Raw genomic sequence first — 57,671 nt, 5'->3', positions numbered from 1 at the left:
TCACTACGGCGCAAGCGAGTGGTGATTCGTTGGCAAATGACCTGCAGCACTTTATCGCCCACCGCATGACCATGCAGATCATTGACGCGCTTGAAGTGATCAATGTCCAGCATGATCAATGACAAGGCCCCGCCATGACGTTTGACCCTCGCCAGCTCAGCACTCAAGCGTTCCTGGAAATAACGCCGGTTGTAGGCGCCGGTCAGCACGTCGGTGACTGACATCGCGCGCAACTCTTCCTCCACGCGTTTCATGTCAGTGATCTCGGAAAGGAATCCATGCCAGACCACGCCGCCGCCAGCCTGAGCTTCCGGCATGGCGTGGCTGTGTACCCAACGCAGTCCATGCCCTGGAACATTGAGTCGATACTCGTCCTGCCAAGGCGTCATGTGTTGCGCCGAAGCGCGCATGGAGTCTTTCACACGTCTTACATCCAGCGGATCAACACGGGCAAACACCGACTTGAAATCAAGCAGCATTTGCTCACGGGTCATACCATGCAGTTCGCACATGCCATCGTTGATGTAATTGAATCGTGACTCACCGCTGGCATCGATCTGAAACTGGAAAATCCCCCCGGGCACGTGTGCGCTGATTTTCTTCAGTAACATGTCACGTGCGGCCAGAGCTTCGTAAACCAGTTTGCGCTCAGTGACATCGATACAAACAGCCAGATACCCCACCCACTGCTCATGCTCGTTGCGCACCGCGGTCAAAAGCATATTGACCACGAGCGAACTTCCGTCATGCCGGATAAACGTCCACTCGTGAGACTTGTGAGGGGCGTCATCGTCGGCCTCAACGAAAATCGCCTGACTGGCCGTCACCCGATAGCCATAAGCCTGACTCAGATGTTGAGCATGCGCTTCCAGCTCGGCCGGCATCTGCAGGTCCTTGAGCTGAAGCTGACCCAGCACCTCTTCCTCTTGATAACCCAACATCTTCTGGGCACCGACATTGAAGGTGCTGATAACGCCGTTAAGATCCGTTGCAATAATCGCAACGTCGGTAGCGGCGTTCAGCACGCTACTGAGTTGTCCGTGAGCACCGCGCAATTGCCGCTCGCGCAGCCGCAGTTCAGAAGTGCGCTCGTCCACCAGACGCAAGGCACGCTGGCGCTGACTGATCAGGTTGTACAGCAACGCACTCAACAGCAGGCTCAGCAGCCCGCCCATGAGAATCACACTTCCCACCAGCGACTGGTTGCTTGTCATGAACGCCGCGGTCGGCCGAATTTCCAGCAGGTAGTCACGGTTGGCCAGCCCCAGCAAGGTACTGACGCGTATCTCGCCGGTTACTGCGGGGATGGGCGACTGATAAAGCAGTTGTTGTTCGACTGGCGAGGCGAGATCGCTCATGGTCAAGGTCAGGTTGTCCTGAGACGGCAACCCCTCAGTCATCAGCTTGCTGAGGCTGATGACCGCCATGACATAACCGCTGACATCTGCAGCCTCGCCCACCGGATTGGTGCTGGAAGACATCACCGGCGCCAGCAGCAATACCCCACTGGAGTTGCCCGGCTCCAGCGCCACTAGACTCATGCGCGGTGTCGCGACCATAGCACCCAACTTGCCCGCCAGATCAACAGCGCTACGGCGAACGCTCTCGGAGCCGATATCAAACCCCAGTGGCAAAGGCTCGGTGCTGCGCGAACGCGTAAACAGAACCGGAAAGTAATCAGAGCGTACGTCCGCAGGTGCAAGCACGCCTTCTTGAGTCACTTCACGTATCGAAAAGCCTGTCAGCCCTTCTGTAACGGTCTGCCGTTCAAACTGGTGACGCTGGGCATTCGTCACTTTTGGCGCCCATGAGTAAGCCTCGGTGCCGATCAGCAACGGATCAGCGAAGCCGTTGAATTCAGCTCGGGTGACGACAGTGGAGAACATGAAGAAACGACGCAGGCTGTCCAGGCGGTAAACCTGGCCGTCGAGCCGCTCCTGAATGCGACTGAAGCGCTCATTGGCCAACAGATCAAAACGCTGACGCAGTTGACGTTCATAAAGCTCGAAGTTGGCGAACGCCAACAATACAGTCAGAGCAGCACCTACCAGAAAGGCGAATGCGGCAACGACCCACGCGGAGGCCTGCTCATTGATAAAGCCGAGAATCCTGGGACGAATCTGACTCGTGGGCATCATTCGACACTCGCAACGCCACAGCATAGAGAAGCGTCACGCTGGCTGTAGCTCACTTATAGCTATTAGCCAGTATTTTGCCTAGCCTGACTCGACACCGATTGCACATCGATCCATCACAAATGCGAACGGATCGATGTGCGCGGGCCGATTATCTGGCTGTGATTTTCCACGCCTTATGAATTTTGCTGTTGCGGGCGAAGTCAGGGTCAATGGTCTGGGCGGTGATGTCTTCCACGGCATAACGCTGTGCAAGATTTTCATCGAGGACAAACTTGCGGAAGTTATTCGAGAAATACAGCACGCCGCCCGGCGCAAGACGGGCCATGGCCAGATCCAGCAATTGCACCTGATCGCGTTGCACGTCGAAAATCCCTTCCATGCGCTTGGAGTTGGAGAACGTCGGCGGATCGATGAAGATCAGGTCGTACTCTTCACGACAGGCGTCCAGCCAAGCCATCACGTCACCCTGCTCCAGGCGGTTCTTGTCGGAGAAACCGTTCAGCGACAGGTTGCGCCGCGCCCAGTCCAGATACGTCCGGGACAAGTCGACACTGGTGGTGCTGCGCGCGCCGCCTTTGGCTGCATGCACGCTGGCCGTCGCCGTGTACGAGAACAGGTTGAGGAAACGTTTGCCCTGAGCCTCGCGCTGAATACGCATGCGCATGGCGCGGTGATCCAGGAACAGCCCCGTGTCCAGATAGTCCGTCAGGTTGACCAGCAGCTTGACGCCGCCTTCGTTGACCTCGACAAACTGCCCTTGAGCACTTTGACGCTCGTATTGTTTGGTGCCACTCTGGCGCTCGCGACGCTTGATGACCACGCGGCTCTTGTCGACATTCAGCGCCTGAGGGATAGCCGCCAGTGCATCGAACAGGCGAGCCGAGGCTTTTTCCGGGTCGATGGACTTGGGTGCGGCATATTCCTGAACGTGTACCCAATCCTGATACAGATCGATGGCCAACGAGTATTCAGGCATGTCGGCGTCATACACGCGATAGCAATCAATGCCCTCACGACGTACCCACTTGCCCAGCAACTTGAGGTTTTTCTGCAAACGGTTGGCAAACATCTGCCCGCCTTCGCTCAAGCGCGGCTGCTCGATCACCACTGGAGCCGGTTTGATCGGGTTACCGTTCTTGTTGAACTTCTCGTATTTGCCAGGGGTCACCAGCGGGCTAGTGTCTTCCGGCTCGACGTGTTCACGCTCAACCTGACGCTGTTCGGCAGTACGGCGTTCGCCGGTCACGAACTGGTCAGGCAACACTTTGATCAGCAGCAGCTTGCACGGCAAGGCACCGTTCCAGAAAGCGTATTGCTTGTGGCTGCGAATACCCATGCGTTTGCCCAGATCCGGAGCGCCGGTAAATACCGCGGCTTCCCAGTTCAGACAGGCCTGACGCAGACGCTCACCAAGGTTCTGGTAGAGATAGAGCAGACTGGCTTCGTCGCCCAGTCGCTCGCCGTATGGGGGGTTACAGATCACCAGCCCCTTCTGATTCTGGTCAGGGCGCGGCTCGAATGTCGCCACTTCGCCCTGGTAAATCTTGATCCATTCGCTGAGACCGGCACGCTCGACGTTATTGCGGCCCGGTTGAATCAGACGAGGGTCCGCTTCATAGCCACGAATCCACAGCGGCGGCTTGGCGAGACCGGCTTCGGCACGTTCCTGCGCCTCGTCGTGCAGCTTGCGCCACAGGGCGGGCACGTGGCCGAGCCATGCCGAGAACCCCCAACGCTCACGCTTGAGGTTTGGTGCAATGTCGGCAGCAATCATCGCCGCTTCAACCAGAAATGTGCCCACGCCGCACATCGGGTCAGCCAGCGCGCCGCCTTCAGCAGCAATGCGCGGCCAGCCTGCACGAATCAGAATTGCGGCAGCCAGGTTTTCCTTCAACGGTGCAGCTCCCTGCTGCAAGCGATAACCACGCTGGTGCAGGCTGTGGCCGGACAGGTCCAGGGACAGGATTGCTTCGCCACGGTCCAGACGCAAATGCACGCGCAGATCCGGATTCAGCTTGTCCACTGACGGCCGCGAGCCGTCAGGCATGCGCAGTTTGTCGACGATAGCGTCCTTGACCTTCAGGGCGCCGAAATGGGTGTTGTCGATGCCTGAACCATGGCCGCTGAACTCAACAGCCAGCGAGCCATCCGGCTCAAGATGATCATGCCAGTCGACATGCAACACGCCGTTGTACAGGTCTTCGGCATCCTTCATCGGGAAACGCTTGAGGACCAGCAACACGCGGTTGGCTAAACGCGACCAGAGGCATAGCCGGTAAGCGGTCTCCATGTCGGCACTGCCGCGAATGGCTGAGGTATGTTCGCGGGTTTCCTCGAGGCCAAGCGCAGTGGCTTCCTCTGCAAGAAGCCCTTCCAGGCCTTTAGGACAGGTGAGGAAAAGTTCGTAACGGTCCGACATGAGTATTCCAGGGCTTTAGCCATAAGCGGCGGGCAACGCATTGCCCGACCAGATTTAAAACAGGCGTCTTTCTTGGAGAACGCCTGCGCGGCACACAATTTGTGCCAGACCACCTCATGAGCCTATACGTCATCAAGGCAGTCATCCCTGGACCATCATGGCCAAGGGAGATTTAAAAACCACTATTCAGCACGACGACCTTCGCAATAAAAAGTCACATCGCGACCCTTCGTCGATTTAGGCCTACTTGCAACAGGCCATCATCTGCGGTTGCGAAACAGTCGCAACATTTCTTGCAAGCCTTGCCAGTTCAGGGCTGCCGAAATAATCAACTTTGAAACACAAGCTTGCTTATGTTCCAGTTATTACAAATATGACGTGCTTATGACAAAACGATCATTCACAGCACTCGATCCATTGGTTAGAAATCACCACAGGTTGTCACCGCAACGGTGAGAACACCAAAGCCCGCGACGCCGGCAGCGGGTACCAACGGCAGAAAATTTTCTGCCCGACCTCGACATGAGGTCTCAGGGACATAACAGTCAACAAACGAGGGCAACACCCTATGAGAAGACTTAAGCGTGATCCGTTGGAAAGAGCATTTTTACGCGGATATCAGTACGGCGTTCATGGTAAATCCCGTGAGCTTTGCCCTTTTACTCTACCGTCGGTGCGCCAAGCCTGGATCAATGGCTGGCGAGAAGGACGTGGCGACAACTGGGACGGTATGACCGGCACTGCGGGAATCCACAGACTCAACGAACTTCACGCGGTCGGATAACCAGGTAACTTCCGATCAGTCCATCAAATCTCTGAAATCGTGTCAAAACCAGAAGCGTCCCATCCGGGCGCCGGGCGCAAGCCCAAGGGGTTCCTTTAGGGAGCCCCTTTTTTTGCCCTCAGTATTTGCGCATCGCGGCGATCGCATCCACCGACTGGCGAATCAACGCCGGGCCTTTATAGATGAAGCCGGAGTAGATCTGGACCAGGCTGGCGCCAGCAGCGATTTTCTCAGCCGCGTGCTTGCCTTCGGTGATACCGCCTGCCGCAATGATCGGCATCCGCCCGGCCAGTTCGCCAGCCAGGATCTTCACGGTATGGGTGCTCTTTTCGCGCACTGGAGCACCGGACAAACCGCCCGCCTCGTCACCATGGGGCAAGCCTTCGACGCCAACGCGGCTCAGGGTGGTGTTGGTGGCGATCACAGCATCCATTCCTGACTCGATCAGCGCAGCGGCAACCAGCACGGTTTCTTCGTCGGTCATGTCCGGTGCGATCTTGATGGCCAGCGGCACACGCTTGCCGTGCAATTGGGTCAGCGCTTCCTGACGAACCCGCAACGCTTCGAGCAACTGCTTGAGCGAGTCACCGAACTGAAGGCTGCGCAGGCCCGGGGTGTTAGGCGAACTGACGTTGACCGTTACGTAGCTGGCATGGGCGTACACCTTGTCCAGACAGATCAGGTAGTCGTCCACTGCCCGCTCGACCGGTGTGTCGAAGTTCTTGCCAATGTTGATACCCAGAATGCCTTTGTAGCTGGCGGCCTGAACCCGGGCCACCAGGTTATCAACTCCCAGGTTATTGAAGCCCATGCGGTTGATGATCGCTTCAGCTTGCGGCAAACGGAAAATCCGTGGCTTGGGATTACCCGGCTGAGGACGTGGCGTCACTGTACCAATTTCAACGAAGCCGAAACCGAGCTGGGCAAACCCGTCGATGGCTGCGCCATTTTTGTCCAGACCGGCAGCGAGCCCGACCGGGTTGGGAAAATCCAGGCCCATGACGTTCACCGGCAGACGCGCCGGCGCCTTGCTCAACAAGCCATTGATGCCCAATCGGCCACCAGCGCCAATCAGATCAAGCGACAGGTCGTGGGAGGTTTCCGGGGAGAGTTTGAACAGTAACTGGCGGGCCAGGTTATACATGGGCGGGCGCGGCTCGTAAGAAGCTGAATTCAGGGCGGCGATTATAGACGTCTGTGCGATTGCGTGCGAGGCATGCCTGCAGGCTTTTGCGGTATAGGTATTTAGATAACCCCTGCATTGAGCACCATCCATTGCTGCGGTAACGGCTTCTTTGGGGTTGCGCCCTTACGGCGCCTCACTTTTGATAGAGCCCAAAAGTAAGCAAAAGGCTCTTGCCCCACCACTGGGTGCCTCGCTGTCGCTCGGCATACCCGTAATCCGACATTGCTGCGTGGGGCCGCCGCCACCGGCCATCCATGGCCTGAGGCGGCTAAACCGGCATCCCTGCCGGTTTGCCCCACGCAGCAATGTCGAATTCCGGCCGTCGTGGTTTAACGGGGCGCCTAAGATCAAAATCAAAAGCAGATCAAGAGCATCGGTTTCACCCCGGGGATCGCCTCGACCGGTAGGAGCGAACTTGTTCGCGAGACGTCACCACGACCAACGCATTCGACGTCTGACAAACCGCATCGCAGCCTTCGGCAGCTCCTACAGAAGCCCGCAAAGTTCACACATCAGGACGGCTGTCAGGCCGCCGCGCTTTTGATTTTGATCTTAGGCGCCCCGTTAAACCACGCTGGCCGCCCGCAGATTCTGAACCGTGGGCAACCCGGCAGGACGCCGGGTTAGCCGCATTGGGCCATGGATGGCCCGTTGCGGCGGCCCACGGTTCAGGATCTGCGGGCGGGTACGCCGAGCGACAGCGAGGGGCCGAGTGGTGGGGCAAGAGCGTTTTGGTTACTTTTGCGCTCCATCAAAAGTGACGCGCTGTAAAAGCGCAACCAATATCAGCAGCAACCGCAATAACGGATATGTACACGACATGAAATCTGTGCATGTACCTATGCCACGACAAGGTGAGAACGGCACTGGCATATCGCTTGCTTGGCTTAAGCTAATAGCAGCGTGCCAACGAGGGCCCGATGCATCGACAATGGCGTCGTTCCGTCTTTGCTTTTTGGCAAAGGATTGAACGACGCTTTTTTTATGAAAGATTTCTGCCAGCCTGGCTCGGGCTCGCCCGCTCCACCCGCAGTTGTCGTGGCAGAGGACAGATGACACTTATGAACGAACCCACACGAGACCCATTGGCCTGGGTAGCTGGTAGCGATGCGCCAGAAATAAGCAGCCTGGATATTGGCTTCATGCCGCTGTCCGACAGCGCCTCGATAGTCGTTGCCGCGACCCAAGGCTTCGCGCAACCGTATGGCCTGAGCCTGAACCTCAAGCGCCAACCGTCCTGGGCGAGCCTGCGGGACAAGCTGGTCAGTGGCGAACTCCACGCTGCCCACAGTCTTTACGGTTTGATCTATGCCGTGCAGTTAGGCATTGGCGGCAGCGCGGCCACCGACATGGCCGTGCTCATGGGGCTGAATCAGAACGGTCAGAGCATCAACCTGTCACGTTCGCTACAAGAAGCTGGCGTGATCACTCCTGAGGCACTGGACCAGCAAGCGCACCAAAGCGGCACAAAGCTGACTTTCGCGCAGACCTTCCCTACCGGCAATCACGCCATGTGGCTTTATTATTGGCTCGCCAGTCAGGGCATTCATCCCTTGCAGGACGTGACCAGCGTGGTTGTTCCGCCGCCGCGCATGGTCGAACATCTGCAAGCCGGTCGTATTGATGGTTTCTGTGTCGGTGAACCCTGGGGCGCCAGCGCAGTGGATCAGCAACTGGGCTTCACCTTCGCCACCACCCAGGCAATCTGGCCCAACCACCCGGAAAAAGTGCTTGGCTGCACCCGGGAATTTGTCGAGCAGAACCCCAACACCGCACGGGCATTGGTCATGGCCGTACTGGAAGCCAGTCGCTTCATCGAATCCAGCGACGAAAATCGGCGCAGCACCGCGCAATTGCTTAGCGGCGCGGATTATCTGGACACTCCCGCCAGTTATATCGAACCCCGCTTGCTGGGTGATTACCGCGACGGCCTGGGTAACCAATGGCACGACCATCACGCTCTGCGCTTTCACGGCAATGGCGAAGTCAATCTGCCGTATCTGTCCGACGGCATGTGGTTCATGACACAGTTCCGCCGCTGGGGTTTGCTGCGTGAAGATCCGGACTACCTCAATGTCGCCAAAGGCGTGCAACAACTGGCGCTTTATCGTCAGGCCGCAGAGGCACTGGATATACCGGTTCCGACGGCAACGATGCGCAGTAGCCAATTGATCGACGGCAAGGTCTGGGACGGTTCAGACCCAGCTGGTTATGCCCGCAGCTTCAAGCTTCACGCCATGGCCAACGCGGCCGCCGCCGTGACTCAATGAGGAGCTGACGATTATGCTGCGTATCCTCTTGATCAATGACACAGCGAAAAAAGTCGGACGCCTGAAAGCCGCGCTGAGTGAAGCGGGCTTTGAAGTAATCGACGAGTCCGGGCTGATTATTGACTTGCCCGCCCGGGTTGAAGCGCTTCGCCCGGATGTCATCCTGATCGACACTGAATCACCCGGCCGCGATGTCATGGAACAGGTTGTGATGGTCAGTCGCGACCAGCCTCGCCCTATCGTGATGTTCACCGACGAACATGATCCGGGGGTGATGCGTCAGGCCATCAAGTCCGGTGTCAGCGCGTACATCGTTGAGGGTATTCATGCCCAGCGGCTGCAGCCGATTCTCGATGTGGCCATGGCCCGTTTTGAGAGCGATCAGGCCTTGCGTGCACAACTTCAGGCACGGGACCAGCAACTGGCCGAGCGCAAACGCATCGAGCTGGCCAAGGGGTTGCTGATGAAAATGAAGGAGTGCAAAGAGGAAGAGGCCTATACCCTGATGCGCCGCCAGGCCATGAGCAAACAGCAGAAACTGATTCAGGTGGCTGAGCAGATTATCGCTATGAGTGAGTTGTTGGGGTGAATTCTACACTTCACCTCATTTTGGAATGTAATCCTGAGGGAGATTCTATATTGGCCCGCAAGCGTTGATCCCGGCGGGAGATCTATGTTGGCCTGCAATCTCGTAGGACCGGCTTTAGCCGGGAGGGCGGTATTTCTGGCGAAGAAGATTTGGTGGGTTTCCCGACGCCTCCCGGCTAAAGCCGGTCCTACGGAAGAGCGCAATTTCATGTGTGCGAATTCATTCACGAAGAGGCCGGCGACCCGCAGCTTGTTTATCGTCTGAAATACCGCCTTCCCGAATGAATTCGGTCCCACAGGTCAGTCATTAACCTGAGAGTGAGGCCAACCTGTCGGGTGTCTGGTCCGCTCGCACAAACCAGGAAAACATCTCACCCATCCAGATGGCCCAGCTTTTGCTAATTAATCAACACAGGTAACCAACGGCGGTTGCCCCACTTTACGACAAAGACGTCGCACACCTCTTTCGCCAACGCGAATCGGGTTGCGGCGTTTTTTGCGTTTTGGTCCCAGTGATCGGGGTCGGTGGTGCTGCCGAGGTTATGGACGCCCCACCTGCAAGTCTCTCCAGCTTCAAGCCCTTACGTTTCGGGTCCGTGCCCGAGACAACAGATCTTCCTTTTTGCAGATGAGGTGTTCAATGAATACAAGCTTCTGGAAGGCCGGCCACAAACCGACCCTGTTCGCCGCCTTTCTGTATTTCGACCTGAGCTTCATGGTCTGGTACCTGCTCGGCCCGCTGGCGGTGCAGATTGCGACCGACCTGCAACTGACAACCCAACAACGCGGCCTGATGGTGGCCACGCCGATACTGGCGGGTGCACTGCTGCGTTTTGTGATGGGGATTGTGGCGGATCAACTGTCGCCGAAAACCGCCGGGATCATCGGTCAGGTCATCGTAATACTTGCACTGTTCACTGCCTGGAATCTGGGCGTTCACACCTATGAGCAGGCGCTGTTGCTGGGCGTGTTCCTCGGCGTTGCCGGTGCATCGTTCGCCGTCGCGCTGCCGCTGGCTTCCCAGTGGTATCCAGCAGAGCATCAAGGCAAAGCGATGGGCATTGCCGGTGCAGGTAATTCGGGCACCGTGCTGGCCGCGTTGATTGCTCCGGTACTGGCTGCGGCGTTTGGCTGGAGCAACGTGTTCGGCTTTGCGGTCATCCCGCTGGTCCTGACCCTGATCGCTTTTTCGCTGATGGCACGTAATGCGCCGGAGCGGGCGAAACCCAAGTCCATGGGCGACTACCTCAAGGCGCTGGGTGATCGTGACAGCTGGTGGTTCATGTTTTTCTACAGCGTCACCTTCGGCGGTTTCATTGGCCTGGCCAGCGCCCTGCCCGGCTACTTCAACGACCAATACGGCCTGAGCCCAGTCACTGCCGGTTACTACACCGCAGCCTGCGTCTTTGGTGGCAGCCTGATGCGCCCACTGGGCGGTGCACTGGCTGACCGATTCGGCGGTATCCGCACCCTGGCGGGCATGTACGCGGTGGCTGCTATCTGCATCGCGGCCGTTGGTTTCAACTTGCCAAGTTCCTGGGCGGCACTGGCGTTGTTTGTTGCAGCGATGCTCGGTCTGGGTGCCGGTAATGGCGCAGTGTTCCAACTGGTGCCACAACGTTTCCGCAAGGAAATCGGCGTCATGACCGGCTTGATCGGCATGGCTGGCGGCATCGGTGGTTTCCTGCTCGCAGCCGGTCTGGGCTCGATCAAGCAACACACCGGTGATTATCAGATGGGCTTGTGGTTGTTCGCGTTTCTTGGCGTACTGGCGTGGTTCGGCCTGCTTAACGTCAAGCGTCGCTGGAGAACCACCTGGGGTTCGGCAGCAGTAACCGCTGCTCGCGTCTGAGTCGCTTGATGAGCTTGCAACTGAGCCTGGCTCAATTCAGCGCCAGTGGGCCGCGGGCGGAGAATCAGGACGCGATGCGCCTGGTGACTCCGGCCCCGGCCCTTGCCGCCAGCAAGGGCTATTTGTTTGCCCTTGCTGATGGCGTCAGTCAATGCGTTGATGGCGCCCTCGCCGCGCAATCAACCTTGCAAGCGCTGGCGCTGGATTACTACTCGACGCCGGAAACCTGGGGCGTCGCCCAATCCCTTGACCGGCTACTGCTGGCGCAGAATCGCTGGTTGCAGGCCAATGGCTTGCTAACCACACTCAGCGCCCTGGTGCTACGTGGCAGGCGCTTCACGCTGGCCCACGTCGGCGACTGTCGCGCCTACCGTTGGCACGACGGAGTGCTGCAACGCATCAGTGAAGACCACGTCTGGGAGCAGCCCGACATGCAGCACGTGCTCAAACGCGCACTGGGCCTGGATCAATACGTGGTCATGGATTATCTGGACGGCGAGCTGCGTGAGGGCGAACGCCTGCTGCTGCTCAGCGATGGTGTCTGGGCGACGCTGGGGGACGCCAGCATTCGCTCGATTCTCGCCGAACAGGAGGATCCGGATCGTGCCGTGCAGACGCTGGTCAGCGCCGCGCATCTGGCTGGCAGTCAGGACAACGCCAGCGCCGTGCTGATTCGCGTCGATGCGCTGGGTCAGGACGACCTTGGCGACGCGATGATTCAGCTTCAACAATGGCCGCTGCCGCCAGTACTAAAGCCCGGACAACCTTTCGAAGGCTGGCAGATAAACAGTCTGCTGGCCGAGTCTCGACAGTCGCTGCTGTATCGGGTCAGCGATGCGCAAAGCCAGCACTGGCTGCTGAAAACACTTCCAGGCAATCGCCATGACGAACCCGGTGCGGGCCAGGGATTGCTGCTGGAAGAGTGGTTTTTGCGCCGGGTTGCGGGACGCTTCTTTCCTGAAACCCATTCAGTACCAGATCGCCAACACCTGTATTACGTGATGCGTGAGCATCCGGGACGCAGTTTGTCTCAATCATTCAAAGAGCACGGCCCGGTCTCCGTGGCGCAATGGCTGGGTCATGCCACGCAACTGCTGCGTGCCGTGGGCTTGCTGCATCGGCGCAATATCATCCACCGGGACATCAAACCGGAAAACCTGCTGCTCGACGATAACGGCGAGTTGCGCCTGCTGGATTTTGGTCTCGCTTACTGTCCCGGCCTCTCCACACTGATGCCGGGCGAGTTGCCAGGCACGCCAAGCTTCATTGCACCTGAAGCGTTCAAGGGCGACGAACCCACTCCACAGCAGGATATTTACGCGGCGGGCGTCACCCTTTATTACCTGCTGACCGGGCATTACCCGTACGGCGAAATCGAAGCATTCCAGCATCGACGCTTCGGTACGCCCACGCCAGCCAGCCGGTACCGCCCGGACCTGCCCGACTGGCTGGATCACAATCTGAGCAAGGCACTGCAAGCTGATCCGCAACTGCGCTATGAAACCGCAGAGCAATGGTTGCTGGAGCTTGAACAAGCCGAACACCGGCCAATGGTGAAACGCGCACAGCCGCTGCTGGAGCGTGAGCCGCTGAAAGTCTGGCGCACGGTTGCACTGGTTTCACTGCTGGTGAATCTGGTGGGGGTTATCTGGTTGATGCGTCATTGAGCAGTGATTGCCCTGCAACGGTGCAATTCGCACCAAAGCGGCACTCGCTCGCTGAAACGCTATCCCGTAGGACCGGCTTTAGCCGGGAGGACGTTATCCCAGGATAAAGAGATTGATAGAACGCTCCAACGCCCTCCCGGCTAAAGCCGGTCCTACGGGGTTGCGTAGATACCAAAGTCTGGCACAACCCCTGCATATCCATCCTCAAGCAACTCACATCGCTACAGCCTTCAAAGACGAAGGCTGAGCTTCCCGAGAGAACGGGACCGGACAAAGGCGTCCTCGCTAGATATCTAGCGGGACGCCTTTTTTGTTTGTGCAGAATTTGTCGAGCACCCTCTCGCGGGCTTCTCGGAGGCAAAATGAAAAAACTCAAGCTGGTGATGATTGGCAACGGCATGGCCGGAGTTCGAACGCTTGAAGAGCTGCTCAAACTCAGCGACGAGCTCTACGCCATCACGGTGTTCGGTGCCGAGCCGCATCCCAATTACAACCGCATCATGCTGTCTCCGGTGCTGGCCGGTGAACAGAAGTTCGAGGACATCGTGCTCAACGATCTGGAATGGTACTTGAGCAACAACATTCGACTGCTGCTCAACCGCAGGGTCGTAAAAATCGACCGCGCGAAACGCCAGGTGATTGCCGACGACGGCACCGTCGCGCATTACGACCGCCTGCTGATCGCCACAGGCTCGACGCCCTTCATGCCGCCCATGCCTGGCAGCGCCCTCAGCGGTGTGATCGGCTATCGCGATATCGCTGACACACGAATCATGATTCATACCGCCAAAATCCGGAAACACGCGGTGGTCATCGGCGGTGGCCTGCTCGGCCTGGAAGCGGCCAACGGCCTGAAAATGCGCGGCATGGACGTGACCGTCGTCCACATCGGCAAATGGCTGCTGGAGCGCCAACTGGACAAAACCGCCGGGCAATTGCTGCAAACCGCCCTGGAATCGCGTGGCCTGCACTTTCGCCTGAACGAGCAGACCGAAGCGTTGCTGGATAACGGCAAAGGCGCGGTGAAAGCCGTGCAATTCAAAAATGGTGACGTGATCCCTGCCGACCTGGTGGTCATGGCAGCAGGCATTCGCCCGGCAACCGAGCTGGCAGAACTGGCTGGACTGCCCTGCAATCGCGGGATTCTGGTCAATGACACCCTGCAAACCTACGACCCGCGTATTTATGCCATCGGCGAGTGCGCAAGTCATCGCGGTACGGCCTACGGCCTGGTAGCACCGCTGTTCGAGCAAGCCAAAGTCTGCGCCAATCATCTCGCGCAACTGGGCTTCGCTCGCTACAAAGGTTCGGTCACTTCGACCAAATTGAAAGTGACCGGCATTGACCTTTTTTCTGCCGGGGACTTCATGGGTGGCGAAGGCACCGAAACCATCACTTTGCTGGACCCCATCAGCGGGCGCTATAAAAAACTGGTAATCAAAGACAACGTGCTAGTGGGCGCTTGCTTGTACGGCGATACCACGGACGGCGGCTGGTATCTGCGCCTGATCCGCAGCGGGCAATCAATCAGCGGACTACGTGACCAACTGATGTTCGGCGAAGCCACCACGCCGCAAAAGGACATCGCGCTATGCGCCTGACCAGCATCCCGGCGCCCGCGACGCAAACCACCGCATCCACCTGCTGCTATTGCGGGGTCGGCTGCGGCGTACTGATCGAACATGACGGACGCAACATCATCGGCGTCAGCGGAGATCCCGCGCACCCGGCTAACTTCGGCAAGCTGTGCAGCAAGGGTTCGACCTTGCACCTGACGGGCGACCTCAATGCCAGGGCGCTGTACCCGGAATTGCGCCTGAGCAAAAGTCTTGCGCGAGCGGTTACGGATTGGGACACCGCTCTGGATCACGCTGCTAATGTATTTGCCGAAACTATCCGCAAGCACGGACCTGACAGCGTTGCGTTCTATATCTCGGGGCAACTGCTGACCGAGGACTACTACGCGTTCAACAAGCTGGCCCGAGCGCTGGTAGGCACCAACAATATCGACAGCAACTCCCGCCTTTGCATGTCTTCCGCCGTGGTGGGGTACAAGCGCAGCCTGGGCGCAGACGCTCCACCCTGCAGCTATGAAGATATCGAGCTGAGCGATTGCGTGATGATCGTCGGCAGCAACATGGCTTACGCGCACCCGATCTTATTTCGCCGCCTGGAAGAAGCGAAAAGCCAACGCCCGGACATGAAAGTCATCGTTATCGATCCACGCCGAACCGATACGTGCGATCTGGCGGACATGCATCTGGCGATCAATCCCGGCACAGACGTGGCGCTGTTTCACGGGATCCTGCATCTGCTGCTGTGGGAGGGCTGGGTCGATCAGGATTTCATTGATCAGCACACCGAAGGCTACGCCGAACTGAAAAGTCTGGTGCACCATTACACGCCGCAAATGGTCGCGCAGACCTGCGGTATCTCGCGCCAACAACTGCACGACTGCGCGCAATGGATCGGTCAGGCCCCGAGCTTTCTGTCGCTATGGTGCATGGGCCTGAATCAGTCCACCGCAGGCAGCGCCAAGAACAGCGCATTGATCAATCTGCATCTGGCTACTGGGCAAATTGGACGTCCGGGTGCCGGGCCTTTTTCCCTTACGGGCCAACCCAACGCCATGGGCGGCCGCGAGACTGGCAGCCTGTCCAATCTGCTACCCGGCCATCGGGAAGCCGCCAACGCCGAGCATCGTGCTGAAGTGGCGCAGTACTGGGGGATCGATAAGCTGCCAGAAACACCCGGCTTATCAGCCATCGAACTGTTCGAGCAGATGCAGAATGGCAAAATCAAAGCCATATGGATCGCCTGTACCAATCCGGCTCAATCGCTGCCTGATCAGACTCGAGTTCGCGAAGCCTTGAATACCTGTCCATTCGTGGTCCTGCAGGAAGCGTTCCGAACAACAGAAACTGCACGCTTCGCCGACCTGCTGCTACCCGCCGCGAGCTGGGGCGAAAAAGAAGGCTCGGTCACCAACTCCGAACGACGTATTTCTCACGTACGCAAAGCGATCGCCGCACCCGGCGAGACGAGGCCGGACTGGGCGATCACCGTTGATTTCGCCCAACGCCTCCAGGCTCGGCTGCAACCTGACGCGAAGGCGCTTTTTGATTTCCAGACGCCCCAGGCGCTGTTCGACGAATACAAGCTCCTGACCCAAGGCCGTGACCTGGATCTGTCCGGGATCAGCTACGACATTATCGACCAGCATGGCCCACAACAATGGCCATTCCCCGCAGGAGCAACCTGCGGTACGGCGCGGCTTTATCTGAACGGCCAATTTCCGACGCCAACAGGCAGAGCCAGATTCATCAGCGAACCGTACAGCGCGCCAAAAGAACTGCGCGACAGCCGCTTCCCGTTGACGCTGAATACTGGCCGTCTGCGCGATCAATGGCATGGCATGAGTCGCACCGGCACCGCTGCGCGCCTGTTCGGTCACGTCAGCGAAGCGGTATTGAGTCTGCACCCTGAAGACCTGCATCGCTATCGACTGCAATCCGGTGATCTGGTCACCCTGAAAAGCCGACGCGGCAGCGTGATTGTGCCGGTAGGCAGCGATGACGGCTTGCGGGCGAGTCATGCCTTCATGCCGATGCACTGGGGTGATCGTTTTCTCAAGGGCGGCGTGAATCTCCTGACACAGCCAGCCTTTGACCCCATCTCCAAACAGCCTGAGCTGAAGCATTCTGGCGTGCGCGTCGACAAGATCGACCTGCCATGGCGACTGTTTGTGCTGATAGAAGGTGATGTGCAACTCCGACTGGATGCCCTGCGCTCACTGTGTGACGAGTTTCCTTACACCAGCTTGAGTCTCGCCGGACGTGAGCGCTCTGCCCTTACCCTGCGTGCAGCCAGCAGTGAAGCACCTGCTCAAGAACTCCTGGATCGAATTGACCATTTACTGGGGCTGGATCACGGCCCGGTGCTGGCTTATGACGATGCCCATCGCGGTATCAGCAAACGCATTCGTCTGGATCAAGGTCGAGTCACCGCGATCCGTCTCGGCGGGGAAACGCTCGCCAGGGACTGGTTGCAAAGCTTGTGGCTGGATGGAAAGGAGATCGATGACGAGCTACGCCGCTGGCTGCTTGCCCCGATCAGCAGCGCTCCCGGTTCGAGCACTACCCAGGCAATCGGCAGCAAGACGTTGTGCAACTGCATGAACGTCAGTGAAAACGCGGTGTGCGACGCCATCGAAAAAGGTCTGGATCTGGGTCAACTGAAGGCACAACTGGGCTGCGGCACGATGTGCGGCTCCTGTGTGCCGGAAATCAAACGACTGCTGACGGCCGTCGCGGTCAATTAATGAGGTGTACGGCATGAGTGCAAAAGTCTGGCTGGTCGGCGCAGGCCCGGGTGATCCGGAGCTACTGACCCTCAAAGCTGTACGCGCTTTGCGAGAAGCAGATGTGGTACTGATCGACGACCTGGTAAACAGCGCCGTTTTGGAGCATTGCCCAGCCGCCCGAGTGATTGCAGTCGGTAAACGTGGCGGTTGCCGCTCGACACCACAGGCGTTCATCCATCGCCTGATGCTTCGCTATGTGCGCCAGGGCAAATGCGTGGTTCGACTCAAAGGTGGAGACCCCTGCATATTTGGCCGTGGCGGCGAAGAAGCCGACTGGCTGAGGGCCCATGGGGTTGAGGTGGAACTGGTCAATGGCATAACCGCAGGCCTGGCGGGTGCGACGCAATGCGGTATCTCGCTGACGCTGCGCGGCGTCAGTCGCGGCGTAACACTGGTGACGGCTCACACTCAGGATGACAGCACCCTGAACTGGCAAGCATTGGCTCAAGGGGGAACAACGTTGGTCGTGTACATGGGCGTAGCAAAACTGGCAGAGATACGTGACAGCCTGATCAGCGGCGGCATGTCGCTGAACATGCCGGTGGCAATGATCGAAAACGCTTCACTGCCTCAACAACGGGAATGCCGTAGCTCACTGGCAGAGATGCAACGGGATGCTGCGCTATTCGAATTGAAGAGCCCGGCCATTCTGGTGATTGGTGCGGTCGCGGCGGGAACGGAGATGGATTTACTGCATCTGGCAGCAAGCAAAACGGCCTGATCTTTTCGCTCAAATCGCAGGCAAAGAAAAGCCCGGCCTGAGCCGGGCTTCTCTATTGAAGCGAGTAAAGCAGGCTAATTACTTAGCTTGTGCTTCAACTTCAGCTTCTACGCGACGGTTAACAGCGCGGCCAGCGTCAGTTGCGTTGTCAGCAACTGGACGGGATTCGCCATAACCAACCGAGTTTACGCGGCTAGCGCCAACACCGTACTGGTTAACCAGAACCTGTTTAACGGCGTTTGCACGACGCTCGGACAGTTTCTGGTTGTAAGCGTCAGGACCGACGGAGTCAGTGTGACCTTCAACAGTGGTGGTGGTTTGTGGGTACTGTTGCATGAAGTCAGCGAGGTTCTTGATGTCGCCGTAGCTGTTAGGCTTGACTACGGATTTGTCGAAATCGAACTTCACGTCCAGCTCAACACGAACCACTTCGGCAACTGCTGGGCAGCCATCAGCGTCAACAGTAACGTTGGCTGGGGTGTCCGGGCACTTGTCGACGTTGTCGCACACGCCGTCGTTGTCGCTGTCAGAGCACACTTCAGCTACTGGAGCTGGTGCTGCTTCAACTTTCTTGGAGCCGCCACCGAAGTTTACGCCGATACCGACGCTAGGAGCCCACTCGGTGTCGCCTTGGTCGATGTTGTACTGAGCTTCAACGCCAGCACGGGCATAGAAGTTGTCAGTGAAGTAAAGCTTGGCACCGCCGCCGATGTTGGCGAAGGTAGAACCGTTACGGCCGCCGCGAGCGTCTTGACCGATGCTTTGATCAGAGAAACCAGCCGAAACGTACGGACGCAGCATGTCGCCCGGGTTGTTGAAGTGGTACAGAGCGTCAAGGGCAGTGTTGGAGCCTTTGATGTTCTTGCCGCTATCGCTGCGAACGTTGTGAACTTCGTCGTAACCCAGACGTACTTCTACGTCGTCGGTCAGGAAGTAACCAATCGAACCGCCGAACAGGTTGCCGTCGTTTTTAAAGTTACGGGCGCTGTCGTAGTATTCTTTCTTGGCGAAGCCTTCGATTTCGACTGCGCCTTGGCCTTGAGCCAGAGCGCCGAAAGATGCTGCGGCAACAATAGTACCAATGGCCAAGCCCAAGGTGTTTTTCAGTTTCATCCGTTAAATCCCCATCTGGTGATTGTAAAGCAGTCCCGCAATAAGGGGACAACTCATCGGCAAGTCTATCAGAACTTGCCTGGTTGTTAGAGATATTTGCATCGCCTTAAGTTTCGGTAATGCCTGCAAATTTCTCACGTAATTTATCTAAAGCCCGCTTGTAGCGCATTTTCGTTGCACTCAAGCCCATGTGCATAATGTCAGCGATCTCCTGGAATTCAAGCTCTGCAACAAATCGCAGCACAAGAATCTCCCGATCGATCGGGTTCACATGCACAAGCCAGCGATCAAGTCCGCCCCGTTCTTCAGGTTTTGGCGTCTTTTCTTCCGACGCTTCCTCAAGTGGATCCAGACTCAAAGCGTCCATCAAGCGACGCTTACGCCGTTCCTTCCTGTACTGCGTGATGCATTCGTTGTAAGTGATGCTGTACAGCCATGTTTTGAATTTCGATTTACCCTCAAAATTCTTCAAGCCATACAACACCTTAAGCATCACTTCCTGACAGACATCATCTGCGTCACGATCGTTCCCTAAATAACGTGCACAGACGTTAAAAAGTGTTCGTTGATAGCGACGCATCAACTCTTCGTATGCCCGCGTCACATGAAACAATTCGACGTGGGCGCGCGCGACCAGCTCCTCATCAGAGAGCTCGCTCGGGTCGTAGCGCATCGATAGCGGTTGAGGGTTATTCAAAACAAATCGTGCCGACAGTCAGGTCATTGGCCGCCACTGCCCTTGAAGCGGCAATTTGTGGCGGCATAGAGTAGCAGGTTAGCCGCTTAACGGCTGCTCACTCGCTGCTCCAGAAGAACGCGGTTGGACAATGAAACCAACTCCCCGTCGTCTGTCAGCAGCGTGGTTTTCACCGTACCGATCTCTTCGATCTGCCCTTCGACATCACCAATCCGCACCTCTTGCCCTACCTGATACAACTCCCGCACATAAATCCCTGCCAGTATTTGGCCAGCAAGCTCACGACTTCCCAACCCCATGGCCAGCGCAATTGCCAGACCAACGGTAATCAAAACGATCACAATCACGTGATTGAGCAGGTCAGTTTTGACTTCCAGCTGACTGATCGCCACCGAAATACTGATAATGATGACCAGACCCTGGGCGACTCTACCCAGGCCTGCAGCATAATCAAGCCCTACTCCTTCGGCACCGCCTCGCACCAGGCCGTTGACCAGTTGCGCCAGTAGCACCCCAACCATCAGCACCAGTGCAGCACCAAATACCTTTGGCAAATACCCTGTCAGCATGTCCAGCGTCGCGGAAACCCGCTCCAGCCCCAGCGACCCAGCCGCTGTAACCAGAAAGGTCAACAACACGAACCAGTAAACAATTTTGCCAACCAGCGTCGAAATGGGCACCTGAACGCCGGCACGACTGATCAGCTTGGTCAGGCCAGTGCCTGCCATCAAACGATCCAGACCAACCTTGGCGAGCAGCTTGGACAGCAAGGTTTCGAGCAGCTTGGCGACAACAAAACCGAGCAACACGACGACCAGAGCGCCCAACAGGTTCGGGATGAAAATCGCAACCTTGGTCCACAATGCGGTCATTGCGGCAACCAGACTCTGGGTCCAGACATCCAATTCCATGTTCAATCAGCCTTATCGACAGGACGAGCGGTAGAATTCTTTTTACGTGAAACCGGTGCAACATGGGCCGAGCCGTTGTTCAAAGCGATCATCATCGCTTCAGTCCAGCGGCCCAGCAGACTGAACAACACACCTGCGCCGACCTGGCGATTGGCGGTCTTCAGTACGCGACCAAGGCATGCATCATCATCCCGGCTGGAGGATGAGGACTTGAGCATGTCGCGCAATGATTCTTCAAACGGATCGTGCATAGGCACCTCTCGTAACGTCCAGTGAAGACGCATGCCGATTCGGACGAGTCACAAATCAGTCCCTGGACGCACGTTAAAAAACTTAACACTAAACCCAGCGCAAGCGCCGAAACAACCACCACTGCCCTAAAGCCAGCGCGACGATCAATGCGCAGGCCACCAGAAATCCGTACGAGCTGTCAGAGCCGGGAATCCCGCCAACGTTGATCCCCAGCAAGCCTGTCAGGAAGCTCATGGGTAGAAAAATTGCTGTGATTATGCCAAAGCGGTACATCGTGTGATTCATCCGCTCCCGCAAACGCCGGTCTTCGGACTCCAGCACCAGCCCCACTCGCTCGCGGGTTAATTCAAGCTCTTCGAGATAACGCGTCAGGCTGTTGTTCAGCTCGTTCCAGTAATCAGCGTCATCGTCAACGAACCATGGCAACTTGCTGCGACTTAACTGTCCGTAAATCTCCCTCTGTGGAGAGAGGAAACGCCGCAGTCCCGCAGCCCGGCGACGAATATGCAGCATTTTGCCATGATCAGGGGTATACCGTTCGTCGGCATCTATCTTTTCTTCCTCTTCATCCACTGATTCGGTGAGGTCACCCACCAGCGCCTGAACCTTGTCGGTCAGGTATTGGGCGAGATAAAGGATCAGTTCAGAAGCCGTTTTAGGGCCCTTGCCTTCGTTCAGTTGTTCAATCAGCTCGTCCGTGGCGCGTAATGGTCGCAAGCGCAAGGAAATAACTTGCTGGGCTGCGGCAAAGATCCGTACCGAGACCATGTCCTCCGGCTCAGCCCCAGGATTGAGATTGACCCCACGCAGAAACAGCAGCAGTTTTTCGTCTGGCAGCGGTAGCAAGCGCGGCCGGGTATTTTCCTCGAGCAAAAGGTCACAGGCGAACTCGCTCAGACCGCTGGCCGTCCGCAGCCATGTATGAGTTTGCGGATGACCACGGTCCCAATGCAGCCATACACTTTCGTGCGGCTGCAATTGCAGGCAATCCAGTTCGGTCCGAGCGATGAAGCGTGCCCCGCCTTTACCGTCCAAAACGAGGGCATGAACCAGCCCCCACTGCGCGTTTGTTTCGTCGAACATTAATACTTCGCTTATTCGGGCATTGTCAGAGGCGACGGTGAAACAATCACACCATTGTTGTCGGCATACACATATTCACCCGGACGGAACGTGACCCCGGCAAAGGTCACCACCACATTCAGTTCACCAATACCGCGCTTGTTGGTTCTCAGGGGATGACTGGCCAGAGCCTGTACGCCCAGATCCGTTTGCGCCAGGACATCCACGTCGCGGATACAGCCGTAGATCACCATACCTTGCCAGCCGTTGTGTGCGGCCTTCTCGGCAATCATGTCACCGAGTAGCGCGCAACGCAGCGAACCGCCGCCGTCGACCACCAGCACCTTGCCCTTCCCGTCCAGCTCGGCCTGCTCCTTGACCAGCGAGTTGTCCTCAAAGCATTTGACGGTCACGATTTCGCCGCCAAATGAATCACGGCCACCAAAATTGCTGAACATCGGCTCAAGAACCTGAACCAGATCCGGATAAGCGTCACACAGGTCGGGAGTGAGGTAATGCATGGTGGTACTCCTGTCAGTGAAAGATCAGCGTCTTATGATGTGTCTGCCTATGAACCGTAGCTCATAAGATCAAAACGTATCCAGCTTCGCGACCTTTAACTGATACAGCCTTTGACTGAAATGCATTTCGCGTCCTGATGGAGTTGCAATCTGCGCCCAGTGTAATACGCCGAAGTCACTCGCCAACGGCCATCGGCGTTTGTGACAGCTCCTGTACAGCCAGGCAGCCGTCGTTCAGCCATTCCGGGACCAACGGCCAGACCTCGCGCTGGGCGCTTTTGCTGACCAGCATCTGTACATGGTCGAAATCTTGCGAGAAACCCTGCTCACGCCCCAGGCAGAGGAATTTGCGCTGTTGCGATCCCACCTGATCAAAGAGCTTGCGGCACGCCCAGACCGGGTCTTGATGGTCGCCAACGGCGGCAACCGCCAGCACCGGCACTTCAACGCTGGACAAACCTGCCCACCAGTCCGTCTCGCGGTCACCGAAGCGGCCGAACATTCCATGCCAACGCATACTTTCCAGCACCAGACCGATGGGCTCATCCTCTGGACCCCGCTTGAAACGCGGGCCGGAAATGTGATCAAACGGCTTCAACAGCATGCGCCCCGCCCACTGCACTGGCGGAATCTTCAGCGGCCAGTAATCACGACTGACCTGGCTGCCGAACAAGGCAACGGAGGCTGCACCAGGTGGGCCAAGATACTGCCCGCCCAGCGCAGCCGCCAGAGTGGTGCCGCCCAGGGAATGGCCGATCCAGTGCGGAATCTGCCCGCTCTGCTCCCGCACGAATGCCGCAATGGCGGGTACGTCATAGCGGGCGTAATCAGCGACACGATTGGAACGGTACGCCTGGTTACGCGCCGACAGACCGTGACCACGCATTTCCGGGATCCATACATCGAAACCGGCTCGCGCCAGATAGGCACCCAGGCCAATGCCTTTAGGGGAATACCAGAAGCGCCGGTTGGAAAAGCTGCCGTGCATCAGAATGACCGGCACACCGCGAACATCAGGCTGCGCGACCAGACCCAGCCGGGTCACCGCAATTTCGACGCTGTAATCGGGACTGTTGGCGGGCTTGAGGCGGTAAACGTCTTCGATCAGATCGCCACAACGTTCTGCGCTGATCAAAGCCACAGGAAAGAGAGTGCTGCTGCTTTGCATATTGCTCAAACAATCAAAGGTCGGTGTGAAAACCGTCCGTGGTAAACGTAAAAAAGCCCCGGCTCACCGAGATGAACCGGGGCTCCACTCAATCACATCAGACCGGGGCCTGAGCCTCAGCCAGGAAGAACCAGGTTTCCAGCACGGAATCCGGGTTCAACGAAACGCTTTCAATGCCCTGATCCATCAACCAGCGGGCCAGATCCGGATGGTCCGATGGACCCTGACCGCAGATGCCGATGTACTTGCCAGCCTTGTTACAGGCCTGAATGGCATTGGACAGCAGCTTCTTCACTGCTGGGTTACGCTCGTCAAACAGATGCGCGATAACCCCGGAGTCACGGTCCAGCCCCAGTGTCAGCTGGGTCAAATCGTTGGAACCGATGGAGAAGCCGTCAAAGTACTCGAGGAACTCCTCAGCCAGAATGGCGTTGGACGGCAGCTCACACATCATGATCACGCGCAGGCCGTTTTCGCCGCGCTTCAGACCGTTCTCGGCCAGCAGATCAATAACCTGACTGGCTTCGCCCAGCGTGCGCACGAACGGCACCATGATCTCGACGTTGGTCAGGCCCATTTCCTCACGCACACGCTTGAGGGCACGGCATTCCAGCTCGAAACAGTCGCGGAAGTTTTCGCTGATGTAGCGGGAAGCGCCACGGAAACCCAGCATCGGGTTTTCTTCTTCCGGCTCGTACATCTTGCCGCCGATCAGGTTGGCATACTCGTTGGACTTGAAGTCCGAGAGGCGCACGATGACCTTTTTAGGAGTAAACGCTGCGGCCAGGGTACTGATGCCTTCGACCAGCTTCTCAACATAGAAGCCAACCGGGTCGTCGTAACCGGCGATACGCTTGTCGACGCTGTCTTTGATGTCCTGAGGCAGGCTGTCGTAGTTGAGCAGCGCCTTGGGGTGCACGCCGATCATGCGGTTGATGATGAATTCCAGACGCGCCAGACCGACACCGGCGTTAGGCAATTGAGCGAAGTCAAATGCACGATCCGGGTTGCCGACGTTCATCATGATCTTGAACGGCAGCTCAGGCATGGCATCGACCGAGTTGGTCTTGATGTCGAAGCCCAGCTCGCCTTCGAAGATGTAACCGGTATCGCCTTCCGCGCAGGAAACCGTGACGCCCTGACCGTCCTGCAACAGTTGCGTGGCATTGCCACAACCCACGACCGCCGGAATGCCCAGCTCACGGGCAATGATCGCCGCGTGGCAGGTACGACCGCCCCGGTTGGTGACGATGGCGCTGGCGCGCTTCATGACCGGCTCCCAGTCCGGATCGGTCATGTCGGAAACCAGTACATCGCCGGGCTGGACCTTGTCCATTTCGGACACGTCTCTGATGATGCGGACCTTGCCTGCGCCGATGCGCTGACCAATGGCCCGACCTTCCACCAGCACCGTGCCGGTTTCCTTCAGCAGGTAGCGCTCCATGACATTCGCCTGGGCGCGGCTTTTCACGGTTTCAGGACGCGCCTGGACGATGTACAGCTTGCCGTCATCACCGTCTTTGGCCCACTCGATATCCATCGGTGCCTTGTAGTGCTTCTCGATGATCATCGCCTGCTTGGCCAGCTCTGCGACTTCCTCGTCAGTCAGGCAGAAACGCGCGCGATCAGCAGGCTCGACGTCCACGGTTTTCACCGAACGCCCCGCCTTGGCTTCTTCGCCATAGATCATCTTGATGGCCTTGCTGCCCAGATTGCGCCGCAGGATGGCCGGGCGACCCGCTGCGAGGGTGCCCTTGTGTACGTAGAATTCGTCAGGGTTGACCGCGCCCTGCACCACCGTTTCACCCAGGCCGTAAGCGCCAGTGATGAACACCACGTCGCGGAAGCCGGATTCGGTGTCCAGGGTGAACATCACGCCTGCCGTACCGGTTTCGGAGCGCACCATGCGCTGCACGCCCGCCGACAAGGCTACGAGCTTGTGATCAAAGCCCTGGTGAACACGGTAGGAAATGGCCCGGTCGTTGAACAACGAGGCAAACACTTCCTTGGCCGCACGGATGACGTTTTCAACGCCGCGGATATTAAGGAAGGTTTCCTGCTGCCCGGCAAAGGACGCATCGGGAAGGTCTTCAGCAGTGGCGGAAGAACGCACGGCAACGGCGAGATTCGGGTTGCCTGCCGACAGTTCGGCAAAGGCAGTGCGGATTTCGGCGTTGAGCTTTTCGGGGAACTCGGCTTCCATGATCCACTGACGAATCTGCGCACCGGTTTTGGCCAGCGCGTTGACATCGTCGACATCCAGAGCGTCCAGGGCTGCGTGGATCTGATCATTCAGACCACTCAGCTCAAGGAAATCACGGTAGGCCTGGGCCGTAGTGGCGAAGCCACCGGGCACCGAAACGCCAGCACCTGCAAGGTTGCTGATCATTTCGCCGAGGGATGCGTTCTTGCCTCCCACATGCTCCACATCATGGACGCCGAGCTTATCGAGGGAAACTACGTACTCTACCAAGGTGATCTCTCCACTAACTGTGTTGTTGTTGGGAAAAGCTCAGTCTGGGTCGCCCCGCTACCGCGAGGCCCCGAACGCGTTCTGGCCTGGCCTCAAGCCGAAACCTGGAAAAAAGTTGTGAATGCCAACCACTCGGGCCCGCAAGCGCGCCTATGATATCCAACAATCGTCACCAGCTTAAGGCCAAAGGCGCAAATGAAACGATCTGCTTTTTTTATCTCCGACGGCACCGGGATTACCGCTGAAACCCTTGGCCAAAGCCTGTTAGCGCAATTTGAGAACATTACGTTCAACAAGTTCACCAGGCCCTATATCGACAGCGTCGAGAAAGCGCGGGCGATGGTACAACAAATCAACAATGCCGCCGACAAGGACGATGTCCGCCCGATCATCTTCGACACCATCGTCAATCAGGACATCCGCGAGATCCTGGCGACGTCCAATGGTTTCATGATCGACATCTTCTCGACCTTCCTGGCACCGCTGGAGCAAGAGCTTAGTTCACACTCCTCCTATTCGGTGGGCAAATCGCACTCCATCGGCCACAACTCCAATTACATGGAGCGGATCGAGGCGGTGAACTTTGCGCTGGACAACGACGACGGTGCCCGTACGCACTACTACGACAAGGCAGACATCATTCTGGTGGGCGTGTCGCGCTGCGGTAAAACCCCGACCTGCCTGTACATGGCCATGCAATTCGGCATTCGCGCTGCCAACTACCCACTGACCGAAGACGATATGGAGCGCCTGCAACTGCCAAATGCGCTGAAGGAACACCGTAGCAAATTATTCGGCCTGACTATTGATCCAGATCGCCTTACCGCCATTCGCCACGAACGCAAGCCCAACAGCCGCTATTCCAGCTACGCCCAGTGCGAATTCGAAGTTCGTGAAGTGGAAAGCCTGTTCCGCCGGGAAAACATCCCGCACATCAACTCCACCCATTTCTCAGTGGAAGAAATCTCGGCCAAGGTGCTGGTGGAGAAAGGGGTTGAGCGACGGTTTAAATAGGCCTGCGCCGCCCGCCTGTAGGAGCGCGCTTGCCCGCGAGGCGGTGTGTCAGCAAAAAATCAATTGACTGATCTGACGCCATCGTGGGCAAGCGCGCTCCTGCAGCACCTCATTCGCCTAACCCGGCACTCTCACCCAACCCTCCATCAACACCCTCGCGCTACGGCTCATGATGGCTTTGGTGACTTTCCATTCGCCAATGCTCTGCAGCGCCTGAGCCCCGACCCGCAAGGTGCCGGATGGATGTCCGAAGCGCACCGCCTCACGCTCAATGCCACCCGCTGCCAGATTGACCAACGTACCGGGAATCGCTGCGGCTGTGCCGATCGCTACCGCCGCGGTGCCCATCATGGCGTGATGCAACTTGCCCATGGACATGGCCCGCACCAGCAGGTCGATATTACTGGCAGCTACCGGCTTGCCGCTGGACGCGATGTAGTCAGCAGCTTCTGCCACGAACGCGACTTTCGGCGTGTGCTGGCGGGTTGCAGCTTCTTCCAGATGCTTGATCAAGCCCATGCGCAGCGCGCCGTGGGCGCGGATCGCTTCAAACATCGCCAGCGCTTTAGGGTCGCTATTGATATCGCCCTGCAATTCACAACCGCTGTAGCCGATGTCTCGAGCGTTAACAAAAATGGTCGGGATGCCAGCGTTGATCAACGTGGCCTTGAACGTGCCAACACCTGGCACCTCCAGCTCATCCACCAGATTGCCGGTAGGGAACATTGAACCACCCGCGCCCTCCTCGTCAGCGGCTGGATCGAGGAACTCCAGCTGCACTTCGGCTGCCGGGAAGGTCACGCCATCCAGTTCGAAATCGCCGGTTTCCTGCACCGCGCCGTCAGTAATGGGCACATGGGCAATAATTGTCTTGCCGATATTTGCCTGCCATATCCGCACCACGGCAACGCCGTTTTGGGGAACCCGCGAGGCGTCCAGCAAGCCGCTACTTATCGCAAATGGGCCCACTGCGGCAGAAAGATTCCCGCAATTGCCGCTCCAGTCCACGAAGGGCTTGTCGATGGAGACCTGACCGAACAGGTAATCCACGTCGTGATCCGCCCGACTGCTGCGCGACACGATAACCGTCTTGCTGGTACTGGAAGTCGCAGCACCCATCCCGTCGATCTGCTTTTCGTACGGATCCGGGCTGCCGATGACCCGCAGCAGCAAAGCATCGCGAGCCGCACCTGGCACCTGCGCTGCTTCGGGCAAGTCCGCCAGCTTGAAGAACACGCCTTTACTGGTACCGCCGCGCATATAGGTGGCGGGGATTTTTATTTGTGCTTTATGAATCATGAAATCATTGTCCTCACTTGATTGGGTCCGGACGCTACGCGCTGAACTGGACCCGTTGGAGCGAGGCTTGCCCGCGAAGAGGCCAGATCAGACATAGACTTCCTAAAACTCAAAGATGGCCTTTGCGGGCAAGCCTCGCTTCAACAGAAACTAATCCCACAAGTGATCAAACCGTCTCGGCCGCCTCAAGAAAATCCTGCGCAAAGCGCTGCAAAACCCCGCCCGCTTCGTAGATCGAAACCTCTTCAGCCGTATCAAGACGGCAGGTCACCGGCACATCGACTCGCTCACCATTCTTGCGGTGGATCACCAATGTCAAGGTGCTGCGGGGTATACGCTCGCCGACTACATCGAAGGTTTCGCTGCCATCAATGCCAAGCGTATGGCGATCGACACCCGGCTTGAACTCCAGCGGCAGAACGCCCATGCCCACCAGATTGGTGCGGTGTATGCGCTCGAAACCTTCGGCAGCGATGGCTTCGACACCCGCCAGCCGCACACCTTTGGCCGCCCAGTCACGAGAGGAGCCCTGGCCGTAATCTGCGCCCGCAATAATAATCAGCGGCTGCTTGCGCTCCATGTAGGTTTCAATCGCCTCCCACATTCGCGTGACCTGACCTTCCGGCTCGATACGTGCCAGCGAGCCCTGCTTGACCTTGCCGTCGATCAGCACCATTTCGTTGATCAGCTTGGGGTTGGCGAAGGTCGCACGCTGCGCGGTCAAATGGTCGCCCCTATGCGTCGCGTACGAGTTGAAGTCCTCTTCCGGCAGGCCCATTTTCGCCAGATATTCCCCGGCAGCGCTGTCGAGCATGATCGCGTTGGACGGTGACAAGTGATCAGTGGTGATGTTGTCGCCGAGCACGGCCAGCGGACGCATGCCTTTCAATGGACGAGCCCCCGCCAGCGCGCCCTCCCAATAAGGCGGACGTCGAATGTAAGTGCTTGGCGCACGCCAGTCATAAAGCGGTTTGACCCGCTCACCGTCGTCGGCCTTGATCTCGAACATCGGGATGTAAACCTGACGAAACTGATCCGGCTTGACGCTGGCTTTGACCACCGCGTCGATTTCCTCGTCACTCGGCCAGATGTCTTTCAACGTGACCGGATTACCTGCCTTGTCGATGCCGAGGACATCCTTCTCGATATCGAAACGAATGGTGCCAGCAATCGCATAGGCCACCACCAGGGGCGGTGACGCCAGGAAGGCCTGCTTGGCATAAGGATGAATGCGCCCGTCAAAGTTGCGGTTACCGGACAATACCGCCGTGGCGTACAGATCCCGGTCGATGACTTCCTGCTGGATGACCGGATCCAGCGCGCCGCTCATACCGTTACAGGTGGTGCAGGCAAAACCGACGATGCCAAAGCCCAAGGCTTCCAGCTCCGGCAGCAGATTGGCTTCCTCCAGATACAACTGCACCGCCTTGGAACCCGGCGCCAACGACGATTTGACCCAGGGTTTTCGGGTCAGACCAGCAGCGTTGGCATTGCGCGCCAGCAGACCCGCAGCAATGACATTGCGTGGGTTGCTGGTGTTGGTGCAACTGGTGATCGCCGCGATGATCACCGCGCCGTCGGGCATCAGACCCGGTTCATTTTCCACCACGCCGGAAATTCCCAGCGCGGCCAGTTCGGAAGTTGGCACCCGGCGATGAGGATTGGAGGGTCCAGCAATATTGCGTACGACGCTGGACAAGTCGAATTTCAGCACACGCTCGTACTCGGCGGTTTTCAGACTGTCGGCCCACAGGCCAGTCTGTTTAGCGTAGGTTTCGACCAGCCTGACTTGCTCGGGCTCGCGCCCGGTCAGGGTCAGGTAATCAAGGGTTTGCTGATCGATGTAGAACATCGCCGCCGTCGCGCCGAATTCAGGCGTCATGTTGGAGATCGTTGCTCGGTCGCCCACGGTCAGCGCGTTGGCACCGTCGCCGAAAAACTCCAGGTACGACGACACGACTTTCTCGGCCCGCAGAAACTCGGTCACGGCCAGCACAATGTCAGTGGCCGTGATACCCGGCTGACGTTTGCCCACCAGCTCAACGCCGATGATGTCCGGCAGGCGCATCCACGACGCCCGGCCGAGCATGACGCTCTCGGCTTCCAGCCCGCCGACGCCAATGGCGATCACACCCAGCGCGTCCACATGAGGCGTATGACTGTCGGTACCGACTAATGTGTCCGGAAATGCCACGCCCTCCAGTGCATGTATCACAGGCGACATTCGCTCCAGATTGATCTGGTGCATGATGCCGTTGCCGGGCGGGATCACATCGACATTCTTGAAGGCTTTTTTGGTCCAGTTGATGAAGTGAAAACGGTCTTCGTTGCGGCGATCTTCAATCGCCCGGTTACGTTCGAAGGCATCAGGTTCGAAACCGCCATGCTCAACCGCTAGAGAATGGTCGACGATCAACTGCGTCGGCACCACCGGATTGACCAATGCCGGGTCACCTCCTTGCAACGCGATGGCGTCACGCAGGCCGGCCAGGTCAACCAGCGCCGTCTGGCCAAGAATGTCGTGACACACCACTCGGGCCGGAAACCACGGGAAGTCCAGGTCGCGCTTGCGCTCGATCAACTGTGAAAGGGATGCGCTCAGGGTGGCCGGATCACAGCGCCGCACCAGATTTTCCGCCAGCACTCGCGAGGTATAGGGCAAGGAGTCGTAAGCGCCGGGTTTGATGGCATCCACTGCTTCACGTGCATCAAAATAGTCCAGTGAAGTGCCGGGCAAGGGTTTGCGGTGTTCTGAATTCATGGCGCTGGGCCTCAATCACGGAAATGGTGGGAGCTCTTATAAGGGGCAACAAACTCATCTCACTCTGTAGGAGCTGCCGAAGGCTGCGAAGCGTTCATCTGACACAACGCCATCGCGGCCTTCGGCAGCTCCTACAGGTCCAATGTTTGCCGCGAGACAGCGCGATGCCATGGACACCGGGGCAGCCCTTACCTGAACATTTTTATAATCAGCGCTTATCGATACTCACAAAACTGCGCTGCTCCACGCCGACATACTCGGCGCTGGGTCGGATGATGCGGTTATTGGCACGCTGTTCGAACACGTGCGCCGCCCAGCCAGTCAGGCGTGAGCAAACGAAAATCGGTGTGAACAGCTTGGTCGGGATGCCCATGAAGTGGTACGCCGAGGCATGGTAGAAGTCGGCGTTGGGAAACAGTTTTTTCTGCTCCCACATGGTTTTGTCGATGGCTTCAGACACTGGGTACAACACGGTGTCGCCCGCTTCCTCGGCGAGCTTTTTCGCCCAACCCTTGATCACTTCATTACGCGGATCCGACTCTTTATAGATCGCGTGACCAAAGCCCATGATTTTGTCTTTGCGCTCCAGCATGCCAAGGGTGCCTTTGATGGCGTCTTCGGCAGAGTCAAAACGCTGAATCATCTCCATGGCCGCTTCATTGGCGCCGCCGTGCAACGGACCGCGCAACGTGCCAATCGCCGCCGTGATGCATGAGAACAGGTCGGACAGCGTCGAGGCACAGACCCGCGCCGTGAAGGTCGAGGCATTGAATTCGTGCTCTGCGTAGAGGATCAGGGAAACGTCCATGACCTTGCGATGCAGGTCACTGGGTTTCTTGTCCAGCAACAGATGCAGGAAATGCGCGCCAATAGAGTCCTCGTCGGTCACGCAATCAATCCGCTTGCCGTCGTGGCTGAAGCGATACCAATAACACATGATCGCCGGGAAGGCCGCGAGCAGGCGATCAGTTGAATCACGCTGTTGCTTGAAGCTGGCTTCCGGCTCCAGCGTGCCCAGCATCGACGCGCCAGTGCGCATGACGTCCATTGGGTGGGTATCAGCAGGGATCCGCTCGAGGACTTCCTTCAAGGCTGGCGGCAGGTCACGGAGCTTTTTCAGCTTCGCCAGGTAGCTATCCAGTTGCGCCTGAGTCGGTAGCTCGCCATACAACAACAGATAGGCGACTTCTTCAAAACGCGCTTCGGCAGCCAGCTCTTTTACGTCATAGCCCCGGTAGGTCAAACCGGCACCGGTCTGGCCCACGGTAGACAAAGCAGTCTGCCCGGCAACCTGACCACGCAGGCCCGCGCCGCTTAATACTTTTGCTTCAGCCATTGCTCTCTCCAATTTTGGATTTTTTAGGGATTTGGCAATTCGTTGAGAACTCAGAGCTCCCGGTAGGAGCCAACTTGTTGGCGAGGCGGTGTCAGACCCGACGCTTCGCCAACAAGTTGGCTCCTACCGGGTCGTCGCGCCTTACCCTTTCTTCTGCGCAAACAGCGCATCCAGCTTCTGCTCGAAGGTGTGGTAATCAATTGCGTCGTAAAGCTCCATGCGGGTCTGCATGGTGTCGACCACATTTTTCTGGCTGCCATCGCGGCGAATCGCGCCGTAGACATTTTCCGCCGCCTTGTTCATGGCGCGGAACGCCGATAAAGGATAGAGCACCAAGGACACATCAGCGCTGCGCAGCTCGTCCACGGTGAACAGCGGCGTGGCGCCAAACTCGGTGATGTTGGCCAGAATCGGTGCTTTGACCCGCGAGGCAAACAGCTTGTACATGTCCAGCTCGGTGATGGCTTCGGGGAAGACCATGTCGGCACCCGCTTCGATGCACGCAGCCGCACGCTCAAGGGCTGATTCCAGCCCTTCCACCGCCAGCGCGTCTGTGCGGGCCATGATCACGAAACTGTCATCGGTGCGGGCGTCCACGGCTGCTTTGATGCGATCGACCATTTCCTGCTGGGTCACGATTTCTTTATTTGGACGATGGCCGCAGCGCTTGGCACCCACCTGATCCTCAATGTGGATCGCCGCCGCGCCGAACTTGATCATCGAGCGCACGGTGCGTGCGACGTTGAAGGCCGAAGAGCCAAAACCCGTATCAACGTCTACCAGCAAAGGCAAATCGCAGACATCGGTGATACGGCGTACGTCAGTCAGGACGTCATCCAGGCCGGTGATACCCAGATCAGGAATGCCCAGAGAGCCCGCCGCCACCCCGCCACCCGACAGGTAGATCGCCTTGAACCCGGCGCGCTTGGCCAGCAACGCATGGTTGGCATTGATCGCGCCGACCACTTGCAGCGGATGCTCGCTGGCAACCGCATCACGAAAACGTTGGCCAGGAGTGGTTTTATTGGAATTCATTATTCACCTCGGGTTGGGGCAGGCTGTTGCAGGGAACACTGCTCTAAATAGTGCCGCTCGATATTGCGTTTGGAGGCGCCGATGTGGCGGCGCATCAACAGTTCGGCCAGCTCGCCGTCACGGTCGGCGATGGCGTCGAGAATGCGATGGTGTTCGGCGAAGGCTTGACGAGGCCGGTTGGGCGTTGCGGAGAACTGGATGCGGTACATACGCACCAGTTGATAAAGATCGCCGCAGAGCATTTGCGTCAGGGTTTTATTGCCGCTGCCCTGGATGATCCGGTAATGGAAATCGAAATCCCCTTCCTGCTGGTAATAACCGACTCCGGCCTGAAACGCGGCATCACGTTCATGGGTTTCAAGCACGCGGCGCAAGTCATCGATTTCCTCCGCAGTCATGCGCTCGGCCGCCAGACGGCAGGCCATGCCCTCGAGGGACTCGCGGATTTCGTAAAGTTCGATCAGTTCGGCATGACTGAGGGAAACCACACGGGCACCCACATGCGGCACCCGCACCAGCAGCCGTTGACCTTCCAGACGATGAATGGCCTCACGCAAAGGGCCACGACTGATGCCGTAAGTGCGCGCCAGTTCAGGCTCGGAAATCTTGCTGCCGGGAGCGATCTCACCTTTGATGATGGCGGACTGAATGCGACGAAAGACGTTTTCGGAGAGGGTTTCCGGGTCATCTGCCACTGGAGCAGCGCTTACGGCTGAATCCAACATTGTCGACACTGCCTGAATTATTTCAACTAAAGTTAGCTATAGATCATCCAGCAGTCAAAGAAAACCTTGAGAGTGTCGACAATATCTTTACAGCACACTAGTTTGTGGGAGCCGGGCTTGCCCGCGACAAGGGCACCAAAAGATCCAGGTATTGCGGTTGCCTTATCGCGGGCAAGCCCGGCTCCCACAGGATCATCGCAGTGAGCGAGACGCACCTTCATGCTAGAATGCCGCCCCGACTGATCGTCAGTAATAGCACTGCGCCAGCCAACAAACGACTCAAGGGCGATGTCCGGATGACCGCCCTCAATGTGCCAGGATTTATGACACTCAAAGCCCTCCCCGCCCTGCTCTGCCTTCTTCTGCTATCAATCAACGGCATGGCAGCCGACAAGACCGTTTATGGTCTGAACGAATACGCTCAGCTCAACGATATCGACCTGCAGGTTGCCGCCAAACTCGACACCGGCGCCAAGACTGCTTCACTGAGCGCACGGGATATCAAACATTTCAAACGCAATGGCGAGACCTGGGTGCGCTTCTATCTGGCGATCGATGATGCCCATGCGCACCCCATCGAGCGGCCGCTGGCAAGGGTCAGCAAGATCAAGCGACGAGCCGATGATTACGACGCGGATGAGGAAAAAAAATACACGGCGCGCCCGGTGATCAGCCTTGATGTGTGCATGGGTGCATCTTTACGCACCATTGAAGTGAACTTGACGGACAGAAGTGCTTTCCAATATCCGCTTTTGATCGGCTCCGAGGCTCTAAAACGCTTTGATGCGCTGGTCGACCCAAGCCTTAAGTACGCAGCTGGCAAGCCTGGCTGTGAAATTACTGCTCAAACCACCGAGTAAACCCATGCGTTCTTTGACTTTGCATCTGAAAATCCTGATCGGCGTCCTGGTGGCCCTGGGAATCGCGATCACGGCCTATCAGATTCTGGCGCTCGGCATCCCCATGACTGAGGATGAAACCGACGATTTGTGGAATATCGACGCCAAAGTCGAATTCGTTGCCAACAACAATAAGGATTCGGTGAAGGTCCAGATGTTCGTACCGCCACTGGCGCGGGATTTCATCAGCCTCAACGAAAGCTTCATTTCCAATAATTACGGCGTCAGCGTCAACCGGGTCGATGGCAATCGGAAAGTCACCTGGTCGGCACGTCGCGCAACCGGCAATCAGACACTCTATTACCGCCTGGTGCTGACCAAGCGCTACAGCGGCGAGAGGCTCAAGACCAAAGGTCCGATCTTCCGTGACAGCATTCCTGTCGAAGGTCCGGAAAAAATCGCTGCCGAAGCACTGCTCGCTCCCATCCGCCAACACTCGGCCGACGTTGAAACCTTCATCACTGAAGCCATCAAGCGGGTCAACAACCTGAAGGATGACAACGTCAAGCTGCTGCTGGCGGGTGATACCTCCAGCACCAACAAAGCACGCATTACCGAATTGCTGCTGTCCATTGCCCACGTACCGATGGAAAAGGTCCACACCATTCGTCTCGTGGCTGACCAGCCGCAAAGCCCGGAACTCTGGCTGCGCAGCTTCAACGGCAAGGACTGGCTGTATTTCAACCCGGACACCGGCGAAAAAGGCCTGCCTGATGACCGTCTGCTGTGGTGGACCGGCGACGACAATCTGATCAGCGTCGAGGGTGGCAAAAAGGCCTTGGTCACGTTCAGCCTCAACAACAGCGAGATGAACGCGATTCGCCTGGCACAGCTGACCGATGCCAGCACTGACGCTGACTTCCTCGAATACTCGTTGTATGGCCTGCCGCTGGAAACCCAGCATACCTTCATGATCATGGTCATGATTCCGATCGGCGTGTTGGTCATTCTGGTCCTGCGCAACCTCATTGGCCTGCAGACCCTCGGTACATTTACCCCGGTACTGATCGCTCTGGCGTTCAGGGAAACCCAGCTTGGCTTCGGCATTATCCTGTTCACGGTAATCACCGCGCTCGGCCTGTCGTTACGCTCTTATCTGGAACATTTGAAGCTGCAAATGCTGCCCCGCCTGTCAGTGGTTCTGACATTCGTGGTGGTGCTGATTGCGGCCATCAGCGTGCTCAGCCACAAACTGGGTCTGGAGCGCGGCCTTTCAGTGGCACTGTTCCCGATGGTGATTCTGACCATGACCATTGAACGCCTGTCGATCACCTGGGAAGAGCGCGGTGGCGGCCATGCCATGAAAGTTGCTATCGGCACGCTTTTCGCGGCCTCCCTGGCGCACATCATCATGAGCGTGCCAGCGCTGATCTATTTCGTCTTCACCTTCCCGGCAGTGCTGCTGATTCTGGTGGGTTTCATGCTGGCCATGGGTCGCTATCGCGGTTATCGCCTGACTGAACTGGTTCGCTTCAAAGCCTTCCTCAAGGAAGAATCCAAGCAAGAAGAAGCCAAATGATCGGCTGGTGGAAAACCTGGAAGGCGCTGGAAGCCCGGGGCATCATGGGCATCAACCGACGCAACGCCGACTACGTGCTCAAGTACAACAAGCGCAGTCTGTATCCGATTGTCGATGACAAAATCATCACCAAGGAACGAGCCATTGCCGCGGGCATCAACGTGCCCGAAATGTACGGGGTTATTTCCACCGAGAAGGAAATCGAAAAACTCGACGAGATCATTGGCGGCCGCAGCGACTTTGTGATCAAGCCTGCCCAGGGCGCTGGCGGCGATGGCATTCTGGTGATCGCCGATCGTTTCGAGGGTCGCTACCGCACTGTCTCCGGGCGCATCGTCAGCCACTCGGAGATCGAGCATCAGGTGTCGAGCATCCTTACCGGGCTCTACTCGCTGGGCGGCCATCGGGATCGGGCGCTGATCGAATACCGCGTCACTCCGGATCAGATTTTCAAAAGCATCAGCTACGAGGGCGTGCCGGATATTCGCATCATCGTGCTGATGGGCTATCCGGTCATGGCCATGCTGCGCTTGCCCACCCGGCAGTCCGGCGGCAAGGCCAACCTCCACCAAGGCGCGATTGGCGTCGGTGTCGATCTGGCCACGGGAATCACCCTGCGCGGCACCTGGCTGAACAACATCATCACCAAACACCCGGACACCACCAACGCCGTGGATGGCGTTCAACTGCCCAATTGGGACGGTTTCATGAAGCTGGCCGCCGAGTGCTACGAGCTGTGTGGTCTCGGCTACATCGGCGTCGACATGGTGCTGGATCAGGAGCAAGGACCGCTGATTCTCGAACTCAACGCTCGGCCCGGCCTGAATATCCAGATCGCCAACGACTGCGGCCTGACCCACCGGACCCAGGCGGTTGAGGCGCGACTGGAGCAATTGGCTCTCAATGGCGAGCAGGAAACACCCGAGCAGCGCGTACAGTTTGTTCAGGAGTTGTTTGGTCATGTGCAGGTGCCCTGAGCACTCAGCCACTCCGTAATGACACTCGTAACAGCCCAATTACGACGCCCCCCTAGGAGCGATCCCGACGGAGGACTACAATCCCCGTCCCGCGCTCCGAACTGACACCCTCGAATGCCTGACTGCTTACTTTATTCGCTGCCTTATCGCGCCGACCCAGCGGATTATTTCCAACGCATCCTTCACGCCCCGGGCGCCATTCTTCTCGACAGCGGCAGGCCGACTGCCGACCGCGGCCGCTACGACCTGCTCAGCGCCTGGCCCGTGCAAACATTCGTGCCGGACAGCGCAGAAACCGGCAGCGGATTTTTCCAGCGCTTGCGTGATGGCTTGAACGCCCTCGGCCAGGCGCAGTTGCCAGCCCACTGTGAGTTGCCATTCGCAGGCGGTTTGATCGGTTACCTCAGTTATGACTTCGGTCGCCGCCTGGAAGCACAATCCGGCGCTGCGCTTGATGACCTGCTACTTCCCGACGCACGACTGGGACTCTATGCCTGGGCATTGATCAGCGATCATCAACAGCAGACCAGCCAACTGGTGTTTCACCCGTCGCTTGCAGACGCCGAGCGGCAACGGCTGATTGCGCTGTTCAGCGCTCAGCACGCATCCGAGCCGAACCTCTTCGCCCTCGTCGGCCAGTTCGAGACCTCAATCAGTGCCAGCGCTTACCGTGAAGCCTTTGAACGCATCCAGGCCTACATCCACGCAGGCGACTGCTATCAGGTGAATCTGACTCAGCGCTTCCAGGCCCGCTACGAAGGCGACCCGTGGGCGGCTTACTGCGCATTGCGGCAGGCCTGCCCTACCCCGTTTTCCGGTTATCAGGCACTGCCAGATGGCGACGCGGTACTGAGCCTTTCACCTGAACGCTTCGTCAAGGTCAGCCAGGGCCACGTCGAAACCCGGCCCATCAAAGGCACACGGCCTCGTGGCAAAGACAGCACCGAAGACCAGGCCTATGCACAGGAACTGCTCTCCAGCACCAAGGATCGTGCAGAAAACCTGATGATTGTCGACCTGCTACGCAACGATCTGGGGCGCAGCTGCCGTATTGGCTCAGTGAAAGTGCCGGAACTGTTCAGCCTGGAGAGCTACCCCAACGTGCACCACTTGGTCAGCAGCGTGGTGGGTGAGCTGGCGGACCATCACGACGCGCTGGACTTGATCGCAGGCAGCTTTCCTGGTGGCTCCATCACCGGCGCGCCAAAAATTCGCGCCATGCAGATCATTGATGAACTGGAACCTACCCGCCGCGGCCTGTACTGCGGCTCATTGCTGTATCTCGACGTGCGTGGCGAGATGGACAGCTCCATCGCGATTCGCAGTCTGCTGGCAAGGGACGGCAAGATCTCCTGCTGGGCCGGTGGCGGAATCGTTGCGGACTCCGACTGCGAAGCCGAGTATCAGGAGTCGTTTACCAAGGTCCGGGTTTTGCTGGATACGCTGGAAGCGCTTTAACCACCGATGTAATTCGCTTCCTGTGGGAGATTCTATGCGGCCTGCAATCCCGTAGGACCGGCTTTAGCCGGGAGGCCGTCGGTACATTCACCAAACTGTCTCCGCTAAAGATATCGCTCTCCCGGCTAAAGCCGGTCCTACGGGATTGCGCACAACCCGCAGGCCAATTCGACGACAGTTTTTGTTAACATTCGCGTCATTACGAGCGCCTAAGCGCCATATTTAGGAAACCGCCTGATGAGCACACCCTTCGATGTCGCCGAACTCGCCGCGACCTACGCCAACAAGTCGGCACAGGACATCCTCAAACTAGCCTTCCAGCATTTCGGTGACGAGCTGTGGATTTCGTTCAGCGGCGCCGAGGATGTGGTGCTGGTGGACATGGCCTGGAAACTGAACAAGAACGTCAAAGTATTCAGCCTGGACACCGGTCGCCTGCACCCGGAAACCTATCGCTTCATCGAACAGGTCCGTGAGCACTACAAGATCGATATCGAAATCATGACCCCTGATCAGCAAAAGCTCGAACCTTTCGTCAAAGAGAAAGGCTTGTTCAGCTTTTATCGGGACGGTCACGGCGAATGCTGCGGCGTGCGCAAGATCGAACCACTGCGGCGCAAACTGTCGGGTGTGAAAGCCTGGGCCACCGGTCAACGTCGCGACCAGAGCCCTGGCACTCGCAGCCAGGTTGCAGCACTGGAGATCGACAGCGCGTTCTCCACCCCGGAGCGCACCCTGTACAAGTTCAACCCGTTGGCACAGATGAGCAGTGAAGAAATCTGGGGTTATATCCGCATGCTGGAACTGCCATACAACAGCCTGCACGAGCGTGGTTTCATCAGTATTGGCTGCGAACCGTGCACGCGTCCTGTGCTGCCGAACCAGCATGAGCGCGAGGGTCGCTGGTGGTGGGAAGAAGCCACCCAGAAGGAATGCGGGCTGCACTCGGGGAATCTGATCGCGAAGGTGTAACGCTATTCCTGCGGGTATTACATGACCTGTGCAGACTGTGTGGGAGCGAATTCATTCGCGAAGAGGCCAGTGCTCCAGATGAAGATCCGTCATCTGGGCCACCGCCTTCGCGAATGAATTCGCTCCCACAAGGATCATTGATGCCTCAAAGCTTGCCGATTAATGCACCGGCAGTTCGACGCCGTCAAACAGCTCTTCAAGCTCCTGCTTGTTGTGGCACTGAATCGCCTTTGCCATGACTTCGCGGGTCAGGTGCGGCGCGAACTTCTCGATGAAGTCGCACATGAAGCCACGCAGGAAGGTGCCGCGACGGAAACCGATCTTGGTCACACTCGACTCAAACAGATCGCTGGCATCGAGCATCACCAGATCGCTGTCCAGCTTGGTGTCGACCGCCATTTTCGCAACGATGCCAACACCTAGCCCCAGACGTACGTAAGTCTTGATCACGTCAGCGTCGGCAGCGGTGAACACCACTTTTGGCGTCAGGCCGCGATGGCTGAACGCTTCATCCAGCTTTGAACGACCGGTGAAGCCGAACACGTACGTCACGATCGGATACTCAGCCAGCACTTCCAGGGTCAGCTTCGGCACTTTGGTCAGCGGGTGACCATGAGGCACCACGACGCAACGGTTCCAGCGGTAGCAAGGCATCATCACCAGATCACCGAACAACTCCAGCGCCTCCGTGGCGATGGCGAAATCGACGGTGCCGTCAGCGGCCATTTCCGCGATCTGCATTGGCGACCCCTGATGCATGTGCAGCGACACGTCCGGGTATTGCTTGATGAAATTGCTGATCACCGGCGGCAGCGCATAACGTGCCTGAGTGTGAGTTGTTGCAATGGACAGCGTGCCTTTCTTCTCATTGGAGAATTCCTGGGCAATCTGCTTGATGCTTTCAACCTTGCGCAGGATCTCGCCCGCAGTGGTAATAATGCGCTCACCGGCCGGAGTTACACGGGTCAGATGCTTGCCACTGCGAGCGAAAACTTCTACGCCCAGCTCATCTTCGAGCAAGCGGATCTGCTTGCTGATACCTGGCTGAGAGGTATACAGACTCTGAGCCGTCGCTGAAACGTTGAGGTCGTGGTGCGCCACTTCCCAGATGTAGCGCAGTTGTTGAAGCTTCATATGAATCCCTCAAAGCAGGAAGACGCCAGGGGCATCAGCGACGGTATATAACTGGATTAATGGTAATGACGACAAAGCTAGAACTTTTTATCACCTTTGCGCGATAAAGGCACGCTCGATTTTATTCGACCGGCCCATTCAATCTGCGCACGCTTTGAGTACAACCTGGCACCATATACACCGGCACCTGCGAAAGCTGCAGAACCCGCGCTGCAGTGCGACCTATGGGCGTGGTGGGCTCTGCCCCGCGACAATGGCTGCCGACGATCACCAGATCGACCTTCAGCTCTTCAGCCTGTCCCAGAATCACATCGCACGGATCACCCTGAACCACCCGCACCGTGCTGATCAGCGCCAGATCCTGATGATCTTCGCCCAACTCTTCACGAAAACCATCAAGCACTCTCTGCTCAATACCTTCCATGACTGAACTCAACCCCTGACTGCGCAGATCCTTCAACGCGTCCTCATCCAGATAGCTCTGTAGTACCGATTCGGCAAACGACCCGATGGGCTCCACCACATGCACCACATAGAGCTCGGCCTTGAATGTTCGAGCCAGTGCCAGCGCGTGCTGCATAACATAGGGCGCGTACAGACCGAGGTCTGTGGCATAAAGCATCGAACGAATCATGTACGACCTCCCGGACAGCCAGAATGGCGGAGATGGAATCAGCTTAGCAGCGCCCCAAGGAGTGTGGCGGCAATTACCTGCGAGCCTTTGAGGTCATAGCCTTCACTGGCGGCGGATGCCGCGAGCCCTATGTGATCCGGTTGTTACGCGCGTCAAGAAACGCAAGTGCCTGGTACAGCATTCGCACCTGCGGCATATCACATTTCGCCTGCGTTGCAGCCCTTAAAGGCTGGATATAGATGGCGTCGAGCTCCAGCGGACGTTGCTCTTTGTAGTCCAGATACATGCTGGGTTGATAATCCGGCATCTTCTCGGTCATGGCGAACAGGTGATGCGCATAGCCCTCAGGCAACACATGACCGCAGGCCTCGGCACCCCGCACGACCTCATTCATTAATGTCAGGATCAACGCCCGGGTATGCGAGTCCGTCATCAGTGCTTCAGTCCCGGCCTGCAACAACGCGGATAAACCGTTGTAAGGAATATTCCAGACCAGTTTCTGCCAGCGCGCCTGCTGAAGATTGACCATGGCCTGGGAATCCAGACCCGCTGCATGAAACAAACCCGCCCCTTGCTCGACGATAGCCTGGCGAGTAGCGGCGTCGGCAGCCGGCCCGCTGTGATACCCCAGATTGACGCCACCCAGCGCCTGATGAACCACCTTGCCAGGGCCAGAGCGATGTACACAGATGAAACACAAACCGCCCAGCAGGTGCAGCGAATCAGGAAGCCCGGCTCGCAGGCTATCTTCCACCGCGAGACCATTCTGCAGGACCAGCACCCTGGCTCCCGGGGCGGCAGCCTGAAGGATCGCGGGCGTCAGCGCCGCATTGCTGGTGGATTTGGCGCCGATCAGCAACCAATCGCATGGCGGCATATCAGCTGCGCAGGAATAGGCCTGAACCGGATTGAGCACCAGCTCTCCATGCACTGCGCTCTTTACACACAGCCCATCCCGCACCACCGCATCGAATTCACTGCGCAGCAGAAAGTGCACATCGAACCCTGCCCGCGCCAGCATGACGCCGTAAAAGCCTCCGATAGCACCCGTGCCGATAACGCCGATACGTGGCCGCTTCAGCTCATGACTCATATGACTCTCCTGTTCAAAACCGTTCAGGGCAATTCATCAGGCTGCCGCGCCAAGGCTTCCACTATTGCCTGGCGCAGGCTGGCCTCGGTCAATGACGCACGCAATGCCCCATAAAATTGCCCGTCACGAATGACGAATAACGCGGGCAAATGAAACACTTCATAGCGCGTGACCGCCCCGCCGCTTTCGGCCGCGTCGATCCAGCATATTCGCTCCAGAGCAAGATCCAGAGTCGGTAACTGCTGCCGGGCATAACGACAACTCGCGCAACCGACGCTGGTGAATATCAGCAACGAAGTGCCAGGTAACTGCAGTAATTGCTGGTCGACATCAAAGTCGCTGAGTTCTAGCTGATTCAACATAGCCTCCCGGATCAAGGTGGATACTATCCTTGCCTGCCCGATGCGGTGCAAATAGTGGCATTCCACGCCCGGCTGGCCAAACTGACTAAAAACCACCTCCAGGGCTCGATAAAGCGGCGTTTGCCCATTGTATCGGCAAGGCCTAACGCGCTAAGGTTCGGTCCCCCGTTTCGCTCAATCATGCCTGGCTTCGCCCCACGGGGTTCGTTGGCGGCCGGCATACGCGACCTGATGAGTAGCACGATGGCTGATTTACCGATTGACGACCTCAACGTTTCCTCCAACGAGACACTGATCACACCGGATCAGCTCAAGCGCGAAATCCCGCTGACCGCCGCCGCACTGAAGACAGTGAGCAAGGGCCGCGAAGTAGTCCGCGATATTCTCGATGGCAAGGATCACCGCCTGTTCATCGTGATCGGGCCGTGCTCGATTCATGACATCAAGGCAGCACACGAATACGCCGAACGCCTCAAGGCACTGGCCGCAGAGGTTTCCGACACGCTGTATCTGGTGATGCGCGTCTACTTCGAGAAGCCGCGCACCACCGTGGGCTGGAAAGGTCTGATCAACGATCCGTACCTGGACGACTCATTCAAGATTCAGGACGGTCTCCATATCGGCCGTCAATTGCTGCTGGACCTGGCCGAAATGGGCCTGCCGACAGCCACCGAAGCCCTTGACCCGATCTCCCCGCAGTACCTGCAGGACCTGATCAGCTGGTCGGCCATCGGCGCACGGACGACCGAATCCCAGACTCACCGGGAAATGGCCTCTGGCCTGTCCTCAGCAGTGGGCTTCAAGAATGGCACCGACGGCGGTCTGACCGTCGCAATCAATGCCCTGCAATCGGTTTCCAGCCCGCACCGCTTCCTGGGGATCAACCAGGAAGGTGGCGTGTCCATCGTGACCACCAAAGGCAATGCCTATGGTCATGTGGTATTGCGCGGCGGCAACGGCAAACCCAACTATGATTCGGTGAGCGTTGCGCTGTGTGAACAGGCGCTGAACAAAGCGAAGATCAAACCGAACATCATGGTGGACTGCAGCCACGCCAACTCCAACAAAGACCCTGCCCTGCAACCGCTGGTCATGGAAAACGTCGCCAACCAGATTCTGGAAGGTAACCAGTCGATCATCGGCCTGATGGTCGAAAGTCATCTGAACTGGGGCTGTCAGGCAATTCCCAAGGATTTGTCCGAGCTGCAATACGGCGTATCCGTGACCGATGCCTGCATCGACTGGGAAAGCACCGAGAAAACCTTGCGCAGCATGCACGCCAAGCTCAAGGACGTACTGCCGAAACGCCAACGCGGCTGACAAGCAGCAGAAACGAAAACGCCGAGCATATGCTCGGCGTTTTTCCTGGTGCTATCGGGTTACAACAACTGTCGGGAATACCGACTGAACCCTGACTCAGATCTTTGCCGCCTGACGTTGATTGCGCTCCATGTAGCGCTCTACATAAGAGCATGACGGGATGACCGTATATCCGATGCTGTCGGCGTAATCGAGCGCCTGTTCGGTCAGTGCAGCAGCAATGCCTCGACCACGTAGGGCATTGGGGACGAAGGTCCGATAGATATCCAGAGTCTGCTTACCCAGGTCCATATAGGTCAGGTAGGCACGGTGACCGTCGATGTTGATTTCAAACTGGTGACCGGTCTCATCATGGTGGATGGACAGCGCCTCGCTCATCACTACTCCTCGCGGGTCTTGGAATTTGACCCCTACCTTACCGATGTTTTTCCGGCGAAGGAACATCTACGCCACCCCGTGCCTGTTTTGGACACCGAGAAGAGCTTTGCTGATCCCAACAAAAGAGCACCTGCAAATAGTAGGCGTCATTGGGGAATATGCTCAAGCGAATCGACCGCAAAAATCCGCGACCGGATATCTGATTGAGCAAAGCGTTGAACTGAACATTGCCGGAGCTTGTCGATTGAGACGCCGGGGTGAATTGAAAGTCACCTCGACGTGAGCTAAACAGATACATGTTCCTCATATATCTAGGGTCCTGAAGAGTGCAGGTCTGCGACTCTGAAGCCCTTGGGCATATGGGTAAGGTGTAAGCGTGCGGCGGCTGGATATTTTTTATACAAAACACATGAGAAGTAAGGCGGAACACTTTCAAAGCAGAGAAAATCTCGGGCTTCTTGCGCTTCGTCAGTTTACTTACTACAAACAGTGGGTACTATGTACGCCGGTCATTTTCTCATTTTCGAGAGATGACTAATTTGAAAAAATTCCTTGAAGGGGAACACAATGAACAACGCTCTGAAATTCTCTGCTCTGGCTCTGGCAGCAGTTCTGGCTACCGGTTGCAGCAGCGTATCCAAAGAAACCGAAGCTCGCCTGACCGCTACCGAAGACGCAGCTGCTCGTTCGCAAGCTCGCGCTGACGAAGCTTATCGCAAAGCTGACGAAGCTCTGGCTGCTGCTCAGAAAGCTCAGCAAACTGCTGACGAAGCCAACGAGCGCGCTCTGCGTATGTTGGACAAGGCTAGCCGCAAGTAATAATCCCTTCGGGATTGTTGTTGCAAAAAAGCCGATCTGGTTATCCGGGTCGGCTTTTTTATTGGCTGTTTTTTGATTGTGGTTTGTGGTTGGTGGATTGTGTGAGCATATCCGTTATTAGGTAACGGCTGATATTGGTTGCGCTTTTACAGCGCCTCACTTTTGAACATCCGGAAGCCGGCCCAGACAAAAGTAAGCAAAACGCTCTTGCCCCACCACTTGGCACCTCGCTGTCGCTCGGTGTCCCCGCCCGCAGATCCTGAACCGTGGGCCGCCGCAACGGGCCATCCATGGCCCAATGCGGCTAACCCGGCGTCCTGCCCCTCTTCAACTCAAGGGCGCCCCACGCTTCAGGATCTGCGTTCGGCCAGCGTGGTTTAACGGGGCGCCTGAGATCAAAATCAAAAGCGCGGCGGCCTGACAGCCGACCTGTTTTCTTGGGTTTGCCGACATTCTGTAGGAGCTGCCGAAGGCTGCGATGCGGTGTGTCAGACGAGACCTTTGTTGGCTTTGCTGACGTCTCGCGAACAAGTTCGCTCCTACCGGTCCGAGGCACTATCGCCGTTTTCGTTCTGCTTTTGATCTGCTTTTGATTTTGATCTTGGGCGCCCCGTCAAACCACGCCGGCCGGAATTCGATATTGCTGCGTGGGGCAAACCGGCAGGGATGCCGGTTTAGCCGCCTCAGGCCATGGATGGCCGGTGGCGGCGGCCCCACGCAGCAATGTCGGATTACGGGAACACCGAGCGACAGCGAGGGGCCAAGTGGTGGGGCAAGAGCGTTTTGCTTACTTTTGCGCTCCTTTCAAAAGTGAGGCGCTGTAAAAGCGCAACCATTATCAGTCGTTACCGCGAAAACGGATATATACACAGAAGCATCACTGCAACGGAACCGAATCCTGAACACTAGCAGCCACCGCTGCACCCGGCACCGCGATTTCGACCGGCATACCATCCTCAGCCGCAACCACATCACGCACCAGATCCCAATTCATGCGCAGGTTATTAGCCAGGTCTTCGCGCTTTAGCAACGCATTGATCACCGCAGTGTGCTTATCGACCACCGAAGGATTGCCGTTGTCATCCACCGGCGTATGCGCCTCCAGATAAACCTTGCCGCCGCTCAAACCGAACTTGTACGGCTCGGCAATGATACGCACCGTAGTACCCACCGGAGCCATATCGGCCAACTCCAGCACGTTGTTGTTATACATACGGAAGCAACCGTGACTGGTGCGCATACCGATACCAAACTTCTTGTTAGAACCGTGAATCAGGTAACCGGACATCCCCAGGCCAAACTTGAACGGACCCAGAGGATTATCCGGACCGGCAGGCACCACGCTTGGCAGTGGATCACCATCAGCAGCGTGCTCGGCACGGATCGACGCAGGCGGAGTCCACGTCGGATTTGGCGTCTTGGCGATCACCTTGGTGACACCAATTGGCGAGCCCCACCCTTCCCGGCCGATACCCAGCGGATAGGTGTGAACCACGTTCTGCCCTTTCGGGTAGTAATACATCCGGTACTCGGACAGGTTGATCACGATACCTTCGCGCGGACCGGCTGGCAGTATGAAACGGGTCGGCAAGACGATCTGAGTACCAGCGCCCGGCAACCACGGGTCAACACCCGGGTTGGCGGCGATCATTTCCAGATAACCCAGATCGTACTTCGTGCCCAGGTCGGCAAAGGTATCTTCGTACCGGGCCGTAACGGTCTGCACCTGGCCAACGATATCTTCACCCGGTGGCGGCAGAGGGAATTCCAAAGCGGAAACAGAGCCCGCCGCACACAGTGCAGCAAGCGACAGGCAGCGGGTAACGGCTGGAATGCGCGACAACATCCGGGAATCCTTGGGCAATACGGCGGGTAGTAAGTGGCGAATTGTACACCCAGACCTGACGGACCGGGAGTCAACCGGCAATTTACTCCATGAAGCGTAATTCAGGCCAGATCGGCCGATTGCCGCTCTTCTGTGCTTCGACGATAGCGCGGCACAACGAGCACAACCGCTCGTCACGAAAAACCTCTCTCGCCACCACCGACCAACGCGGCTGTGCGGGCAACAAGGTGCCACACAGTGTGCGGTCGACAGTCCCGCCAAGCTCCAACTGACGGGCCACCAGATGCACTTTGACTTCCTGGCACGCGAACAGATCGAGCTGCTCATCGGGCTCGATCATTTGATAGGCATACAGGGACCAGGCGGGACGTGGCATGGAGGGCTCCAGATTGGGGGCGCCACCTTAGCCGAAAGCCCCCGGCTAGAAAAGCCTCAAAGCAGCGGTTTTAGCGTCGGCCAGACATTTTCCAGCAACTTTTGCTGAGCATTGGCCGCCGGATGCAAGCCATCCGCCTGCATCAGTTCGGGAACACCGCCCACGCCCTCAAGAAAGAATGGCACCAACGGCACTTTTTTCTCTGCGGCCAGATTGGTGTAGACCTCTTTGAACGCGTTGGTATAGCGCGGCCCGTAGTTCGGCGGGATCTGCATGCCCAGCAAAAGCACCTTGGCGCCAGCGTCCCGCGAGCTATCGATCATCGATGCAAGGTTTTGTTGCAATTGAGTTGGCTGCTGACCCCGCAAGCCGTCATTGCCCCCCAGCTCGAGGATCACCAGTTCCGGCTTATGCTCTGCAAGCAGCGCAGGCAGCCGCGCTCGACCTCCGGCACTGGTATCGCCGCTGATAGAGGCGTTGATCACTTTATCGGTGAAACCCTCCTGCTTCATGCGCTGCTCAAGCAAGGCAACCCAGCCAATGCGGGTATCCAGGCCGAAAGCCGCGCTGATACTATCCCCAACGATCAATACTGTGCCCGCCGCTGCGGCTTGTGACAGCAACAGCAAAACCAGGCCAGCACTTAAAAACCACGCACGCATCGGACTCTCCATGAGTGAAAGTATTCTCAGTGCTCTGAGCCTCAACAAAGTGGTCCCCAGCACCGAAGGTGACCTGACCATCCTGCACGAACTCTCTCTGGAACTAAACAAGGGCGACAGTCTGGCCATCGTTGGCGCGTCAGGTTCTGGTAAGTCGACGCTGCTCGGCCTGCTGGCCGGCCTCGATCTGCCCAGCTCTGGAGCAGTGATCCTTGCAGGCCGCAACCTGAGTGAGCTGGACGAAGACCAGCGCGCCCGGGTTCGCGCCGAACATGTGGGTTTTGTATTCCAGTCATTCCAGTTGCTCGACAGCCTCAATGCACTGGAAAACGTCATGCTGCCCATGGAGCTGGAAGGTCGCAAGGATGCGCGCGAGCAGGCCAGAGTTCTGCTTGAGCGAGTCGGGCTGGGCAAACGCCTGACCCACACGCCACGGCAACTGTCGGGAGGTGAGCAACAACGGGTTGCCATTGCACGCGCATTCGCGGCAGATCCGTCCGTGCTGTTTGCCGACGAGCCCACAGGCAACCTGGACAGCCAGACCGGTGAGCGCATCAGCGACCTGCTGTTCGATTTGAACAAGGAACGCGGTACCACGCTGGTACTGGTCACCCACGACGAACGTCTGGCCCATCGTTGCCGACGCTTGATCCGTCTTGAAGGTGGCCGTCTGGTCGCCCCGTTGGAGCCTTGATGGTACGCCTGCCGTTTTCGCGCCTGCTCACCCTCGCCACTCGCCAACTGCTGCGCGATGCGCGCGCCGGTGAACTGCGAGTCCTGTTCTTTGCCTTGCTGGTCGCCGTAGCCGCCAGCACCGCCATCGGTTATTTCGGTGCCCGCCTTAACGGCGCGATGCTGTTGCGCGCCACCGAGTTTCTTGGTGCTGATCTGGTCGTAGAAGGTTCAAGCCCGGCCAGGCCTGAGCAAATTCAGGCGGGCGAAGCACTCAAGCTCAAGCATGCACAAATCGTCGTGTTTTCCACGGTCATCGCCACCGATGCCGGGATTCAGCTTTCGAGCATTAAAGCCGTCGACGGCGTTTACCCGCTACGCGGTGAACTGAAAAGCGCTGCCGACCTGTATCAGCCTGAAGAAGTCAGCCGCGGTCCGAAACCCGGTGAAGCCTGGGCTGAGTCGCGATTGTTACCGGCAGTGGACCTCAAAGTGGGTGACGACATCGACGTCGGCTCCAAAACACTCAAGCTGACCCGGGTTCTGACGTATGAGCCTGATCGCGCCGGTAACTTTTACAGTCTGACGCCTCGCGTCATGATCAACATGGCCGATCTGCAAGCCACCGGCGTTGTCCAGCCGGGTAGCCGCGTCAGCTATCGGGACATGTGGACCGGCCCGCCTGAAGCGTTGGCCGCCTATCGCAAGGCCATCGAACCGGGCATGGAGCCGCATCAGGAAATCAAGGACGCCCGCGACGGCAGTCAACAGATTGGTGGCGCGCTGGGCAAGGCCGAACGATATCTGAATATGGCCAGTCTGGTTGCGGTGCTGCTTGCCGGTGTAGCCGTTGCATTATCCGCTGCACGCTTTGCCGTGCGCCGATTCGACGCCAGCGCACTGATGCGCTGCCTTGGCCTCTCCCGGAATGAAGCGCTTGTGCTGTTCAGCCTGCAACTGGCCATGCTCGGCCTGCTTGCCGCATTGAGCGGCGCATTGCTGGGCTGGCTGGCGCAACTGGCGCTGTTCGCTCTGCTGCATAACCTGCTGCCCGCCACCGTACCTCCCGGTGGCGTGATGCCTGCTCTCGCAGGTATCGGCACCGGGCTGGTTGCGCTGGCCGGGTTTGCCCTGCCACCGCTTGCAGCCTTGGGGCGAGTACCACCGCTTCGTGTACTGCGCCGAGACATGCTGCCAATCCCGGCCAGCTCATGGCTGGTGTACGGCGCCGCCCTGCTTGCTCTAGGTTTGATCATGTGGCGGTTGAGCCTGGATCTGGTACTGACTTTTGCCTTGCTCGGCGGTGGTGTGATTGCTGCAGTGGTGCTTGGCGGCTTGCTGTTGCTGGCGCTGAAAAGCCTGCGTCGCTTGTTGGCCCGCGCATCCCTGCCGTGGCGCCTGGGCCTGGGTCAACTGCTGCGATATCCCATGGCTGCTGCCGGGCAATCGCTGGCGTTTGGCTTGATTCTGTTGTCCATGGGGCTGATCGCGTTGCTACGTGGCGAACTGCTGGACACCTGGCAAAACCAGTTGCCCAAAGACGCGCCGAACTACTTCGTGCTCAACGTGCTGCCGGATCAGAAAGACGCCTTCAGCCAGCAGATCAGCAAACTGTCGCCTCACGCGGCCCCGCTCTATCCCGTGGTGCCTGGTCGCCTGGTAAACATCAACGATAAGCCGGTGAGCGACTTCGTGACCAAGGACTCACGCGGGGAAAACGCTACACGCCGCGACCTGAACCTGACCTGGTCGGCAAACATGCCGGAAGGCAACACCTTGACCGCAGGCAACTGGTGGCCAGCCAACGGCGAAACCAGTGCAACTCCCGGGGTGTCGGTAGAAGCCAAGCTGGCTGACAGCCTGCAGATCAAACTGGGTGACCGTCTGAACTTCATGATCGGCGGGATGAGTCGTGATGCAGTGGTCACCAGCCTGCGGGACGTTAACTGGGACACCTTCCAGCCAAACTTCTTCATCATCTTCCAGCCCGGCACTCTGCAGGATCTGCCCACCACCTACATGACCAGCTTCTATCTGCCTGCGGGCAACGATAAGCAGATCGTCGAGCTGTCGCGCACCTTCCCGGCCATCAGCATTCTGGGCGTTGAGGCACTACTGGAGCAGGTGCGCAGCATTCTGGATCAGGTCACGCTGGCCGTGCAGTTCGTGCTGCTGTTCGTCCTGGCGGCGGGTATTGCCGTGCTGTTTTCCGGTCTCCAAGCGACTCTGGATGAGCGTATTCGCCAAGGCGCGCTTGTGAGGGCTCTAGGTGCAGAGCGGGCATTACTGGTCAAGGCGCGACGCATCGAGTTCGGCCTGCTGGGGGCCGTGAGCGGCCTGCTGGCTGCACTGGGTTGCGAGCTGGTGACGTTCGCCTTGTACCGCTACGCCTTCAACCTTGACTGGGCGCCTCATGCCTGGCTGCTGCTGTTGCCTGTAATCGGCGCTTTGCTGGTGGGTGGCGCAGGGGTATTCGGTACTCGTCGGGCGTTGAATGTGAGCCCGCTGACGGTACTGCGCGATGGCTGATAGACTTCGCGCCCTTGTTCCCTATAACGACAATCCATGAGCCGCTACCGCCCTCCCCGCACCGCTGGCACCGCGCTGATCACCCCTGAGGGTGAAGCGCGGATGCGAGCCGAACTCCATGAGCTTTGGCACGTCCGCCGCCCGCAAGTGACGCAGTCGGTGAGCGAAGCAGCGGCCCAGGGGGATCGTTCAGAGAACGCCGAATACACCTACGGTAAAAAGATGCTGCGTGAAATCGACAGTCGCGTGCGCTTTCTTACCAAAAGGCTGGAAAGTCTGAAAGTCGTCGCCGCACACCCCAGCGACGTCAACAAGGTCTACTTCGGCGCCTGGGTGACCATTGAGGACGAAGACGGCAAAGAGTCACGCTACCGGATCGTCGGCCCTGACGAACTGGACCTGAAGCTGAACCTGATCAGCATCGACTCGCCATTGGCCCGTGCCCTGATCGGCAAAGCGCTGGATGCCGAAGTGAAAGTTCACACCCCCACCGGCGAACAGCTCTGCTATATCGTGGCGATTGATTACCTCTGACACCGCTGCATGTGTAAGGTCGGCCGGCCCTGTGGGAGCAGGTTGAATCCGTAGGACCGGCTTCAGCCGGGAGGACGTCGGAACATTCACCGAACCGTCTTCGCCAGAAATACCGCTCTCCCGGCTAAAGCCGGTCCTACGAGATTGCAGGCCATCATAGAATCTCCCACATAAATGGCATTCCAGCATGTGTATGCAGTGTTTTTTATGAGCGCCAGGAGATCGGACATTCCCTTGGGCTAGAAGCCCTCAACACCGAGTAATCAAGCCCTGCCGGGCAATCCGCGTCAGGTCACGCACCACTTCCTCCACACGCTCGGCAGACGGCGCCTGAACCACTGCCAGATCGAACTGGTCATCCTTGAAGCTGGCCAGTGATTGTTGCGGATCGACAAACTGGATCAGGAATGCGTGAGGCCCGCCGTTGCGACGTGGACGGCCGTCCAGGAAGCGCAGCAAGGTGGGCTGATGTGAACCGCAGAGCAGGATTTTCGGGTTGCGACGGGAAAACTGGGTGGCGATCGGGGAAATACGAACGACGGGATGGCTCATGATGTTTTGTCTCAGCCTCAAATGCTCCGCTGGGCAGCGGTGAGAGGCAACACCGAACCAACGCTTTAGCGGTATTTCGAAGCCCCTTAGGACTTCTATCGACAAGCTTCATGCTCATCTGGCGCCCCGCAAGTAGTTGTGTAAATCGGCGCATGGGCAGCATCGTAGATAAGCCACCCGCTGATTGTCAATTGTCAGTAGCGCACTTCTGATTCGCCCCCAAATAAAAAGACCCGCACGAGGCGGGTCTTTGAAGCATCACATCTATCAGTAATGTAGATCAGTTACCGATGGCGCGATCAATGGACAGTTTGCCCGCCCCTTCAATCAACACCGCAATCACACCGCCCAGGAGGGCAAGCGCGAACTCGTAACCGTTGTTGGCCATGAACAAGCCGTTGTGGATATGAACCGAGAGGATCGCCACAACCAGTGTCGCTGCCAGTACCAACGCAGCAGGACGAGCCAGCAAACCCACTACCAGACCCAGACCGCCGAAGAACTCTGCGCTACCGGACAGCAGCGCCATCAGATAACCCGGTGTCAGACCCAGGCTCGCCATGTACTGGCCGGTGCCTTCCAGACCGTACCCGCCAAAAGCGCCAAACAGTTTCTGGCTACCATGGGCAACAAAAATGATGCCAACCAAAATGCGCACAACAGTCAGGCCATAGCCAGCGCGGGTGGTGAGAAGCGATTTGATCCGAGTGTTCATGTGGTGCGTTCCGTGAATGAAGTTGATGGCGCCATATTAATCGGATCAGCCAATCTAACAATCGCAAAAAACTCGGCATCATTATCTATTTATTCGATTACTTCCTGACTACGGCTTTGCCGGACGGCGACCGTTCCAGTGAATCCCGCTCACGATCAAACGCCAGGTAGTACTTGTTGACGCTGTTGACATAACTCACCACGCCCATGCCAGCCTGATCCATGGCGACCCGCTCAGTCTGAAAGAACCACTGATCAGGGTTGAGCCCTCGTCGCTTGGCCTCCTTGCGCATGCCTTGCACCCGCTCGGGGCCGAGGTTGTAGGCCGCCAGGGTGAACGCCATGCGTTCCCGCTCGTTGAATCTGGAACTGCCGAAGAACTTGCGCCGGATCAGAGCCAGATACTTAGCCCCGGCCTGCACATTGCTGTCGGTAGACTGGATGTTGCCTACGCCGACCCGCTTCGCTGCGGAGGGCGTGATCTGCAACAGACCGGTAGCCCCACCGCTGCCCTGGGCCTGTGGCTCAAGCCCTGACTCCTTGAAGGCCAGTGCAGCCAGATTCAACCAGTCCATACCCTGTGCATCTGCATGGCGTTGCAACGTCGGACGCAGTTCCTCAAGGCGCTGACGATCGGCCCTGGCCAACGGGTTATGGACTTTATAGAGATTTTTATAGGCCTTCTGGAACGCAATGTCCTGATTGGCAGGCGGCTTATAGGTCTTGATAAAGCCATCGATGGTGGCTCGCAGCATCGTAGCGTCCTGGCGCACAAACCAGTTCATGTCGCTGTTGGTGCTCAACGTTAGCGAGCGATCCACACGCAATTTGGGCATGACTTTGGCCCAGCGTTCTGCGATAGGCTGCTCGACCACAGTGAGGTGGAAGATCCCGGCCTGAACCATTTCCAGTACATCCTCCACCGCCAGGCTGGGATCGACCCACTCGATTTTCACCGGGGCCAGCTTGCGCAGGGCCAGTCGCTGATTAAGCAGATGCACAGCGTCATCGGCAGCACTGCCCGCCGACAAACTCAGGGTTCGCCCGGAAAGCTGTTCGATATGTTTGAAGCTGCGTGTCCCTCTGACACCCACCACAACCAACGGCACATGACGGATGATCGGCTCACTGGCCTGAACGCCTCTGGCTTCCCGGGTGTCGAGCAGCTCGCCGGGAGCAACCAGATCCCCTTCACCACGCTGCAGCGCGATGAGTAACTGGTTTTTGGCTTTGGGCATTATTTTGAAGGTGACTTGCTGACCATCACGGGAATGGCTATTGAGGTATTTTTCGAAGGCTTGAAGTCGATGGTACTCGACGCCGATTTCCTCTCCCTTGGCATCCCCTGAGCTATTGCGGCTCTGATTGACCAGCACTCGCAATACCTTGCTGCTGCGAATTGTCGGCAGATCGCGCACGACGGTTTTGTGCTCGGCTACCTGCGGCCCGGCCTGGCGGGCACTGACCGAAAATGGCAGCAGCAGCGACACAGAAACCATCAGGTAAAGGGAGGCTCGGATCATTCACTCTCCAGGGAAATGCCGTTCGCAAAACATGAAAAAAGAAGTGGGTAAAGCTGGTGCGATGACGCGCGGATCATCTGAATATTGCGAAAGACAATCAGAAATCTCTCTCAAGAGCCTGATTGTATTACCTTTTATTATTAAAGCCGTAGCTCTGATATCCTCAGCGGTCTCCGGCCTGAGGTAGCACCATGCAACTCATCGACATCGGCGTCAATCTGACAAACGCCAGCTTCGACTCGCAACGACAAGCGGTGCTTGATCGCGCCTATGCTGCGGGCGTCTGTCAGTTGCTGCTCACGGGTACCAGCGTCGAGGGCAGCGAGCAGGCCTTGAAGCTTTGCCATGAGCTCGACGAAAGCGCTTTGCGACTGTTCAGCACCGCAGGGATTCACCCTCATTCGGCGGTTGACTGGAACGCTGACAGCGAGCGCCAATTGCGCGACCTGCTTCAGGAAGACCGTGTGCGGGCCGTTGGCGAGTGCGGGCTGGATTTCAATCGCGACTTCTCCCCTCGCCCACAACAGGAAAAGGTCCTGGAAGCGCATTTGGCACTGGCCGTGGAACTACAAATGCCGGTGTTCCTCCACGAGCGCGATGCCAATCAACGCTTGTTGGAAATCCTCCGCGACTACCGTGATCGTCTGCCCGCAGCCGTCGTTCACTGCTTCACCGGCGAACAGCGCGCGCTCTACAGCTATCTGGATATGGACCTGCACATCGGCATCACCGGCTGGATCTGCGACGAGCGCCGCGGCGGCCACCTGCATCCCCTGGTCCGCGATATTCCCAGAGGCCGATTGATGCTGGAAAGCGATGCGCCGTATCTACTGCCACGCACCCTGCGGCCCAAGCCGAAGAACGGCCGCAACGAACCCGGTTTTCTGCCGGAAGTCTTGCGTGAAGTCGCGCAGCATCGCGGTGAGACCCTACAGGATCTGGCCAGCCACAGCAGCGCTACCGCTCGGGATTTTTTCGCATTACCTCAAATACCTGTCGCCGCTCAGGATTAGGTTGATCCAGGTCAAGGAACGCTTTGTTCAGTGGGAGATGATGATGGCACCTTGCTGCACTTCTCCTCCTGACTAACCAAAGAAGACCTCCCATGGGCACCTGGATTAGCAACCTTTCCCTGAAGTACAAATTCTGGGCCGTCAACGCGGTGGCCTTTTTCACCACGTTGATGCTGGTTATTTACGCCCTGCACCTGGAGCAACAGGCCCGCATTGATGACGCTCGAGAATCAGCTCAGGCGCAGGCAAGACTGCTCACTGCCTGGCCTGCATCCCAGGCGCTGCCGAGCCAGCCAGAGCTGCTGGTTTTCACTGCCGGGCAAACACCCGAATTTAAGGGACAACCTCTGCCTGAGTTAAGTGCTGCCACAGAATGGGTGGAACTCGGCTCACAATCGTTAACGGGCGAACACCTCCTGACAGGTGCTCAGATCGTGTCACGGCCTGACGGGCAGCGCATTGCGGTACTGGCGTTTGCCCCAAGCCTGATGCAAGTGCTGGAGCAGCGCTTCGCCCACTACGCCATTGCCGTGTTCGTACTGATGCTCGCGATGCTCGGCGCTTCGCAATTGCTGATCCGCTTCCTGCTGAGCCAGCTCAACACGCTCAAGGATGTCATGCTGCATGTGGAAAAAAGCGGCGACCTGTCTGCTCGCGTGCCGCTGACCGGCGAGGATGAAGTGGGTCAGATGGCCAAGGCATTCAACGCCATGCAGGCTGGCTATCAGCGGGTCGTCACCACCGTCTCGCAGACGGCTGCGCGCCTGGATCAGGGCGCAGTGCATCTGGCGACAGGCATGAACGACGTGCGCCATGGCATGCTTGGCCAGCAAAGTGAGACCGACCAGGTTGCCACCGCCATCAACGAGATGTCTGCGACGGTTTTCCATATCGCCCAGCACGCCAGCACCACACGGGATCAATCCCGAACCGCCGATACTCTGGCGGGCAGTGGCAAGGCTGTGGTTGATCGGGTCCAGACCTCGATTGCCGGTTTGTCGAGTGGCGTGCAGCAGACCGCCGGGATGATTCAGCGTCTGGCCGAAGACAGCCATAAGATCAACGGCGTGGTTAGCGTGATTCATAGCATCGCCGAGCAAACCAATCTGCTGGCCTTGAACGCGGCCATCGAAGCGGCACGGGCCGGGGAAATGGGCCGCGGTTTTGCAGTGGTCGCCGACGAAGTCCGCAACCTGGCCAAACGCGTACAGGTCTCCACCGATGAAATCACCACGATGGTTTCAGCGTTGCAATCCGGCACACGGGATGCCGTCGACTTCATGCAGGACAGCTCGTTCAAGGCTGATGAATGCGTACAGCAAGCACATGA

48 protein-coding genes and 1 pseudogene (2 of these 49 only partly in view) are annotated in these 57,671 nt (G+C 57.8%); 22 read left to right on the top strand and 27 right to left on the bottom strand.

From position 1 onward, the window contains the following. Positions 1 to 2,135, bottom strand: partial view of a sensor domain-containing diguanylate cyclase gene (locus AO242_RS10715; protein ID WP_099268943.1) — the 5' portion only. It extends 277 nt beyond the left edge of the window; 2,135 of the gene's 2,412 nt are visible here — the first part of the coding sequence; its start codon is at positions 2,133 to 2,135; the stop codon falls past the left edge of the window. Between the two features lie 151 nt (positions 2,136 to 2,286). Further along, positions 2,287 to 4,557 (bottom strand): bifunctional 23S rRNA (guanine(2069)-N(7))-methyltransferase RlmK/23S rRNA (guanine(2445)-N(2))-methyltransferase RlmL, encoded by a 2,271-nt coding sequence (gene rlmKL, locus AO242_RS10710; protein WP_099268674.1) that lies wholly within the window; start codon positions 4,555 to 4,557, stop codon positions 2,287 to 2,289. 568 nt (positions 4,558 to 5,125) lie between these two features. On the opposite strand from rlmKL, the gene rmf reads away from it, so the two are divergent. Next, positions 5,126 to 5,341, top strand: a complete 216-nt coding sequence (gene rmf / locus AO242_RS10705) for a ribosome modulation factor (protein ID WP_002553055.1) — start codon at positions 5,126 to 5,128, stop codon at positions 5,339 to 5,341. 118 nt (positions 5,342 to 5,459) lie between these two features. On the opposite strand, the gene AO242_RS10700 is transcribed toward rmf, so the two are convergent. Next, positions 5,460 to 6,485, bottom strand: a complete 1,026-nt coding sequence (locus AO242_RS10700) for a quinone-dependent dihydroorotate dehydrogenase (protein ID WP_099268673.1) — start codon at positions 6,483 to 6,485, stop codon at positions 5,460 to 5,462. 1,103 nt (positions 6,486 to 7,588) lie between these two features. Here AO242_RS10700 and AO242_RS10695 point away from each other — a divergent pair. The 7 genes and pseudogenes from AO242_RS10695 to cobA all read left to right on the top strand — a co-directional run bounded on the left by AO242_RS10695 (position 7,589) and on the right by cobA (position 17,988). Continuing rightward, complete coding sequence (locus AO242_RS10695; RefSeq protein ID WP_099268672.1) at positions 7,589 to 8,797, top strand: CmpA/NrtA family ABC transporter substrate-binding protein; 1,209 nt, start codon at positions 7,589 to 7,591, stop codon at positions 8,795 to 8,797. A gap of 13 nt (positions 8,798 to 8,810) precedes the next feature. Continuing rightward, complete coding sequence (locus AO242_RS10690) at positions 8,811 to 9,386, top strand: ANTAR domain-containing response regulator (RefSeq protein ID WP_027902728.1); 576 nt, start codon at positions 8,811 to 8,813, stop codon at positions 9,384 to 9,386. A gap of 639 nt (positions 9,387 to 10,025) precedes the next feature. Next, positions 10,026 to 11,237 carry a nitrate/nitrite transporter gene (locus tag AO242_RS10685; protein ID WP_099268671.1) on the top strand — a complete coding sequence of 404 codons (1,212 nt, stop codon included), beginning with the start codon at positions 10,026 to 10,028 and terminating at the stop codon, positions 11,235 to 11,237. 8 nt (positions 11,238 to 11,245) lie between these two features. Further along, complete coding sequence (locus AO242_RS10680; protein ID WP_099268670.1) at positions 11,246 to 12,904, top strand: bifunctional protein-serine/threonine kinase/phosphatase; 1,659 nt, start codon at positions 11,246 to 11,248, stop codon at positions 12,902 to 12,904. A 362-nt stretch (positions 12,905 to 13,266) separates the two neighbouring features. Then, positions 13,267 to 14,466 (top strand): annotated as a pseudogene (locus AO242_RS10675) (NAD(P)/FAD-dependent oxidoreductase); the annotation flags it as partial. A gap of 29 nt (positions 14,467 to 14,495) precedes the next feature. After that, positions 14,496 to 17,225, top strand: coding sequence for a nitrate reductase (locus AO242_RS10670; RefSeq protein WP_099268668.1), 2,730 nt, complete (start codon positions 14,496 to 14,498; stop codon positions 17,223 to 17,225). 13 nt (positions 17,226 to 17,238) lie between these two features. Beyond that, on the top strand, positions 17,239 to 17,988 hold the full coding sequence (gene cobA / locus AO242_RS10665; protein WP_099268667.1) for a uroporphyrinogen-III C-methyltransferase: 750 nt from the start codon (positions 17,239 to 17,241) through the stop codon (positions 17,986 to 17,988). A 78-nt stretch (positions 17,989 to 18,066) separates the two neighbouring features. Here cobA and AO242_RS10660 read toward each other — a convergent pair whose 3' ends face one another. From AO242_RS10660 to ppsA, 8 genes are all read right to left on the bottom strand, one after another. Beyond that, positions 18,067 to 19,101 (bottom strand): OmpA family protein, encoded by a 1,035-nt coding sequence (locus AO242_RS10660; RefSeq protein WP_099268666.1) that lies wholly within the window; start codon positions 19,099 to 19,101, stop codon positions 18,067 to 18,069. A gap of 106 nt (positions 19,102 to 19,207) precedes the next feature. After that, the gene (gene sigX / locus AO242_RS10655) at positions 19,208 to 19,798 is read right to left on the bottom strand and encodes an RNA polymerase sigma factor SigX (RefSeq protein ID WP_027902735.1); all 591 of its coding nucleotides are present in this window, start codon (positions 19,796 to 19,798) and stop codon (positions 19,208 to 19,210) included. Between the two features lie 86 nt (positions 19,799 to 19,884). Next, entirely contained in the window at positions 19,885 to 20,709 is an 825-nt protein-coding gene (locus tag AO242_RS10650; RefSeq protein ID WP_099268665.1) for a mechanosensitive ion channel family protein, read from the bottom strand. A gap of 2 nt (positions 20,710 to 20,711) precedes the next feature. Next, complete coding sequence (locus AO242_RS10645) at positions 20,712 to 20,960, bottom strand: hypothetical protein (protein WP_027902737.1); 249 nt, start codon at positions 20,958 to 20,960, stop codon at positions 20,712 to 20,714. Positions 20,961 to 21,048: 88 nt separating this feature from the next. Then, positions 21,049 to 22,044: a zinc transporter ZntB gene (locus AO242_RS10640; RefSeq protein WP_099268664.1), complete on the bottom strand. Its 996-nt coding sequence runs from the start codon at positions 22,042 to 22,044 to the stop codon at positions 21,049 to 21,051. 11 nt (positions 22,045 to 22,055) lie between these two features. Continuing rightward, positions 22,056 to 22,544: a ribonuclease E activity regulator RraA gene (gene rraA, locus AO242_RS10635; protein WP_099268663.1), complete on the bottom strand. Its 489-nt coding sequence runs from the start codon at positions 22,542 to 22,544 to the stop codon at positions 22,056 to 22,058. 175 nt (positions 22,545 to 22,719) lie between these two features. Continuing rightward, positions 22,720 to 23,712 (bottom strand): alpha/beta fold hydrolase, encoded by a 993-nt coding sequence (locus AO242_RS10630; protein ID WP_099268662.1) that lies wholly within the window; start codon positions 23,710 to 23,712, stop codon positions 22,720 to 22,722. A gap of 97 nt (positions 23,713 to 23,809) precedes the next feature. Further along, positions 23,810 to 26,185, bottom strand: coding sequence for a phosphoenolpyruvate synthase (gene ppsA, locus AO242_RS10625; RefSeq protein WP_099268661.1), 2,376 nt, complete (start codon positions 26,183 to 26,185; stop codon positions 23,810 to 23,812). On the opposite strand from ppsA, the gene AO242_RS29945 reads away from it, so the two are divergent. Together AO242_RS29945 and ppsR are read left to right on the top strand one after the other, a co-directional pair. Continuing rightward, positions 26,132 to 26,341: a hypothetical protein gene (locus AO242_RS29945; RefSeq protein WP_049827198.1), complete on the top strand. Its 210-nt coding sequence runs from the start codon at positions 26,132 to 26,134 to the stop codon at positions 26,339 to 26,341. The genes ppsA and AO242_RS29945 overlap by 54 nt on opposite strands. A 39-nt stretch (positions 26,342 to 26,380) precedes the next feature. Further along, complete coding sequence (gene ppsR / locus AO242_RS10615; protein ID WP_027902742.1) at positions 26,381 to 27,199, top strand: posphoenolpyruvate synthetase regulatory kinase/phosphorylase PpsR; 819 nt, start codon at positions 26,381 to 26,383, stop codon at positions 27,197 to 27,199. A 117-nt stretch (positions 27,200 to 27,316) separates the two neighbouring features. Here ppsR and prpF read toward each other — a convergent pair whose 3' ends face one another. The 5 genes from prpF to AO242_RS10590 form a co-directional block, all read right to left on the bottom strand. Beyond that, the gene (gene prpF, locus AO242_RS10610; protein WP_099268660.1) at positions 27,317 to 28,498 is read right to left on the bottom strand and encodes a 2-methylaconitate cis-trans isomerase PrpF; all 1,182 of its coding nucleotides are present in this window, start codon (positions 28,496 to 28,498) and stop codon (positions 27,317 to 27,319) included. Between the two features lie 166 nt (positions 28,499 to 28,664). Further along, positions 28,665 to 31,259, bottom strand: coding sequence for a Fe/S-dependent 2-methylisocitrate dehydratase AcnD (gene acnD, locus AO242_RS10605; protein WP_099268659.1), 2,595 nt, complete (start codon positions 31,257 to 31,259; stop codon positions 28,665 to 28,667). A 208-nt stretch (positions 31,260 to 31,467) separates the two neighbouring features. Further along, the gene (gene prpC / locus AO242_RS10600; protein WP_099268658.1) at positions 31,468 to 32,595 is read right to left on the bottom strand and encodes a bifunctional 2-methylcitrate synthase/citrate synthase; all 1,128 of its coding nucleotides are present in this window, start codon (positions 32,593 to 32,595) and stop codon (positions 31,468 to 31,470) included. A 141-nt stretch (positions 32,596 to 32,736) separates the two neighbouring features. Further along, positions 32,737 to 33,630: a methylisocitrate lyase gene (gene prpB, locus AO242_RS10595; protein WP_099268657.1), complete on the bottom strand. Its 894-nt coding sequence runs from the start codon at positions 33,628 to 33,630 to the stop codon at positions 32,737 to 32,739. Beyond that, positions 33,630 to 34,355 (bottom strand): GntR family transcriptional regulator, encoded by a 726-nt coding sequence (locus tag AO242_RS10590; protein ID WP_049827145.1) that lies wholly within the window; start codon positions 34,353 to 34,355, stop codon positions 33,630 to 33,632. The genes prpB and AO242_RS10590 overlap by 1 nt, the downstream gene beginning before the upstream one ends. 323 nt (positions 34,356 to 34,678) lie before the next feature. On the opposite strand from AO242_RS10590, the gene rloA reads away from it, so the two are divergent. The 5 genes from rloA (at position 34,679) to AO242_RS10565 (ending at position 40,180) form a co-directional block, all read left to right on the top strand. Beyond that, positions 34,679 to 35,215 (top strand): retropepsin-like aspartic peptidase RloA, encoded by a 537-nt coding sequence (gene rloA / locus AO242_RS10585; RefSeq protein ID WP_027902243.1) that lies wholly within the window; start codon positions 34,679 to 34,681, stop codon positions 35,213 to 35,215. 4 nt (positions 35,216 to 35,219) lie between these two features. Beyond that, on the top strand, positions 35,220 to 36,773 hold the full coding sequence (gene rloB / locus AO242_RS10580; RefSeq protein ID WP_099268656.1) for an osmotic stress tolerance membrane protein RloB: 1,554 nt from the start codon (positions 35,220 to 35,222) through the stop codon (positions 36,771 to 36,773). Continuing rightward, positions 36,773 to 37,750: an alpha-L-glutamate ligase-like protein gene (locus tag AO242_RS10575; RefSeq protein ID WP_164706056.1), complete on the top strand. Its 978-nt coding sequence runs from the start codon at positions 36,773 to 36,775 to the stop codon at positions 37,748 to 37,750. Before rloB ends, AO242_RS10575 begins: the two co-directional genes overlap by 1 nt. A gap of 114 nt (positions 37,751 to 37,864) precedes the next feature. Further along, positions 37,865 to 39,208 carry an aminodeoxychorismate synthase component I gene (pabB, locus tag AO242_RS10570; protein ID WP_099268654.1) on the top strand — a complete coding sequence of 448 codons (1,344 nt, stop codon included), beginning with the start codon at positions 37,865 to 37,867 and terminating at the stop codon, positions 39,206 to 39,208. A gap of 237 nt (positions 39,209 to 39,445) precedes the next feature. Continuing rightward, the gene (locus tag AO242_RS10565) at positions 39,446 to 40,180 is read left to right on the top strand and encodes a phosphoadenylyl-sulfate reductase (protein WP_027902239.1); all 735 of its coding nucleotides are present in this window, start codon (positions 39,446 to 39,448) and stop codon (positions 40,178 to 40,180) included. 159 nt (positions 40,181 to 40,339) lie between these two features. Here AO242_RS10565 and cysB read toward each other — a convergent pair whose 3' ends face one another. The 4 genes from cysB to AO242_RS10545 form a co-directional block, all read right to left on the bottom strand. Then, entirely contained in the window at positions 40,340 to 41,314 is a 975-nt protein-coding gene (gene cysB / locus AO242_RS10560; RefSeq protein ID WP_087265080.1) for an HTH-type transcriptional regulator CysB, read from the bottom strand. A 121-nt stretch (positions 41,315 to 41,435) separates the two neighbouring features. Continuing rightward, entirely contained in the window at positions 41,436 to 41,948 is a 513-nt protein-coding gene (locus AO242_RS10555) for a universal stress protein (RefSeq protein WP_099268653.1), read from the bottom strand. Positions 41,949 to 42,075: 127 nt separating this feature from the next. After that, positions 42,076 to 43,041, bottom strand: a complete 966-nt coding sequence (locus AO242_RS10550) for a putative 2-dehydropantoate 2-reductase (RefSeq protein WP_099268652.1) — start codon at positions 43,039 to 43,041, stop codon at positions 42,076 to 42,078. Positions 43,042 to 43,064: 23 nt separating this feature from the next. Beyond that, positions 43,065 to 43,403 (bottom strand): thioredoxin family protein, encoded by a 339-nt coding sequence (locus tag AO242_RS10545; protein ID WP_049827144.1) that lies wholly within the window; start codon positions 43,401 to 43,403, stop codon positions 43,065 to 43,067. Between the two features lie 243 nt (positions 43,404 to 43,646). On the opposite strand from AO242_RS10545, the gene AO242_RS10540 reads away from it, so the two are divergent. Further along, a complete protein-coding gene (locus tag AO242_RS10540; protein WP_027902234.1) occupies positions 43,647 to 44,723 on the top strand; it encodes a 3-deoxy-7-phosphoheptulonate synthase in 1,077 nt (358 codons plus the stop codon). Positions 44,724 to 44,819: 96 nt separating this feature from the next. Here the strand turns inward: AO242_RS10540 and AO242_RS10535 are convergent, their stop codons facing one another. Further along, complete coding sequence (locus AO242_RS10535; RefSeq protein ID WP_027902233.1) at positions 44,820 to 45,101, bottom strand: GNAT family N-acetyltransferase; 282 nt, start codon at positions 45,099 to 45,101, stop codon at positions 44,820 to 44,822. A 567-nt stretch (positions 45,102 to 45,668) separates the two neighbouring features. Between AO242_RS10535 and AO242_RS10530 the strand changes: the two genes are divergently transcribed. Beyond that, complete coding sequence (locus tag AO242_RS10530; protein WP_027902232.1) at positions 45,669 to 45,920, top strand: Lpp/OprI family alanine-zipper lipoprotein; 252 nt, start codon at positions 45,669 to 45,671, stop codon at positions 45,918 to 45,920. Positions 45,921 to 46,797: 877 nt separating this feature from the next. Here AO242_RS10530 and AO242_RS10520 read toward each other — a convergent pair. The 3 genes from AO242_RS10520 to AO242_RS10510 form a co-directional block, all read right to left on the bottom strand. After that, positions 46,798 to 47,766: a L,D-transpeptidase family protein gene (locus AO242_RS10520; RefSeq protein WP_027901746.1), complete on the bottom strand. Its 969-nt coding sequence runs from the start codon at positions 47,764 to 47,766 to the stop codon at positions 46,798 to 46,800. A gap of 82 nt (positions 47,767 to 47,848) precedes the next feature. After that, complete coding sequence (locus AO242_RS10515; RefSeq protein ID WP_027901747.1) at positions 47,849 to 48,142, bottom strand: hypothetical protein; 294 nt, start codon at positions 48,140 to 48,142, stop codon at positions 47,849 to 47,851. A gap of 56 nt (positions 48,143 to 48,198) precedes the next feature. Next, entirely contained in the window at positions 48,199 to 48,804 is a 606-nt protein-coding gene (locus AO242_RS10510; protein ID WP_099268650.1) for an arylesterase, read from the bottom strand. Between the two features lie 10 nt (positions 48,805 to 48,814). On the opposite strand from AO242_RS10510, the gene AO242_RS10505 reads away from it, so the two are divergent. The 3 genes from AO242_RS10505 to greB are packed head-to-tail and all read left to right on the top strand — an operon-like array spanning position 48,815 to position 52,539. Beyond that, positions 48,815 to 49,498, top strand: a complete 684-nt coding sequence (locus tag AO242_RS10505; protein WP_027901749.1) for an ABC transporter ATP-binding protein — start codon at positions 48,815 to 48,817, stop codon at positions 49,496 to 49,498. Continuing rightward, complete coding sequence (locus tag AO242_RS10500) at positions 49,498 to 52,005, top strand: ABC transporter permease (protein WP_099268649.1); 2,508 nt, start codon at positions 49,498 to 49,500, stop codon at positions 52,003 to 52,005. Before AO242_RS10505 ends, AO242_RS10500 begins: the two co-directional genes overlap by 1 nt. A gap of 36 nt (positions 52,006 to 52,041) precedes the next feature. Further along, positions 52,042 to 52,539, top strand: a complete 498-nt coding sequence (gene greB / locus AO242_RS10495) for a transcription elongation factor GreB (protein WP_099268648.1) — start codon at positions 52,042 to 52,044, stop codon at positions 52,537 to 52,539. Positions 52,540 to 52,788: 249 nt separating this feature from the next. Here the strand turns inward: greB and AO242_RS10490 are convergent, their stop codons facing one another. The 3 genes from AO242_RS10490 to AO242_RS10480 form a co-directional block, all read right to left on the bottom strand. Next, positions 52,789 to 53,091, bottom strand: coding sequence for a hypothetical protein (locus AO242_RS10490; protein WP_099268647.1), 303 nt, complete (start codon positions 53,089 to 53,091; stop codon positions 52,789 to 52,791). A 280-nt stretch (positions 53,092 to 53,371) separates the two neighbouring features. Then, positions 53,372 to 53,806, bottom strand: a complete 435-nt coding sequence (locus AO242_RS10485) for a DoxX family protein (RefSeq protein WP_099268646.1) — start codon at positions 53,804 to 53,806, stop codon at positions 53,372 to 53,374. Between the two features lie 97 nt (positions 53,807 to 53,903). Further along, a complete protein-coding gene (locus tag AO242_RS10480) occupies positions 53,904 to 55,328 on the bottom strand; it encodes a transglycosylase SLT domain-containing protein (RefSeq protein WP_099268645.1) in 1,425 nt (474 codons plus the stop codon). Positions 55,329 to 55,519: 191 nt separating this feature from the next. On the opposite strand from AO242_RS10480, the gene AO242_RS10475 reads away from it, so the two are divergent. Beyond that, entirely contained in the window at positions 55,520 to 56,341 is an 822-nt protein-coding gene (locus AO242_RS10475; protein WP_099268644.1) for a TatD family hydrolase, read from the top strand. A gap of 92 nt (positions 56,342 to 56,433) precedes the next feature. Continuing rightward, a protein-coding gene (locus AO242_RS10470) for a methyl-accepting chemotaxis protein (protein WP_099268643.1) crosses the window boundary here: on the top strand, positions 56,434 to 57,671 show its 5' portion. Its footprint extends 244 nt past the window's final position; 1,238 of the gene's 1,482 nt are visible here — the first part of the coding sequence; the start codon lies at positions 56,434 to 56,436; its stop codon lies beyond the right edge, outside the window.

It is taken from the genome of Pseudomonas sp. ICMP 561, assembly GCF_002699985.1.
GTDB classification, from domain to species: Bacteria; Pseudomonadota; Gammaproteobacteria; order Pseudomonadales; family Pseudomonadaceae; genus Aquipseudomonas; species Aquipseudomonas quasicaspiana.
This window is presented reverse-complemented; position numbering and strand designations above follow the sequence as displayed.

What these genes read in the sequence shown, in the direction of transcription:
- AO242_RS10590 (WP_049827145.1), bottom strand. Translation starts at nt 34,355, where the DNA reads ATGTTGGATTCAGCCGTAAGCGCTGCTCCAGTGGCAGATGACCCGGAA.
- AO242_RS10630 (WP_099268662.1), bottom strand. Translation starts at nt 23,712, where the DNA reads ATGCAAAGCAGCAGCACTCTCTTTCCTGTGGCTTTGATCAGCGCAGAA.
- AO242_RS10670 (WP_099268668.1), top strand. Translation starts at nt 14,496, where the DNA reads ATGCGCCTGACCAGCATCCCGGCGCCCGCGACGCAAACCACCGCATCC.
- AO242_RS10555 (WP_099268653.1), bottom strand. Translation starts at nt 41,948, where the DNA reads ATGATTCGTTCGATGCTTTATGCCACAGACCTCGGTCTGTACGCGCCC.
- AO242_RS10530 (WP_027902232.1), top strand. Translation starts at nt 45,669, where the DNA reads ATGAACAACGCTCTGAAATTCTCTGCTCTGGCTCTGGCAGCAGTTCTG.
- AO242_RS10490 (WP_099268647.1), bottom strand. Translation starts at nt 53,091, where the DNA reads ATGAGCCATCCCGTCGTTCGTATTTCCCCGATCGCCACCCAGTTTTCC.
- AO242_RS10680 (WP_099268670.1), top strand. Translation starts at nt 11,246, where the DNA reads ATGAGCTTGCAACTGAGCCTGGCTCAATTCAGCGCCAGTGGGCCGCGG.
- rraA (WP_099268663.1), bottom strand. Translation starts at nt 22,544, where the DNA reads ATGCATTACCTCACTCCCGACCTGTGTGACGCTTATCCGGATCTGGTT.
- AO242_RS10700 (WP_099268673.1), bottom strand. Translation starts at nt 6,485, where the DNA reads ATGTATAACCTGGCCCGCCAGTTACTGTTCAAACTCTCCCCGGAAACC.
- prpC (WP_099268658.1), bottom strand. Translation starts at nt 32,595, where the DNA reads ATGGCTGAAGCAAAAGTATTAAGCGGCGCGGGCCTGCGTGGTCAGGTT.
- AO242_RS10695 (WP_099268672.1), top strand. Translation starts at nt 7,589, where the DNA reads ATGAACGAACCCACACGAGACCCATTGGCCTGGGTAGCTGGTAGCGAT.
- AO242_RS10550 (WP_099268652.1), bottom strand. Translation starts at nt 43,041, where the DNA reads ATGAGTCATGAGCTGAAGCGGCCACGTATCGGCGTTATCGGCACGGGT.
- AO242_RS10545 (WP_049827144.1), bottom strand. Translation starts at nt 43,403, where the DNA reads ATGTTGAATCAGCTAGAACTCAGCGACTTTGATGTCGACCAGCAATTA.
- AO242_RS10690 (WP_027902728.1), top strand. Translation starts at nt 8,811, where the DNA reads ATGCTGCGTATCCTCTTGATCAATGACACAGCGAAAAAAGTCGGACGC.
- pabB (WP_099268654.1), top strand. Translation starts at nt 37,865, where the DNA reads ATGCCTGACTGCTTACTTTATTCGCTGCCTTATCGCGCCGACCCAGCG.
- ppsR (WP_027902742.1), top strand. Translation starts at nt 26,381, where the DNA reads ATGAAACGATCTGCTTTTTTTATCTCCGACGGCACCGGGATTACCGCT.
- AO242_RS10515 (WP_027901747.1), bottom strand. Translation starts at nt 48,142, where the DNA reads ATGCCACGTCCCGCCTGGTCCCTGTATGCCTATCAAATGATCGAGCCC.
- AO242_RS10565 (WP_027902239.1), top strand. Translation starts at nt 39,446, where the DNA reads ATGAGCACACCCTTCGATGTCGCCGAACTCGCCGCGACCTACGCCAAC.
- prpF (WP_099268660.1), bottom strand. Translation starts at nt 28,498, where the DNA reads ATGATTCATAAAGCACAAATAAAAATCCCCGCCACCTATATGCGCGGC.
- rloA (WP_027902243.1), top strand. Translation starts at nt 34,679, where the DNA reads ATGACACTCAAAGCCCTCCCCGCCCTGCTCTGCCTTCTTCTGCTATCA.
- AO242_RS10475 (WP_099268644.1), top strand. Translation starts at nt 55,520, where the DNA reads ATGCAACTCATCGACATCGGCGTCAATCTGACAAACGCCAGCTTCGAC.
- AO242_RS10540 (WP_027902234.1), top strand. Translation starts at nt 43,647, where the DNA reads ATGGCTGATTTACCGATTGACGACCTCAACGTTTCCTCCAACGAGACA.
- AO242_RS10685 (WP_099268671.1), top strand. Translation starts at nt 10,026, where the DNA reads ATGAATACAAGCTTCTGGAAGGCCGGCCACAAACCGACCCTGTTCGCC.
- AO242_RS10645 (WP_027902737.1), bottom strand. Translation starts at nt 20,960, where the DNA reads ATGCACGATCCGTTTGAAGAATCATTGCGCGACATGCTCAAGTCCTCA.
- rlmKL (WP_099268674.1), bottom strand. Translation starts at nt 4,557, where the DNA reads ATGTCGGACCGTTACGAACTTTTCCTCACCTGTCCTAAAGGCCTGGAA.
- AO242_RS10510 (WP_099268650.1), bottom strand. Translation starts at nt 48,804, where the DNA reads ATGCGTGCGTGGTTTTTAAGTGCTGGCCTGGTTTTGCTGTTGCTGTCA.
- rloB (WP_099268656.1), top strand. Translation starts at nt 35,220, where the DNA reads ATGCGTTCTTTGACTTTGCATCTGAAAATCCTGATCGGCGTCCTGGTG.
- AO242_RS10485 (WP_099268646.1), bottom strand. Translation starts at nt 53,806, where the DNA reads ATGAACACTCGGATCAAATCGCTTCTCACCACCCGCGCTGGCTATGGC.
- cysB (WP_087265080.1), bottom strand. Translation starts at nt 41,314, where the DNA reads ATGAAGCTTCAACAACTGCGCTACATCTGGGAAGTGGCGCACCACGAC.
- acnD (WP_099268659.1), bottom strand. Translation starts at nt 31,259, where the DNA reads ATGAATTCAGAACACCGCAAACCCTTGCCCGGCACTTCACTGGACTAT.
- AO242_RS10505 (WP_027901749.1), top strand. Translation starts at nt 48,815, where the DNA reads ATGAGTGAAAGTATTCTCAGTGCTCTGAGCCTCAACAAAGTGGTCCCC.
- cobA (WP_099268667.1), top strand. Translation starts at nt 17,239, where the DNA reads ATGAGTGCAAAAGTCTGGCTGGTCGGCGCAGGCCCGGGTGATCCGGAG.
- AO242_RS10480 (WP_099268645.1), bottom strand. Translation starts at nt 55,328, where the DNA reads ATGATCCGAGCCTCCCTTTACCTGATGGTTTCTGTGTCGCTGCTGCTG.
- AO242_RS10640 (WP_099268664.1), bottom strand. Translation starts at nt 22,044, where the DNA reads ATGTTCGACGAAACAAACGCGCAGTGGGGGCTGGTTCATGCCCTCGTT.
- rmf (WP_002553055.1), top strand. Translation starts at nt 5,126, where the DNA reads ATGAGAAGACTTAAGCGTGATCCGTTGGAAAGAGCATTTTTACGCGGA.
- AO242_RS10660 (WP_099268666.1), bottom strand. Translation starts at nt 19,101, where the DNA reads ATGAAACTGAAAAACACCTTGGGCTTGGCCATTGGTACTATTGTTGCC.
- prpB (WP_099268657.1), bottom strand. Translation starts at nt 33,630, where the DNA reads ATGAATTCCAATAAAACCACTCCTGGCCAACGTTTTCGTGATGCGGTT.
- greB (WP_099268648.1), top strand. Translation starts at nt 52,042, where the DNA reads ATGAGCCGCTACCGCCCTCCCCGCACCGCTGGCACCGCGCTGATCACC.
- AO242_RS10500 (WP_099268649.1), top strand. Translation starts at nt 49,498, where the DNA reads ATGGTACGCCTGCCGTTTTCGCGCCTGCTCACCCTCGCCACTCGCCAA.
- AO242_RS10650 (WP_099268665.1), bottom strand. Translation starts at nt 20,709, where the DNA reads ATGGAATTGGATGTCTGGACCCAGAGTCTGGTTGCCGCAATGACCGCA.
- AO242_RS10520 (WP_027901746.1), bottom strand. Translation starts at nt 47,766, where the DNA reads ATGTTGTCGCGCATTCCAGCCGTTACCCGCTGCCTGTCGCTTGCTGCA.
- AO242_RS10535 (WP_027902233.1), bottom strand. Translation starts at nt 45,101, where the DNA reads ATGAGCGAGGCGCTGTCCATCCACCATGATGAGACCGGTCACCAGTTT.
- AO242_RS29945 (WP_049827198.1), top strand. Translation starts at nt 26,132, where the DNA reads ATGCTCCACATCATGGACGCCGAGCTTATCGAGGGAAACTACGTACTC.